A 57,671-nucleotide genomic window follows, 5' to 3' on the forward strand; every position below is an offset into this window, starting at 1 on the left:
ACGCCTTAAGTCGTTGCGCATTCGTGTATCGAATATTAGACATACGGAAAATCCTCCAAGATTTCGTCCGCATCCCCAAATGTGTTGTTTCCGGTGTGCAGCCTCCATGAATGGGCTTTAAGGGGCAACGTTCGCTTCGGCTTGTGCTTCCAGTCCGTCAAGCATGAGGTCTATGAGGCGTGGAGTAAGTGCGTCGGAGGCGAGTGAGGGCTTGGGTTCTATCGGGATGGGGCGGGTGACTATCCCGAGACCTATGTGAAAATCCAGCGCATTGAGGCTCTCTGGGCATAAGTGTGCCTTTTTGGCGGGGATTAGCAGTTTGTCGTAAATGGCGATTAATTCCTCGGCGCGATGGTCGATGATGCGGTCCTTTTGTTTTCGCGTTTCGGGATCGCGCATGGCATCTTCATAGATTGCTTGGGCAAGGGTTGCTAGCTGCAAAGTTCCTATGGAATGGACGGTGGCGCGCCACGCGGTACGTGCATCGATAGCAAATTCCGCACTGTGGGCATCGATGATTGCGGCGATATCAGCCATTGCCTGCGCGCTTACCGCGTCGAGCAGTTCGATGCGCTCGGGGAAGTGACGGGTGGCCGTGGCCACGCCTACTGAAGCGGCCTTCGCAATGGTCCGCATGGAAATTCCAGGCCCCTCAGTAGTGAGTAGTTGCCTGGTGGCGGTGACTATTGCTGCACGATTATTGGCTGCATCTTGTCTCATGGTTGACATCTTAACAAATGGAACACTATGTTCTATTTAAGCAACTGAAATACACTGTTCCATATAAGGGGGTTGTCATGAGTTCTACTGCGACTCTTTCGCGGATAAACACCACTGCAAAAATCTGTGCCGCCGTGATTGGGGTACCAATCGTTATCGGGCTAATGCTATTTGCTTGCCTTGCCCCCAACTTTTCTTCCGGACCGCAAGGCGTGCCCGTTGCTGTGGCCGGGCCAGAGCAGATGGTCAAGCACATGACCGATAAAGCAGGCGAGGATGGACCCGATTTAAGGGTTTATGAATCCGACGTCGATGTGCGCGATGCGATTGAAAACCGCGACGTGGTAGGTGGTCTGGTTATCACCTCATCGGGAGCACAAACCTATACGGCCTCTGGCAACGGTGCTGCCTACACAGAGATGGTGAACCAACTGGGTAAGTCATTCGAGGCACAAGGAATGGAGGTTTCTACCGAAGACCTTGCACCGACATCGGAGGAGGATCCGCAAGCTACTGGCATCGGGTTGCTAGGGCTGCCTTTGGCCTTTGGCGGCATCGTCTCCGCAGTCATCGCCACCTTTGTTTTCCGCCGCCGAAAGTGGGCCAAGTTTGTAGCGCTCGTCGGGATCGCCGCAGCGGGATCGCTCGTGGCCACGTGGATGCTACACACCGTCTACGGCACGTTAATCGGCAATTTCGGTATGGAATGGTTGGCCATCGCCCTGGGTATTCTTTCCACCTCATTGCTGACAGCAGGCTTAGCTGCGGTGATCGGTACCGCAGGTGTGGGAATTGGTGCGGTGCTGACTATCTTCCTAGGAAACCCACTCTCGGGCCTGGCCACCGGACCATGGTTGCTTCCTGATGGCTGGGCTACTTTGGGGCAGTGGATGCCCATTGGTGCAACGGGGTACCTCGTTCGTTCCTTGTCTTATTTTAATGGCCAGGGCGTCGGGTTCGTGTGGTGGGTATTCGCGGTCTGGATCGCAGTAGGCTTCGCATTACTCATGTGGGACCGGTCTGCCAGCACTACAAAATCGAAAGCAGGTCAGGAGGGCTAGGAAAGTTAGTAGCGCTCGCGGCGGCGCTTTTTCAGCTTGGCATAGTGATCCGGCTTGGAATCGCCGTAGCGGGAGCGGTTGCGCAGCGCCGCGGCGTGAGATGCGGTATCGGCTTCGGCAGCGGCGGTGGTAGCAGCCTCGGTTCCAGGCTCGCCGTGGGCGGAGGGACTGGAGGAGGGGACATCGGCAAGCGATTCTGCGTCCGCATTGAGAGCCTGCATGGCGGCTTCTTCCTCGCGCAGGCGGCGGCGCTCGCGGATCTCGGACCAAATAAAGTAGCCCAAACCCAGCGGGGCCATGATGCCAAAGGCAATCCACTGGTAGCCGTAGGAAAGGTGGTTGCCGCGGTCGAGCTGCGGGATGGGCATGGCGTTGAGGACGCCCGGCTGGTCCTCAGAGAGCTGGATATAGTCTTGGCCTAAGTCAGCACCGATAAGCGAGCCCACCTGCTCGGTGTGGATGGAATAGACCTGCTGGTAGCCCTCCTGCGTGATGGGGGCGGTTTTGTGCTCGGCCTCATTTGAGCGCACCATGCCGGTAATCGTTACCTCCTCGGAGGGAGCGGGCGGAATATCCGGCACCGCATTGCCCTCCTCGGCGCTGACCCAACCGCGGTTAATCAGCATAGTCAGGCCCGCATCGGTGCGGAAAGGCACCAAGGATTGATAGGACGGGCCGGAACCGGCGGGGCGCAGGCGAAGCAGCACCTCATCTTCGGGCAAGTAGTGCCCCTTGAGCGTGGTACGGGACCATTCGTCACCGGAAATGGCGCCGTCATCGTCCACGACCTGGTCAATCGGCTGAGGATCAGCCTCGTAGGCGTGGGTGATGTTTTCATTGCGTTCCACAATGTCATCGTCCTTTCCCAGTTGCCACGGGGCAAGGACACTAAAGGCCAGGTAGGAAAATGCCACCACGAAAAGCAGCATGAGTACCCAGCCAGGCTTGAGGAACGTCTTTAGCATGCCCCCAAGTCTAGTCGTGGTTTTCGCGAATCCAATCCAGCAGGCCGGGGACGGCGGCTTCGATATTCTTGCGCGCGGTTTCGAAGTCTTCTTCGGTGCCGTAGTAGGGGTCTGCGACCTCTGCGCCTTCCGGGGAATTGGGATCGAAGCTGCGCATCAGGCGGACCTTGTCAGAGTCGATGCCTAGATCGATGAGCGAATCATAGTGCCCGGAATCCATCGCGATGAAGAGATCGGCGTCCATGTGCTCTTCGCCCAATTTGGATGCGCGGTGGGAGGCCCCATCGTGTCCAGCGCGGCGCAGCTCCGCCACGGCCCGCTCATCCGCGCCTTGCCCCACGTGCCAGCCGCCGAGCCCGCAGGAATCCACGGTAGCGAGGAGATCGAGCATGTCATCTTCCATTTCATCGCGAACGATGATTTCGGCCATGGGCGAGCGGCAAATATTGCCGGTGCACACAAAGACGAGGTAGAGACCCGAGTGAGAAGAAGATTCAGTCATGCGAAAACCCTTTGCGCAGATAGTACTGTAGTGCGGGAGACAGGATATAGCACTAGCGTAATTTAAAAGAATCGAGCATAAAGGAGTATCCCCATGTCTGCTGTGCGAGTGGGCGATGTGCGCCGCGTTTTGGATCAGGCCTATCCGCCCCATTTGGCCGAAAAGTGGGATGCCGTAGGCCTTATTTGCGGCGATCCCGCAGACGAGGTGCGCACCGTCGCCTTTGCCTTGGATTGCACCCAAGAGGTTGCGGACCGTGCGGTTGAGCTCGGCGCGGATATGTTGGTAGTCCACCACCCGCTGCTACTGCGCGGCGTGGACTCAGTGGCGGCCGATACGCCCAAGGGCAAGGTCGTACACACCCTGATTAAAAATGGCGTGGCGCTTTTTGCCGCCCACACCAACGCCGATAAGGCCCGGCCAGGGGTTAACGATAAGCTCGCGGAACTCGTGGGCATTACTCCGGGACGGCCCATCGTGCCGGAGGCCCCAGAGACCATCGATAAGTGGGGAGTGCATATTCCTGCAGGCAGTGCGGAGCAGGTAAAGCAGGCGCTTTTCGATGCCGGCGCGGGCCACATCGGCGCCTATTCTCACTGTTCCTTCGATATCGCGGGCAAAGGCCAATTCAAACCGGAGGAGGGTGCGGACCCGGTAGAAGGGGACATCGGCAAGCTGCACCGCGGCGAAGAGATACGGGTGGAGTTCGTGGCTCCCGCGTCGTTGCGGGCCACGCTGATTGCGGCGCTGCACGAGGCGCACCCATATGAGGTGCCCGCCTATGACATCGTGGAAACGGCCGGAAGTGGCGACCTTGATACCGCACTGGGCCTGGGACGCGTGGGAGAGCTGCCCCGCGAGATGACCCTGCGGGAGTTTACGCAGCAGGTGGCCAATGCCCTGCCCGAGACCGCATGGGGCATCCGGGCCGCCGGGGACCCAGAACAGACCGTGCGCACCGTGGCGGTCTCATCCGGCGCCGGGGATTCCTTCCTGGCAGCTGCGGCAAAGCTGGGCGTCGATGTGTATGTCACCTCCGATCTGCGCCATCACCCGGTGGACGAGCATTTGCGCGCTGGGGGACCAGCCGTCATCGATACAGCCCACTGGGCCAGCGAATTTCCCTGGACGGCGCAAGCAAGCGATATCGTAGAAGCAGCATTAGAACTAGATACGGAAATTATTAGCCTGCGTACTGATCCGTGGACTATCTCCGCGCACCCAAAGGAGTCATAAGTGAAACTATCGCAAGAACTACAGCCGGTACTGCTGGAATTGGCCAACCTGGAACGCTCGCAAGGCATTGGCGGGGAAAAAGAGCTGCCAGAAAAGGTTGAGTACGACAAGGCACAGCAGGAACACAAGCGCTTGCTCGATGCCTCCGGTTCCGCGCAGATGGCAGTCGATGACATGGAAAATGAAATCCTGCGCATCCAGGCCGATGAGCGCAAGCTGCGCCGGCGCGAGCGCGATGACAAGGGTCAGCTCGGCGCCGAATTGGATACCGAAAAGCGCAAGGACATCGAGCACGATCTCTACGCCACCAAGTCCCGCATCGCGGATCTGATGAGTGAGCTACAAGAAGCCCACAACGAGATCCACGCGCTGCGCTCTAACCTGGACGTGCACGGTGCGCGCGTCTCGGATTCTGAGCGCAAGCTGGAAATGCTGCGCCGTGCCGCCGACGCCGCCCAAGAGGCCGCGGATAACCAGCCCGATCCCGCCGTGCGCATCGCGGATTTGCGCGAACAGCTGCCCTCCGATGTCCTGGAGGAATACGACGCGCAGCGGCAAGAAAACGGCGTTGGCGCCGCGCAGTTTAAGGCCAACCGGGCCTGCGGCGGCTGCTTCATCGTCTTGCCACCCGCCGATAAAAACGCCGTGCGCAATGCGCCTGCCGATGAGCTGCCACAGTGCAGCGACTGCGGTTCCTACCTGGTGCGCCTGGCATCATGAAGGTCATCATCTACGCCGATGGCGGCTCGCGCGGCAATCCCGGAGTAGCCGGTTCAGGCACCGTCGTTTATGCCGCGGATGGCGCAACCATCCTGCGCGAAATCGTCTATGTGGTAGGTACCAAGGCCACCAATAACGTGGCCGAATACCACGGCTTATTGCGCGGGCTCGAGGCAGCCTCCGAGCTAGGTGCCAGCGAGGTGGAGTTCTATATGGATTCCAAGCTCGTCGTGGAACAGATCAACGGGCGCTGGAAAATCAAGCACCCCGATATGCAAAAGCTGGCCCTTAAGGCCCGCACTCATATCGACGGGTTTTCTTCCTTCAGCCTAGACTGGGTCCCGCGCGCGAAAAATAAGGTGGCGGATGCCCTATCCAATGATGCGATGGACGCGGCCGCGGCGGGGCATAAGGTGGGCATCGTCAAGAGCGATGCCGATGAGCCTGCCGCCGAGCCTTCGTCCGCAGCCGCGCCGGGTGAGTCTACGCCTGTCGAGGGCGAGAAAGAGTGGGATACCTCCGCGCCGCACCCTTCCGACTGGCTGGGCGAGCGCGACGATAAAACCCGGTTTATCCTGCTGCGCCATGGGCAAACCGAAATGTCTGCCGCCAAGCAATACTCAGGGCGCGCCAATCCGGAGCTTACTGAACTGGGTAAAAAGCAGGCGCTCGCCGCCGCACAGGCCCTTGCCGGTACCACCATCGACGCCATCGTGTGCTCGCCGCTGAAGCGCTGCCAGGAAACGGCGGCCGCCGTCGCGCATGGCCGCGATATCGACGTGGTGACCGAAGAGGGCCTGAGCGAGGTGGACTTTGGCGAGTGGGAAGGAAAGACCGCAGCCGAAGCGCACCAGCGCGACCCAGAGATACACGAGCAGTGGCTGCACGATGCCGCCACACCGTGCCCCGGCGGGGAATCGCTGCAGGCTGTTAACCGTCGCGTGCGCGCAGCCCGCAAGGAATTGCAGCGGCGCTATAGCGGCAAGACGGTGCTGATTGTCAGCCACGTCAACCCCATCAAATCCTTCCTCTGCCAGGCCCTGAACGCTGGTCCGGCGACCTTCCAACACCTGTTTTTGGATCTGGCGGCGCTATCGGATGTCGAGTTCTGGGACGGTGGCTCTATGGTGCATGGATTCAACGATGTGGGACACCTGGAGGGGCTGCGCTAGACTAAAGAGCGCGAATGAGCCGGCCGGGCGATCGCGTCGCCGCAAACGGGCAGCGTTGGTGCTGTTACGTGGGCGCCGAGGAAAGTCCGGACTCCACAGAGCACGGTGGTTGCTAACGGCAACCCGGGGTGACCCGCGGGCAAGTGCAACAGAAAGTAGACCGCCTTGTGGCTCCACTTGCGCTTCCACCCAAGTTGGGACCACAAGGTAAGGGTGAAACGGTGCGTTAAGAGCGCACCAGCACCGTCAGCGATGGCGGTGGCTGGGTAAACCCCACCGGGAGCAAGGCATCACGGCCCTGCCACGTCGCAGGGCCCGATCAGGCGTTTTAAGGCTGCTCGCCCGAGCCTGAAGGTAGCTGCTAGAACCAACTGGCAACGGTTGGTCTAGATGGATGTTCGCCGCGCGGCGTTCCTTTTAATGGGGCGCCGCGGTTAGACAGAATCCGGCTTATAGGCCGGCTCATTCGCCCTTAATCTTCTACCTTGGCGGGCTCGCCCGCGGCCAGCTTCACCAGCAGGAAACCATCATCTGCTAGGTCCGCCGCGAAGTTTTCCGCGCGGTTGCTGGGGACATAGGCAATAACGGCGCCAGATAGCCCCGCATGCGCCGAACGCGCGGCCACCGCGCCGCGGACCGTGACCAGCTCTGCGAGCTTTTCCGCAGAATCGAAGCCATAGATATTGGTCAGCGAGGCCTGCGATTGCAAGACAATGGGGAAAAGCTCGTTGCGGCGGTGCGAGCGCAGGTAGCGCACAAAGTGCTCCACACGGGTGGTTTCTTCCTCATAAAATGCCATCCACGCGGTAGCCGCATTGATGCTGGGGCGACCGTCCTCGCCGTAGACCTTGTGTACGGCTTTGAGCCACTCCACCACTCGCTGCTGTGCATCAGGCAATAAACGCAGCGACTCCGTGCCGAAGGAATGGCAAGCATCATCAATAAACTGCTGGCGTTGGCGGATGTCACTAATTGCCTGTTCCTGTTCGTGCGCAACGTCCCCGGGCACCGCCACGGCAAAGGCCACCACGTCCTGGCCCACCACCTGTGGCGCATGGGTGACCGAACCATCGGCATAGTCGATGATGCACACGCCGTCACCACTGCTGCGCAGCGCGGCCGTGTGGCGCGCGCGAAGGGCAGGCTTATGAGCAAAGGTGGTCACCGCTTGGGTGCAGACATCCGCAACGCGCACGCGCAACGGCGCGTCGAGGTTATCGGTTGGGCCCATTAAGGCAAGCGCAACGGCAACATCCGCCGCCGATGCGGCGCCTAAGCCGATATCGGCAGGGATATCGCTGACGATGGTGATATCCGCCCCAGCCGTTTCCCGGGATAGTAACTGGCGGTTGACCATGGTGTGCACGATGCCGCCGATGCGCGCGGCAAGCCCTCCTTCTGGTGCGGGCGGGATGACCGGTTGGCCCTCAGAGTTCGTCGTGGGTTGTTGGGCCGCAGCGAGCGCAGCCACCTCCTGCAGGCTAATGGAATCGTGCGTAGGCTCCCCGCTAGCCGGTATGTAGTGGACCGAAACGATGCCATCCGTGCGCGAACTGACGGCCGCTGCTGCGCGGAGATCCGACAAGCTTGCGGCGACGATGCCCCCATAGTGATCGATATGCTCACCAATAAGTGGCCAGGTCGCGGGCGCGCTGGCGACATGGGTGGGCTCCGTTCCCACGATAGAGGCGTGTTGTTGTGCAACGCGCTCAGCAATAGGGGACTTAGGCGTCGACCACAGTGGCATGAAGGCAAAAGCTCCTTTTCCAATTCGGCGGATAAAAATCACGCGGCTACGTGGCGCGGGCTAGCGCCATGGAGAAAGTAGCCGATAAAGCGGCTCCCTCGCTCCGCGTGAGAGAGCAGGGGAGGCATCAAAAGAAATACTGCCCTCATATTCTAGCGGGCGTGTGTTTTCGTGCATGGGTAGTGTGGGCACCAACCACAAACAGGCGGCGCACACGTGCTGCCCAGAGTATATAGACGAAAGGGACTACCGTGGCGACCACAGCAGATGAGAAATGGTATTACGACCCCTCCACCAAAGAAGTCAGCAAAGGAAAAGTATCCGGCTGGGAAAACCGCATGGGCCCCTACGACACCCGCGAAGAGGCCGAGCACGCCATAGAAATCGCGCGCGCTCGCACCAAGGCAGCCGATACCGCAGAAAAGGAAGATGATGGCTGGGACTAGTTAATTTCCCAACCACCATCTGACTGCCCTTTATGCGGCCTAACGCGGCACAGCTGGTGCCTCGGCAGCGCTACTTCTTCAGCTTCTTGCGCAGCGGCTTAAACGCGGCCTTGATGTCCTTGAAAGACTCGTTGTAATCATCCAAGGCAGAAAGGCCGATAGCGCGTTCGCGCTGATACAGCAGGCCGTAGCCAAAGGTATCTTCCCCGCGGCGGTGCGCGTTCTGGGATAGCTCGAGCAACTTATCCCGCGAGGTAACCGAGTCTTGGAAATCCCCCAAGACCGATTGCATCTTTTTGCAGGCCTTGTACAGGCGCTTGGTCTTTAGTTTCGTTGCTGAACCGGCCGCCTCTGCTGCGTAGCGCAGCTTCTTGGCAGCCTTGCGCATATCGTGGAAATAATCCTCGCGCTCGTGCAGCGAAAGCTCCGCGTTATCCCAATTGTCCACGGCCTTCTTATGCCGCTTGACCAATTTCTTATAGGCCTTTTCTAGGTGGCGTGCCATTACGGCATCGACGTCCTCGGCCTCCGCGTCGGCAGCGTTAGACGGTTCTTCCGTCTTCTTTTCAGCGGCCGAATTTTCCTCTGCAGCATGCGCTTGTGCGGATTCTTCGACTGAATTATCGGTTGTATCCCCAGCCGCTTCCTCAGTCGCGTCCACAACAGCGGAATCGTCATCACTATCGGTATCTTCTGCGGACTGGGACCCGGACGTAGGGGGATCCGCCAATAGGCGGTCGAGGGACTCGAGTAATTCGAGGTATTCCTCAGAATTTAGCGCGGCGATAACCCTGCGGTGCGCCCGCCGGTAGGCGGTACCCATGTCGCGGGAGATGTGTTCGCGGGTGGCGGCATCTAAGGTATCGGAGTCCTCGGATTCCAGGAGTTCTTGCCAGCGCTCTTCTACGACCTCTGCATCGCGGGCTACGCCCAAAATGCCGGCGAGCTCTTTGAGGTCGGCTTCGATTTTTTCAATCTGTGGGCCGACGACGATGCCGTGAAAAGTCTGTAGGTGGCTGCGCAGCTCGCGGGTGGCCACACGCATTTGGTGCACCGAGTCCCACTCATCGCGGCGAACGCGCGGATCGTAATCAATGAGCTTGTCGCGGTTAGCCTGCAGCGCTGCAATCACCGCTGCTGCCGGGGAATCCTCATCAACATTCGGGGTTACGAGCGCGGGCGGTAGGGGAGCATTGTTGTAGGAATCTCCCAAGGCCGACTTCAACTTAGACGGGGACGAAGAAACGCGAGCCCCAGCGCCGATGAGAAGTGAAGTCGCGCGGCGGATGAACTGGCTTCCTTCTTCGGGGCCTGGAAGCTCACCGGCAAGCTCCACTTCCCATTCGCGCCAGGATTGCTGCTGCCCGCCGGGCAGAAAGGAAAAGGCGGTGACGTGGTCATCGCAGAATTCCGCGACAGGATTATTGTGCTCGTTCGCAAGCAGCATCTCGGTGCGGTTATTATCCACCTGCGCAATGGGGCTTAACTCTTTGTGGCGAACGATAGAGCGCACTTGCTTTACAAGCTCTTGGGGCACCTCGTATTTGCCGTATACCGGTTCTCCCAGTTCGGCATGGATCTCAGTTCGGCCGCCCTCGCTTGGGATTTTGATGTGCCAGCCATCGTCATTGCCGCCGGTGCGGCGGCGCAAGGTGATTTTGGCGTGCGTTAGACGTAAATCTTCCGTGTCGTAATAAATGGCGGATAGAGCGTGGTGGCGCGTTTCTGCAATATGGTCAACGGATTCGAGTCGAGTGAGTTCAGGTAGTTGAGTCGATTCTGCTACGGCGAATTTCGCTTCTACTTCCAGAAAAGTCTGTGTTGACATTCACATACCCTTAAGCTTTTACAACAATTAATTTCACCTGTGATCCTACCTGTGACGCGCAGCACGCGCCTGAAAAATTTCGCAGTGTTTGCTGTGCGCACAGGTAGAAATGAGCCGCCGACACCATGGGACTGAAAGGGGGGGGAAGAGCAGGCCGCGGCGTACCCGCCATCGGTATTAAGAATCGATGCCCGCGGTAGGCCCGCCTAAGTGAGACTTTTCCGCGGCCGTGATGCCATCAGTGATGCCGTGCAAGCTATTCATGGATAGCGAGGAGGTAGTCAGGTTCGGAAATAAGCGGTTTCGGGTTTCCGCGGCATGATCGGTGCGCGCTTGGAGCGCAGGCAGCGTCTGAGTGGCGATGAGCTCTGCGTGGTGACTGCAATAGGGAGATTCATCGAGTTTTTCTTCGATGCCGTCTTCATTGGCCAGCTGTAGCAGCTCCCCGATCCGGGCGGCATAGGAAAGGCGGAAGCTCCGGCGATAGGACGCGGTGGTCTGTGTGGCGCGGGCAAACTCGGCCCCTTCGCTATTGCGCATGTACCAATCGCATTGGCGGTTCAGCGAGGAGAACAGATCGGCGCAGTGGGCGGCGTCTTCGGACGCGCCGATGATGCAGGCAAGGCCCTTTTCGTGGATGAGGAGGGTGGTGCACCCATTGGCATTGGCGATGGTGCCTAACAAGGTGACCTGATGCTTGATATATGGCGGGTGAACGTGCACGCGGTGGGAAATGAGGCGGGGCTGGTCCACGGTTAAGAGATCTTCGATGCGGTATTTCTGCTGCAGCGACTGGGCTTTAGAAATAAGCACCTCTGCCTCTTCTGCAAAGGACGTGGATTCTGCCTTGCGCAATAGCCCCAAGACCTTGTGGCGGATTTTGTCCTGCTTATCGCTAGAGTCACCAGCCTGGCTCAACTCGCCGCCTGCTAAAAGTTCGGTATCGTGCAAACGTGGCAGGTGCACCAGCTCTTTCATGATGGCGCGCATTTTATCGCGGGGAATGAAGTTTTCTTGCGGGGCTTCTAATTGCAACCACGCTTTGCGCAGCACGGGTGAGGTGATGCGGGCAGGTACGTGCGGGCTAGCGCGGTAGATGAGGGGATAAGAATAAGAACCAAGGATGTGGCGTAAATCGTCCGGGGACCACCCGTATTGGGCGGCGGTCACTACGGCATCGATAACGCTGGCAGAAAGTTCATCAACGTGGGAGTTCATACTAGTTTCTTCCTTTAGAAAGCTTGTACAGGTGTTCGCTTGCCCCACTAGCAAATCACGTGCGCGAAGCCGTACCTGCTGCATTAACCCCCGCTAGCTACCCCCTGAATACTCTGGCGACCTGCGAATCTGACCATGTGGAAATTGACTAATGAACTGCACACTGCCTAGCGGTGAGCCGGTAAGGTTTAGGGCATGAATAGCCAACACGAATTCGTCTTACGCACCGTTGAGGAACGCGATATCCGCTTTATCCGCTTGTGGTTTACGGATATCATGGGCGCCCTCAAATCCGTAGTGATGAGCCCCTCCGAACTCGAATCCGCCTTTGAGGAGGGGATTGGCTTTGATGGCTCTTCGGTAGAAGGGTTTTCCCGGATCTCTGAATCGGACACCATTGCGCTGCCGGATCCCTCCACCTTCCAAATTTTGCCCTTTGATGACAACGAGCCGGACCTGCAAACGGCGCGCATGTTCTGCGATATTGCGCAGCCGGATGGTCAGCCTTCCGTGGTGGATCCGCGCCATATCCTGCGCCGCCAGGTTACCGAGGCGGCCAATGATGGATTTACCTGTATGGCCTCGCCAGAAATTGAGTTCTACCTGCTGGAACACAGCAAGGAACTGACAGACCTGGTCCCCACCGATAATGGCGGGTATTTCGACCAAGCGACGCACGATACCGCGCCGCTCTTCCGCCGCCGCGCCATGCTGGCACTGGAATCACTCGGCATCGCCACCGAATTTAGCCACCACGAAACCGCGCCGGGCCAGCAGGAAATCGATCTCCGCCACGCCGATGTGCTGACCATGGCGGATAATATTATGACCTTCCGGCGGGTTATTAAGCAGGTAGCCACGGATTCAAATGTGCGGGCTACGTTCATGCCCAAGCCTTTTGAGGATCTCCCGGGCTCCGGAATGCATACGCACTTTAGCCTTTTTGAAGGCCAGTCCAATGCCTTCCACGATCCGGATGATGAATTTTCGCTCTCACACACCGCCAAGCAGTTCATCGCCGGAATTTTGGAGCACTCTACGGAAATGAGCCCCATCATCAACCAGTGGCCCAACTCCTATAAGAGGCTGATGTTTGGCAATGAAGCGCCGGGTTCGGCTACGTGGGGCGTGCAGAACCGTTCTGCCCTGGTGCGCGTGCCGACGTACCGCCTGACCAAGGAGGAATCGCGCCGGGTGGAAATCCGGTCCATCGATGCCTCTATGAACCCATACTTGGGCTATGCGGTGATCCTCGCCGCTGGGCTGCGAGGCATCCGGGAAGGCTACGAATTAGACGAGCCCGCGGAAGACGATGTCCACCAGCTCACCCACCGGGAACGCCGCGCCATGGGGTATAAGGATCTTCCCTCCAGCATGGATCAGGCTCTGCGCGAGTTTGAAAAGTCCGAATTTATGGCGGAGGTCTTGGGCGAGCACGTCTTCGAGTTCTTTTTGCGCGCCAAATGGGAAGAATGGCGCGATTACCAGCGCCAAATTACGACAGTCGAGCTGCGCAACAACCTGAACTTCTAGGAGAATAATGCGTCCTGCCACGGTGCCGTCGCCGGCGTCGCTGGGCCTTAGCCGGTCCCATGCCGCACAAGACTTAGAACAACTGGGATGGAATAACCCGGAGTCCGTTGACATCTTATGGACGCTGGCTGCGGTCGGTGATCCAGATTTAGCGCTTAATAACCTCGTGCGCATTTACGAGCAGGCCCCGGAGCTCGATGCGGAAATCCGCAGCAATGAGCAAGTGAGGGTGCGCCTTCTTGCGCTCTTGGGTGCGTCGACGGCGTTTGGGGATCACCTCGCTGCCCACCCGGAGCTGTGGGAAGAGCTGAAAAAGCCCCTGCCGGAGCCAGAAGAGATGCTCACCAGCCTGCTTGAAACGGTCGGCGCGCAGCCGGCAACGTTTGCGGCAGAGCTCGATGCTCCCGATCCAGCGAGGGAGGATCTCAGCGCGCCGGGTACGTACCGCGCGAGCGAAGGTGAGCATAAAAAGGAGATGCGGACCCAGTACCGCACGCTGATGATGCGGCTCGCCGCGCACGATGTGGCGGGTACCTTCCACTCCCGAAAGGGGCAATCCCGCCCGCAGCCGGAGGTAAGCTTCCGGCAGGTCACCACGCTGACGACTGCGCTTGCCGATGCCGCCCTTACCGCCTCCCTTGCCGTTGCGGTACGCAAGATCTACGGCGATGATCCGCTCGATGCGCAGCTTGCCGTCATGGCGATGGGTAAGTGCGGTGCCGGCGAGCTCAATTACATTTCCGATGTGGACGTTATCTTCGTCGGCAGCGAGGCAACGCCCAAAGCTACCCGGCTCGCCGCGGAGTTTAACCGGATTGGGTCGACGACATTTTTTGATGTCGATGCGAACCTGCGGCCGGAGGGTAAGTCTGGGGCGTTGGTGCGCACGCTGGATTCGCACGTGACCTACTACCGCTGGTGGGCAGAGACCTGGGAATTCCAGGCGCTGCTCAAGGCGCGGGCGATGACCGGCTACCTGCCGTTGGGGGAGGATTACCTGGAGCAAATCCGGCTGATGGTCTGGACGGCCTCGCAGCGCGATTCCTTCGTGGAAGACGTGCAAGCCATGCGCCGGCGCGTATTGGATAATGTGCCGGATGAGCTCAAACATCGCGAGCTCAAGTTGGGCGTCGGCGGGCTGCGCGATATCGAATTCGCGGTGCAATTGCTGCAATTGGTGCACGGTCGCTCCGATGAGTCCCTGCGTGCGCTTTCGACAGTGGATGCCCTCGACGCGCTTATCTCCGCAGGCTACGTGGGCCGCGAAGATGGCACGCAGCTCATTGAGGCCTATGAATTCTTGCGCCTTTTAGAACACCGCCTGCAATTGGAGCGCTTCCGCCGCACGCACACGCTGCCGGCAGACGATGATGAAGCGGGCCTGAACTGGCTCGCGGTGATTTCGGGGTTCTCCCCGCAGGGCACAAAGTCTGCGGTGCAGGGCATGTTAGCGCATTTGCGGCGCATTAGGATGCGCATTTCCGAGTTGCACTCGCGCCTGTTTTATCGCCCGCTGCTTAATTCCGTGGTGACCATGTCCGCCGATGAGCTGAAACTTTCGCCCGAGGCGGCAAAGCTGCAACTTGCGGCATTGGGCTATAGTTCACCGGTGCGCGCCTTCGAGCACCTGACCTCCTTGGCATCCGGTACGTCCCGCAAGGCACGTATTCAAGCAATTTTGCTGCCGACCTTGATGGAGTGGCTAGCAGACACCGCGGATCCGGATATGGGGTTGCTCAATTACCGCAAGCTATCTGAGGCCGCCCGCGATAAGTCGTGGTTCCTGCGCATCCTGCGGGATGAGGGGATCGTCGGCCAGCGCTTGATGCATATTCTAGGAACCTCGCCGTTTACCGCGGACCTTATTATCAGTGCCCCGGATTCGGTAAAACAGCTTTCCGATGGCGCGACCGGCCCCAAGTTGCTCGAAACTAAGCCGGAGCAGGTGTCCATGGCGCTGGTTAATTCCAGCAAGCGCCATGCGCACCCGGATAAGGCGGTGGCGGTCGCGCGCTCGCTACGCAGGGTGGAGCTGGCGCGCATTGCCAGTGGCGATCTCCTAGGAATCATCCCTGTTGAGCAGGTGTGCCAAGAACTGTCGACTATCTGGAACGCGGTCTTGGAAGCCGCCCTGCGCGCTGAGGTGCGGGCTTGGCGGATGGACCACGAGGATGCGGAACCGCCGGCGCGCATTGCGGTTATTGGTATGGGTCGGCTCGGTGGCCGTGAGCTTGGGTTCGGCTCCGATGCAGATGTTCTTTTTGTGGCAGAGCCTGAGGCTGCAGACGATGAAGGCGAGGCTATGCGGTGGGCCATCGGGATCGTCGATAAGCTGCGCCGTCGACTTGCCAAGCCCTCCGGGGATCCGCCTTTGGACGTTGACTTGGGCCTGCGCCCAGAGGGGCGTTCGGGTGCGGTGGTGCGCAGCATTGCCTCCTACAAGCGCTATTACCGCGAGTGGGGCGAGGCCTGGGAAATGCAGGCGCTGCTGCGCGCGGCCTTCATCGCTGGGGACGAGGAAGTGGGCGAGCGCTTTATGGAGATGATCGATGAATACCGCTACCCAGATAGCGGCGCGAGCCAATCCACCATTCGCGCCATCCGGCGCATGAAGGCTCGCGTGGATAATGAGCGCCTGCCGCGGGGAGCCGATCGCACCACCCACACGAAGCTGGGGCGCGGGGCGCTGACCGATATTGAGTGGACGGTGCAGCTGCTGATTATGATGCACGGGCACGAATATCCCGAGCTGCGGCAACCAGGAACCTTGCCGGTGCTGGAGGCGCTGGAAGAAAGCGGTATCTTAAGCGCCGATCAAACTAGTGACCTGCGGGATGCGTGGTTGATGGCAACGGATGCCCGCAACGCGTTGGTGCTGGTGCGCGGCAAGCGCGTGGATCAATTGCCTGGGCCGGGCCAGCAATTGGCTCAAGTAGCCGGCGCGGCCGGCTGGACGCCGGAGGATAACCAGGATTTCCTAGATACCTACCTGAAACTGACCCGGCACGCACGCAAGGTGGTCGATGAAGTCTTTTGGGGAGAGGAGGAATCCTTCGAGCATTCTTAAAGTTGCCGCATAACTTGGTCTATACAGCGCTAATTCCCTTAACTTTTGAAGTATCGGATCCTAGAGTAGGAATAAGTTAGAGAAAGGATCTTTGGTTATGTCATTTCAGCTGCAGCTCGATGTGGACTCCGCCACCGTTGGAGAATTGGCCGCATTGCTTTCTGCCCCTCGCGCGGCAGGAGTCCGTGATGATGACGCCCTAGAATTAGATGGCACCACCTTGACCATTGAGGTCTCGGCCCCACAAACAGGCGCATCCCGCGGCGGGCAGAATCTCGACGCGCCGCAGCGCGCAGACGACCTTGGCCGCGAGGGCGGTGCGGACTCCCGCTCGCGCGGGCGCGGCGACCGCATTGGGGAGGCCACGATCCGCTCGCTCATCGATATTTTGAATGAACGCGGCAATGGTAATTCCTCGCGCGGCAATGGTTATGGCTTCTTCGGAGGAAACTCGGATTACCATGGCTAAATCTTCGGGAGCCCACCGCAGGAAGCTTATCTACCTCTGGGGCTGTATTGCCGTGGCGGCCATTATCGCCGTCGTCGTTGGCACGTGGGCAACCAGTCGGCATCACCCGCCTAAAGGGACGATGACCGTGGGAGATGCCGTAGCCGGGGGAGTGGTGCAAGAAGAAGCGCCCGCCCAGGTGAATGGTGCGGTAGGAAGCGATGCGTCTTCAGAGGCCAATCGCGTGATGTCGCTGGCGAAGGCGTTGGGGATTCCCCTGGAATCGGTGCCGCGCGATATTACCCAGAATAAATCCGGAAAGTCTGATGTCCGGCAGTATCTCGAGCGCGAATTAAAGAGCGCCGTGGCCTCTGGTGAGTTGGATGAAGACGATGAAAAGGCCATCATCGGTGCCTTCGAAAAGGGGATTGTCATCCCCGCCAGCGATGGCATCGTGGCCGAAAGCGCCCCGGCGAATTAGGCCAGTGCCATGGGCACTGGATTGCCTGCGAATGGTCCCTAAGAAGTTTCAGGAAACCGGCAGACTGACGGTATGGCCTTAACAGCTCGTCTCCCTAGAGTTATCCCATAACGAAACGGTAACGAATAAAGGTATGCGTTACCGAGGGACTGGAGGAGACGATGACAATAAGCAATAGATTATCTACAACCTTGGCGGTGGCTGCAGCCATAGTATTTCCTATTAGCGGGGGATTGGCGATAGCCTTTGCGGTAAATACGGTTCCAGCAGAGACCATTGCCCAAGCCGCAACCGGGGATCCATTAATCCTGCACCTCAAGTCCGCACTCGAGGTAGCAACAGCACTAGCGAAGAGATAGCGTGCATACCCCAACTGTGCACCGCCGCTGCTGCTAAAGTTCCAGGCATGTTGGTTGATGCCATTCGCCTGAAATCCATGCCGCGGGATTATCGCCGCAGCCTGCCTGCCTTCGATTACCTAGCGGATTTAAGGCGCTTTTCCTTTACCCGCCCGGTGACGATTTTCGTCGGCGATAACGGCATAGGAAAATCCAGCTTCTTGGCTGCCATGGCAACGGATCTTGGGTGCTCTCCCAAGGGCGGCCGGATGGGGGATCCGGAAGCAATCTTGCCAGTAAGCCCGGTGGCTTGTGAGTGCACGGAGCTTATCCAGCGCGCCTATTTCCTGCGCGCGGAAACCCACGAATACCTTCTATCGCGCGAACAATCCCCCGAGGAAACCGGTGGGCGTTCCACCCTGCCCATCCAGGTGGATGTGCAGGCCCGCTCGCACGGCGAGTCCGTGTTCGACGTGCTCTATGAGCGCGTTGACGGCGCTGGGGTCTATATTCTGGATGAACCAGAATCGGGATTGTCCGTCGTCCGGCAATTGGCATTGATAGCGGAAATCGCCCAAGCCGTTGACCGCGGTGCGCAGGTATTTATCGCCACGCATTCACCCATCCTATTAGGCTGCCCCAATGCCGATATCGTGGAATTAAATGACACCGGCTTTCAGCGCATTTCCTTTGACGAGGCCGAGGCCGTGGCCGCCACCAGGGAGTTCCTCGAGGACCCTGAGGGGACCATCAACTTTATCTTGGCCCCAGACGCAGAAGATGCAGAGGCGGAGGATGCAATGGCAGCCGACACCACGGTGGACGAGGCCGAAAGGCACGAATAGACCGCTAGGTTACTTCCACGATCCGCACGGATGGCCCCGCGTAGCCGCCGCGCCGACGCAGGATGTGGGTGATGACAACACCAGCCATGCCACACAGCCATATGGCTAGGACGGCGAGTGAGGCGGAGGTGAAATCGGGCATGGAGTAATTGGGGGCATCGGCAGAGTGGTCCAAGACCATGCCAAATAATTGCGCGCCCAACATGCCGGAGGTAAACCCGCCCATATTGCCTAAGCCGGTGGCGGTGGCGACGACAGAGCGGTCCATGTTCTCGCGGATGATGTCGAAGCCATAATTCGACGTCGGCGTGCACAGCGCCAAGATAAAGGAGACCACGGTGATGGCCGCCAGACCCCCGCCGGTGCCGAAGGCGAAGAATAGTACCCAGGTCAGCACGTGCAGGCACACAAACCCAAGCGCGACCCAGGGACGGATATTCTGCGCGCGGGAAGAAATCCGGCCGTGCAGTGGACCGACAAGAACCAAAAATACGGCCAAGAGGGTGAGCACAAGGCTGGCCTTGCCCTTGGACAGCTCCATGCCTTGGGTCATCATGGGCATGCCCCACAGCATGACAAAGACAATCAGCGGCAACATGCCGCTGTAGTGAATAAAGTACGCCTGCCAGGCGATGGGCGAGGTAAAGACCGCCTTTAAGCGGGCACCGATGCTGCTGCCCTGGGAATTGGGCGGTTCTTTTTCTAAAGGGATAACCCCGAGCTTCTCTGGGGAGTCAGCGACCGCGACGGCGGCGGCAATGGCAACGAGGATGCCTACTGCGCCCAAGGTCACGAACGCCGCGGTCCATCCCGCAGTTCCTAGCAACCAGAGGAAGGGGACGGCGGAAATGAATTGGCCCATCTGGCCAATGGAGGAGGTCACCTGGGTAAACATCGGTGTGCGGTGCAGCGGGAACCAGTAAGGCAGGATGCGCATCACCGATAAGAAGCCCGTGGCATCGCCGGCGCCGATGAGCACGCGTGCGAAGATAGCTACCCCGTAATTGCTGGTAAAGCCGAGTATGACCTGGCCAACGCCCATAATGACCGCGCCCACCACGAGCAGGATGCGGGGGCCAAATTTATCGATCAGCATGCCGGTGGGGATCTGCGCGATGGCATAAACGCCCAATTGCACGGAGGTAAATACCGCGATGCGCCCGGCATCGACGTCGAAGCGCTCGATGGCATCAAGGCCGGCGACGCCGAAGGAAGACCGCCCGGTAATGGCTACGAGGTAGACCGCCATTGCCGCGATCCAAATCATTAACGCCTGGGTTGTGATAACTTCTCTGGGATTTGGCTGCGACATGGCTGATACCTTACGCGTTAACTACTAGGATTCATCTTGTGAAGTATATTTCGACCCGTGATACCACCGGCCAGCCCGCATCCTTTACGGATATCCTTTTAGGAGGGCTCGCGCCCGATGGCGGCCTTTACCTGCCTGAAACCTACCCGCAACTAGATTCCGCCACGTTGGATGCGTGGCGCGATGTGGTGAAAACCAACGGCTATGCCGCCCTTGCGGCCGAGGTCATCAAGCTGTTTATCGATGATATTCCAGACGAGGATCTGGATAAAATCGCAGCCCGGGCATATACCAACCCGAAGTTTGCCTCCCCAGAGATCGTTCCGGTCACTGAGCTTGGCGATGCCCTCTTTATCGGCCACCTGTCCGAGGGCCCCACCGCTGCATTTAAAGATATGGCCATGCAGCTTTTGGGCGAGCTTTTTGAATACGAGCTTGCCCGCCGCGGGGAGACGCTGAATATTTTGGGCGCTACCTCTGGCGATACCGGCTCTTCTGCTGAGTACGCCATGCGCGGGCGCGACGGCATCCGCGTTTTCATGTTGACCCCAGCCGGGCGCATGACCGCCTTCCAGCAGGCCCAAATGTTTGGCCTGGATGATCCGAATATCTTCAATATCGCTCTCGACGGTGTCTTTGATGATTGCCAGGACGTGGTAAAGGCCGTCTCCAGCGATGCGGAATTTAAGGCCAACTACCGCATCGGCGCGGTCAACTCCATTAACTGGGCGCGCCTGCTAGCCCAGGTGGTTTACTATATTTCCTGCTGGATCAAGGTCACCGATACTAACGAGCAGAAGGTATCCTTTAGCGTTCCTACCGGTAACTTCGGCGATATCTGCGCCGGTCACATCGCGCGCAGCATGGGCCTTCCCATCGATCGCCTCATCGTGGCGACGAATGAGAATGACGTCTTGGATGAGTTCTTCCGCACCGGCAACTACCGCCCGCGTCCGGCCGCGGAAACCATGGCCACCTCGTCGCCGTCTATGGATATTTCCCGCGCCTCGAACTTCGAGCGCTTCGCCTTTGATCTTTTAGGCCGCGATGCCGTCCGCGTTGCGGATCTCTTTGGCACCAAGGTCAAAGAAGGCGGGTTTAACCTGGAAGAAGAGCTCATCACGGCCGCGCGTGAAGACTACGGTTTCTTGTCCGGTTCCTCTACCCACGATGATCGGCTCGCCACCATCAAGGACGTCCACGAGCGCTATGGTTACCTGGCGGATCCGCACACGGCCGATGGCATCAAGGTGGCGCGTGCGGCCCAAAAAGAGGGCGTGACGACGCCCATTATCTGCCTGGAAACGGCACTGCCGGTAAAATTCAGCGAAACCATTACCGAGGCCATCGGGAGCGCGCCGCAGCCACCGGAGCGTTTCGTTGACATCCTAGATGCGGAGCGCCACGTGGCGGATCTGCCCAACGATGCCGCAGCGGTCAAGGACTTTATTACCTCGAGCATCAAGAACACGGAGGTGTAGCAACCACATGGCATTAGAAAACTTCGCCGGGCCGGAGCACTATACCGAATTCGATCCGGAAAAATTCATCCGCGACTTAAAAGCACAAGCAGAGGCGGATAAGGAAGAACAGGACAAGGACTCTGCAGGTGACGCGGGTACGGATAGTCAGTAGCCTGCTGGCAGCAGCAGGGCTGTTTATGGTGGCATCGTGTAGCACCGATGCCACCCAGCAGCAGGATGGGGTGGTTGCACAATCCACCGACACGCCACCGCCGGCGCCGCCGAACGAGTTTTATGAGCCCGCGGTGGTGCCGGTGCCCCCAGGCGCCGCGCTGAATTTAACCACGAGCGACCCACAGCCGGGCGAGTACTTTAACTTCCAGTCCTGCACCGCGGCGTGGTCCTTCGCGCTTGCCGATGGCCGCACCATCGCCGTGACAGCCTCCCATTGCGGCAAACCTGGCGATAAGGTCTGGGCCGGAACCCAAGAGGGCGATTTTGTATACCCAGCCGATCCGGTAGGCGAGGTGATCTATTCGGATTTCTTTGCCGAGGAGACCAACCACTTGGACGTTGCCTTCATCGAGCTATACCGCGATGCGCAGTACTTCACTCCAGGCGAGGTAGCCACCACCGTAGCGACGCAGCTGGACAAGCTGCCGGACGCGGTATGCAAGCTGGGCAGTTCTACCATCGTGACCTGCGGGAACGTGAAAAACGCGGTGGATTCCACACAACTGAATTACCAGGGCCTAGAACACGATTCCAACGCCGCCCTGGCGGAGATGTGCAGCGCGGTCGGGGATTCCGGCGGGCCCGTTTACGGCGATGTGGATGGCCGGCAGACCATCGTGGGGCTGGTCTCTGGAATCACCGAGCCTTTGGACGAGGGGCATAGCTGCGAAGACACGCAACAAAACATCGACGTGGCCTTTACCACCGCACCGGATATCCAGGAATTGGCGCTGAAGGTTCTCGGCCCCGTGGTATAGGATCAGGCACAATTGGCTACGCTAGGTGGTATGCCAACGCCTGATTATATTGTGAAGCTGCGCGAATCCATCGGCCACGATCAGATCTTCGTCCCCGCGTGCAGCGCCATCATTCTCCGCGATGTACCCACCGGTGCGGCCCTATGGGAGGTGCCGTCTGTACTGCTAGTCAAGCGCGCCGATAATGCCGTGTGGACCCCCGTGGAAGGCATCTGTGAGCCGGGCGAGGAGATTACGACCACCGCCTTGCGGGAGGTCAAGGAAGAGGTGGGCCTCGATGCCAAGGTGGAAGCGCTCCTCGGCGTTGGCCAATCTGGTCCGGTGACCTATCCCAATGGCGATGAATGCATGTTCATGGGCACCGCGCTGCGCCTATCTGTCGCCGACGGCGCCGAGCCCGTCATCAGCGATGAAGAAAACACCGAAGCGCAGTGGTTCTCGGTGGCCCACCTCCCGGATAGCGTGTCGCGCCGCCATCGCCTGATGATCGCGGATGCCGTGGCACACCTCAAGCACCCCCAGGGGTTTTCTCCCCGCATGAGCTGGATGAAGCGCAGCGAGCAGCCCGGGCTCTAGCGTGTTTCCTCCGCGCCGATGAGCAGCTGTCGTAGCTCCTGTGCGCTGTTCGCTACGACCAGCTCTTGGGCGATGCACTCCCGGGCCTCTTCCACGTCTTTATCGGATCCGCAGCAGATGACCGTGGCATCGATAGTCATCAGCAGCTTGCCGCGACGCGCCAGCTCAAAAAATAGGGCACTATCTTCTGGTCCCCATTCCCAGGCGGTGCCATAGAAATCCTGGGCGCCATCGCCAAGCCAGGAGGTTTCAAGCGTTAGGCCTGCTCGGCATAGGAAGACCCCATCGCGCCGCAAGCCGGCGAGCACCTGCCGCACCCCGCCAAGGCCCGCGGCATCCCAGGCGATGAAGGTAATAGGCGAAGAGCTCATGGCCCGATGATAGACGAGGAAAGACACCCCCTAGTGAGTCAGTTCTTTGCGCGTTCGGCCCTCCCAGAGCCAGCCTAAGAATCGCGCTGAGCACAGGCACCAGTGCGCGATAAGGAGCAAGGGAATGCTCAGCGCGACAACATCAAGCCATTCTGAACCATTGACCAATGCGGTCTGGTGCCCGCCCATGCTCACGGTGCCGGGCGGAAAGGTGCACGCCCACCACGCAGGGGAGTAGGGGACCCAGCGAGCTGCCTGCGGATAGAAAGTCACCATCGCATAAAGCGAAAGCGGGATGGCGATGGCGAGCGCGATAAGCCCGTAGTACACGGAGACACTGCCGGGGTAGAGGATCTGCATCGCGGTGGTAGATTGCCCAACCACGCCCAGTGGCACCCACGCGGTGGCGGATTTTCCACCACTAAAATCCACCTTGCCGTGCCAGGCTGCCCAGTAGACGTAGACAAATACTGGGACTGCCGTCAGCAAGGACATGGCGAAGAGCGCGGTGCCCATGATGTGGTATAGCTGCCCGTAATCGGGGGCAAGCCACCCCGCTACTGAAGCTGAAATCATCGGCCCCACCAAAGGAAGGCCCCAGGTAAAACGCGGCTCGCCATCGAAGCGGGTGAGCTGAATACCCCACGTGATGACGGTGACGGGGCCACCGATCCAAAAGCCGACGAGGCGGAATACTCCAATGCCCGTCAACCCAGATAATGCCGCCCCAAGCGCGAGGACGCCGATGAAAAACATAGACCACTCCGCCATGGTGGTCCGCTCAAACCGCGGACTGCGGTAGCGGGTGTAACCGGCGGTCAAAACAACGAAGATAGCGCACGCAAGTGCAGCAAATACACCAGCGGCAACAAACATGTCTTCTTCAACCAACATGCGCGAGACGATGGAAGTACCCATAAGGCTGCCGGCCCAAGCCGGACCAGGCGGGGGAAGGTGGCGGAATTTATCAGTCACTACCCAGATTCTAGTTTCATCCAGAGCTTCTTACTTAGACTGCGCCACTTTTTGCCTAGTAAAAACCCTCATGTGCGCGCTGGGGAGCGGCCACTGTCAAAGTGGGCGGCGGGTATGACGAAACTCTCGGGCACGCTTACCTGTGCCGATGCAAGCAAAAAGAAAGCAGCCACCTAAGCATTGTTTAGGTGGCTGCCTTGTAGGAGAAACTAGCTGAGAACTAGCGACGCCTTAGCAGTCAAAGTAGAGCTCGAACTCCTGCGGGGTGGGACGCAGACGCGCGGGGTTGATCTCGTTTTCGTACTTGTAGTTGATGTAGGTCTCGAGGAGATCCTCGGTAAAGACATCGCCCTCGGTCAGGAAGTCCATGTCTTCCTTCAGCGCCTCCAAGGAAGCCTCCAGGGAGGTCGGTGCCTGCGGGATGGATTCAGCCTCTGCCGGCGGCAGCTCATAGAGGTCCTTATCCACCGGGGCGTGCGGCTCGATGCGGTTCTTCACACCATCCACACCGGCCATCATCATGGCAGCAAAGGCCAGGTATGGGTTGCTGGATGGGTCCGGTGCGCGGAACTCGATGCGCTTAGCCTTTGGGTTGGAACCGGTAATTGGAATGCGGATCGCAGCCGAACGGTTGCGCTGGGAGTACACCAGGTTGATCGGCGCCTCGAAGCCCGGAACCAGGCGGTGGTAGGAGTTCAGCGTTGGGTTGGTAAAGGCGAGCACGGCGCCTGCGTGGTGCAGGATGCCGCCGATGAAGTAGCGGGCGATATCGGAAAGCCCTGCGTAACCAGCCTCATCGTGGAAAAGGGGCTCGCCGTCCTTCCACAGGGACATGTGGGCGTGCATGCCGGAACCATTATCGCCAGCCAGTGGCTTTGGCATGAAGGTCGCGGCCTTGCCCCACTCCTGGGCGGTGCGCTTGACCACGTATTTGAAGGTCTGGATGTCATCGCCGGCGTGCAGCAGGGAGTTGAAGCGGTAGTTGATCTCGTTTTGGGCCGCGCCCACCTCGTGGTGGAAGCGCTCGATCTGGAAGCCGACCTCTTGCAGGTTGGCCACGATGTCATCGCGGACCTCGCTGTGCTTATCGTACGGCGGGGTAGGGAAGTAGCCACCCTTCACGCGGGTCTTGTAACCGGTATTGGGAGTGCCGTCCAAGTTGGTCTCGTTATCGCGGTTCCACCAGCCTTCATCGGAGTCCACCTCAAAGAAGCCGTGCTGCATATCGGTGCCATAGCGCACGGAATCGAAGAGGTAGAACTCGGCCTCGGCGCCAAAGTTACAGGTATCGGCGATGCCGGTGGACTGCAAGTATTCCTCGGCCTTGCGGGCAATATTGCGCGAGTCACGGGTAAAAGGCTCAAAGGTAAAGGGATCGTGGACGAAGAACTTGATATTCAGGGTCTTCGCCGAACGGAAGGGATCGATATGCGCTGTGGCCGGATCCGGCAGCAGCGTCATATCGGATTCTTCGATGGTGGTAAAACCACGAATGGAAGAACCATCAAAGGCCAAACCATTTTCTGCTTCTTCTTCAGTAAATTCGCTGGCAGGGATGGAAAAGTGGTGCTCGGTGCCGGGGACGTCCGTAAAGCGGACATCCACGAACTTTACGTCCTCATCCTGAATAAATTGGACGATGTCCTGCACTGTCTCGAAAGACAAGATTGCCTCCTGTTTGTTGGCCGATGAATTATCTGCCTATAGCCTACTAGTTTTATCCACCCGGCATGGCCATTGGCCTCGTTTCACTTCTGGGAGAGGGGCAACTAAATTGGTGAGCATGGCAGACAAGCGCACGTGGCTCGATGGGCCCAATATTCCAGGCGAATATGACGATGCAGGAACCCCCGGCCGGTGGCCCGGTGAACACTTGGGCTTGCCGGAATCCGGACCTGGGTCCATGGCGTCGGTCGGCCGCCGCGCAGGCGCCGTAGCCATTGACTGGATCATCTGCATGCTGCTGGCCAATCTCATCCTCATGTTCACCACTCAGCTCGGCGGCGTATCCTTCTTGGGCTACGCCCTCTGGGCATTAATGGGCATCGTATGTGGCTGGCTATTTGCACGCACCCCGGGCATGCTCATCCTCGGCATGGGCGTGGCCCGCCTGGATGTGCCGGGCGCGCAGGTGGGTTTCTGGCGCGCGGCAGTGCGCACGCTGCTTACCGGTGTAATCTTCCCCGCCGCCATGGTGGACGCGGACGGCCGCGGCATGCACGACCGAGCAACCGGCACCATCGTCATTAACTCTTAGCGGCGCGCGGGGATAAGTCCCGCGCACCGTAAAACTACGAAAACCACGACAGTCCCTGCAACCTTTCCCAAGCGGGTGGTTGCAGGGACTGTCTGTGTTATAAAGCAAGGCGAGAGCCGAAAGCCTAGCCAAGGCGAGTGGCTAAAGCAGTGTTTAGCTCTTGCCCTTGCGCTGTTGCGCGCGGCGCATGCGGCGGTTCATGCCGGACATATTCTGCGCTTGCTGCGGCATTGGGCCCTTGGGCATGCCCGGCATCGTCCCAGGCATGGAGTCCATGGCCTCAATGCGGCGGATGTTGTCGTAGGTGGCGTTCTTATTGTAGTTGCGCGGCAGCTTCATGAGGTGGTTGCGCAGCTTGGATACCGGTACCTCGTCTTCGCCGGTGCCGACGTAGACCTCATAGACCGGCACGCCGCCGGCAATCTTGTCCACGCGCTTTTTCAGCTGGTTAAGGGTGGGGCGGAGGCGGTTCTTATTGCCCTCGCACACGAAGATGACGCCCGCATTGCCGATGACCCGGTGGATAAGGTCCTGCTGGCGTGTGGCGGCGATGCCGGACTTTACGGACCACACGATGCCGACGGTATTGCGCAGCTGCTGCTCCAAGGCCCAACCGGCGGCGCCGGGTTGGTCTTCGACGCGCTTGTACATATCGCGTTCCAAGCGGCGGGTAAACAGGAACATCGCCAAAAGCGCGCCTAGGCCCAAGCCGATAATCAGCATGAACCACTGGCCATTAAAGAGCGTGCCAATGAGGAAGAACAGAAGGCCGACGCCGAGGAAGGCGGCCAGCATGATAGGGATGAGGGCCTTATCCTGCTTGCGCTGCAAATTGAATGCCTGCCACAACTGTGACCAGGTTTGCTTACGCTTTTGGCGCTTGGCCGCGCGTTCTTGCTTCTTGGCAGCTTTCAGGGCTGCTTTGTCATCTTTCGCCATGGTTCCTACTTTAAAGGTCAGGTGGCATAAATGTTAAACGGCCCCCGCAGATGGCGAGGGCCGAGTAAGAATATTCCGGGGTTTAGCGCACGGTTGCCGCTACGGAATTAGCATTGGCCGGAGTCTTGGCCATGCGGGTGGTCACCGGGGTTTCTTTCGAGGGACCGTACTTATCCAGCAGGGTGGATGCCTCCTGGGCGGTAGCGCCCTGGGACGTTTCCTTCAGGTGCTGGAGGTTCTCCGGCAATTCCAAGCCGCGCTTTTCCATGGCCTGCACGTACAGGCGGCCGGCGCGGTAGGAGGAGCGAACCAGCGGGCCAGACATGACGCCGCCGAAGCCCAGTTCCTTGGCCAGCTTGGAGTGGGCCACGAATTCCTCCGGTCGCACCCAGCGCTCGATGGGGTGGAAGCGCGGGCCGGGGCGCAGGTACTGGGTGATGGTGATGATGTCACAGCCAGCCTCGCGCAGGTCGCGCAATGCTTCTTCGACCTCGTCCTCGGTCTCGCCCATGCCCAAAATCAGGTTGGACTTGGTAATAAGGCCGTAGTCGTGGGCTTGGCGGATGACATCGAGGGAGCGCTCGTAGCGGAAGGCCGGGCGGATGCGTTTGAAGATGCGCGGCACGGTCTCCAGGTTGTGAGCGAATACCTCCGGCTGTGCCTCGAAGACCTCTTCGAGCAGATCCGGCTTGCCAGAGAAATCCGGGGTGAGGTTCTCTACGCCGGTGTGTGGGTTGAGCTCGTGGATCTTGCGCACGATTTCCGCATACAGCCACGCGCCCTCATCCGGGAGGTCATCGCGGGTCACACCGGTAATCGTGGTGTAGTTGAGGTCCATTTCCTGGATGTTTTCGGCCACGCGGCGTGGCTCGTCGCGGTCAAGCGGCTCCGGCTTGCCGGTTGCAATATCGCAGAAGTCGCAACGGCGGGTGCATTTATCGCCGCCGATGAGGAAGGTTGCCTCGCGGGATTCCCAGCATTCGTGGATATTCGGACAACCGGCTTCTTGGCAGACGGTGTGCAGGGAAGCGCCGGCCACGCGGGACTTCATGTCCTCATAGCCCGGTCCGGTGCGTACCTGGTTGCGGATCCACCGCGGCTTTTGTTCGATGGGCGACTCCGCATTTTTCTTCTCAATGCGGAGCATCTTGCGTCCTTCAGGCTTTACAGTCACAAATACTCACTTTATCGATCAAAGATGGTGATGGCTAATAGCTCTTCTTGGTACAAGGCGCGCGGGCACGCAACTATTCCACGCTAGCCCCAAACTAGGGCCACCAGGCTTAAGCCTGTGCTTGCCGACGCCGCTCCCGCGCCTTCTCATTCGCAATCTTCGTGGGATCGGGTGCGGAACCGAAGCTGTGATCGGCGACGATGAGGCGGCCCGAGAGGGCATCATCAAGCGCCCGCAAAAGCGGCTTAGCGGCTTCCTCCATCGTGACCTCGCGGCCGATTTCTAGTGACAGCGTGGTGATATCTGCATCATCGATGCCACAGGCCACGATGTGGTCGTAGTATTCCAGCGTATTGCTGCAGTTAAGTGCCAGGCCGTGCATGGTCACCCCGCGGGTAATGCGGATCCCCAGCGCGGCGATCTTGCGATCGCGTTGGGAGGCGGAAGGATCTTTTGCCTGGGTGGTAGAAGGGACCCACACCCCAGAACGGCCGTCGATGCGGCCTGCGGTCGTCACACCCATCTCCCGCACGGCTTGGATGGTGGCCTCCTCGAGGCGGCGGACATAATCGACGACATCGACAGGCTCTGCCAGCTTGATGATGGGGTAGAGCACCAACTGCCCCTCGCCATGCCAGGTAATGCGCCCGCCGCGGTCCACGGTGATAACCGGCAGATCGTTATCCGGCATATCCTCGGGCTGCGTGCGCTTGCCCGCGGTGTAGATATTGGGGTGTTCGACCACTAAGACCACATCGTCCTGCGTGCCCTGCGCGCGCGCCGCCGCCACCTCCGCCTGGTAATCCCATGCCTCTTGGTAATCCATGCGGCCCAAGTGGCGTATTTCAAGGGGGTTGTCCGAGGCGCGAATGGAGCGTTCAGCGGGAAAGAAAGGATCGCGTGGTGCAGTCATAGTCTCTAGTGTCGTCTTCTTTGGTAGGAAAAAGCAAAGCGAGGAAAAGCAAAGCGGGAGAATGCCGTGGCATCCTCCCGCCTTATTTTCTGTTCGAGTGGGTCGAACGAACCGCCTTTTAGTCGAGGCCGTTAGCGGAGGCGTATTCGTCAGCCTCCATGAGCTCGCCTGCTTCATCCACCTCGACCTCGAAGAGCCAGCCTTCACCGAAGGGGTCGTTGTTGATGACGGCGTAGTCATCGTGCACGGCATCGTTGACGGCCTTCACGGTGCCGGTGACCGGGGAGAACAGGTCAGACACGGACTTGGTGGATTCGACCTCGCCGCAGGAATCGCCGGCGGTGACGGTATCGCCAACCTCAGGCAGCTCTGCGAAGACGACCTCACCCAGGCGGTCTGCGGCCACGGAGGTGATACCGATGCGAACGGTCTTGCCTTCCACGGCGTCCTTGGCGGCTTTTACCCATTCGTGGTCTTCGGAGTAGGAAAAGTCTTGGGGCAGGTTAGACATGATATGGAGTCCTTTCGGGCTGAATATTTAGGGTATGCGGGTGGCTTACTTATCGCGCTTGTAGAACGGCAACGCGGTTACCTCAAAAGGATAACGCTTGCCGCGGATTTCTACTTCGACCGCGGTGCCCGGTTCGAGCTCCGCGCTGGTATCGAGCAGCGCAATGGCCACCGGGTGGCCGAGCGTGGGGGAGGGCTGACCAGAGGTGACGGTGCCGACCTTGGTGTCATTGAGGAAAACCTCGGCGCCGGCGCGCGCGGCGCGACGCTGATCCGAGGTGAGCCCGGAGATAACGACCTGCGGGCCCTCCTCGGCGCGCTTGCGGATGACCTCTGCACCGACGAAGTCCGCTTCCTTCTTGGCAAAGGCGCGCGACATGCCCGCCTCTACCGGGGTGATATCGCGGGAGAGCTCGTTGCCGTAGAGCGGCATGCCGGCCTCCAAGCGCAGGGAATCGCGCGCGGCTAGGCCGCACGGCTTGATGTCATATTCCGCGCCCGCCTTGAGCAATTCTTCCCACAACTGCGGGGCATCGGAGTTGTAGACGATGAGCTCGAAGCCATCCTCGCCGGTATAACCGGTGCGTGCGATGATGGCGAAGGCGCGTGCCACCTTGCCCATCGTGGCGGCGTAGTAGCCCAGCTCGTAGACGGCTTCTTGCTTATTGTCCTCTACCAGCGGGACGAGGATCTCGGCGGCCTTGGGGCCCTGCACGGCGATCATGGCAACGTCGCGGGACTCGTTCTTGAGCTCTACGTCGAAGCCCTCGGAGCGCTTATTGAGCTCATCCCAGACGGTATCGGCATTGCCGGCGTTGGGCACGACCAGGAACTTGTCATCCTCGAAGCGATAGGAAATCAGGTCATCGATGATGCCGCCGTCTTCAGCGGTGATCATGGAGTACTTGGCCTTGCCCACCTTCAGCGAATCTAGGTTAGAGATGAAGGAGTAGGACAAGAACTTGCCGGCGTCGGGTCCATTGACCCAGATTTCACCCATGTGGGAGAGATCAAACAGGCCTGCGCTGGTGCGAACGGCGCGGTGTTCTTCCAGCTCGCTGTTGTACTTCAGCGGCATATTCCACGGCCCAAAGGCTGTGAAGGTAGCGCCGAGTTCCTCGTGCTTGGCATTGAGCGGGGAGGTTAGAAGTTCGGTCATTGTTACTCCTCGGAATCGTCGATCTCGAATGCTTCTGGCGGCGGGCAGCTGCACACCAGGTTGCGGTCGCCGTAAGCCTCATCGAGGCGGCGAACCGGTGGGAAATACTTGTAGCTATGCAATAGGGATTTGACCGGCCACGCGGCCTTGTCACGGCCGAAGGAGTACTCCCAGTTATCGGTAGCTACCGACTCAGCCGTAAACGGTGCGTGGTGGATAACGGAGTCCTCGTAGGCCACCTCACCGTCGATGATCTCCTGGATTTCGGCACGGATGGTGCGCATGGCTTCGATGAAGCGATCCAGCTCGCCCTTGTCCTCAGACTCGGTGGGCTCAATCATCAAGGTACCGGCCACGGGGAAGGCCAGGGTGGGGGCGTGGAAGCCGAAGTCAATGAGGCGCTTGGCCACATCGGCGGCGGTGACCCCGGAGGCATCGGTAAGCTCGCGCAAATCGATGATGCACTCGTGCGCCACCAAACCTTCGTTGCCGGTGTAGAGGACAGGGAAGTACTCGTTGAGTGAGGCCGCCAGGTAGTTAGCGCCCAACACTGCGTGGCCGGATGCGGCGGCGAGGCCCTCGGCACCGGTCATGGCCAGATAGGCCCACGAAATAGGCAGGACGCCGGCGGAGCCGTACTTGCTGCCGGTAATGGGAACGCCCTGGCCAACAGGGGTTTCCGCGGTGGCATCAAGCTCAGGGGATGCAGCATCACTGGGCAGGAACGGAATGAGGTGTTCTGCCACCGCCACCGGGCCGATGCCCGGGCCGCCGCCACCGTGCGGAATCGTGAAGGTCTTGTGCAGGTTGAGGTGGGAGACATCGCCGCCGAAATCGCCCGGACGAGCCCAACCGGTCAGCGCGTTCATGTTGGCGCCATCGATGTAGACTTGGCCGCCGACCGCGTGCACCTTATCGCAAACATCGCGCACCTCGGGGTCGAAGACGCCGTGGGTGGAAGGGTAGGTGACCATGATGCCGGCGATGTGGTTGCCGTGCTTTTCGATCTTTTCTTCCAAGTCCGCGACGTCAATTGAGCCGTCCTCGGCGGTCTTGACCACGGCGACGCGCAGGTTTGCCAGAGTGGCAGAGGCCGCGTTGGTGCCGTGTGCGGAGGCCGGGATGAGCACAACATCGCGCTCATTATCGCCATTGGCCACGTGGTAGCGGCGAATGGCCAGCAAGCCCGCCAACTCACCCTGGGAGCCGGCATTGGGCTGGATGGAGACCTTGGCATAGCCGGTAAGCTCGGCGAGCCAGCCTTCGATCTCTTCCACCAACGCGCGCCAACCCGTGGTGGTCTCTTCCGGGGCATATGGGTGGATACCGGCGAATTCTGGCCAGGAGATGGGTTCCATGGCCGCGGTGGGGTTGAGCTTCATGGTGCACGAGCCCAGCGGAATCATGGAGCGGTCCAGTGCCAAGTCCTTGTCCGCGAGCTTGCGCAAGTAGCGCAGCATCTGGGTCTCAGAATGGATGGAGTGGAAAATCTCGTGCTCCAGCGGTTCCTCGGCGCGCTGCAGGTTCTCCGGCAGCTCAAAATTGGCCTCAGCCGGGGTAGCACCGAAGGCTTCTGCCAAGTGTGCGACATCGCGCTGCGTGGCGGATTCGCCGAAGGATACGGATACCTTGTCGGTGCCAATTGCGCGCACCAAGTAGCCTGCATCCTGCAGGTCAGCCTTGATCTTCTGCGCGTCAACGCCGTTGACGGTGACGGTATCGAAGAAGTCCTGCGATGTAATTTCCAGGCCGGCATCCACGATGGACTGGGCGAAGGAGGAGGCCAAGTCGTGCACGCGCTCGGCGATGTCCTTCAGCCCCTTCGGTCCGTGGTAGACGGCGTACATCGAGGCTACATTGGCCAAAAGTGCCTGGGCAGTACAAATATTGGAGGTCGCGCGCTCGCGGCGGATGTGCTGCTCGCGGGTCTGCAGCGCCAAGCGGTAGGCCGGGCGGCCATCTGCATCCTTGGAGACGCCGACGATGCGGCCCGGCATCTGGCGCTTGAGTTTATCCGTTACCGCCATGTAGGCAGCGTGGGGGCCGCCGAAGAAGAGGGGTACACCAAAGCGCTGAGACGAGCCCAAAACGATATCGGCACCCAAGTTTCCGGGGCCTTCAAGAAGCAGCAGGGACAGCGGGTCAGTGACCACGGAGGCCAGCGCGCCGCGGGTGTGCAGCTCTTCAATCACGGCAGAAGGATCGAAAATCTCTCCTTCGGTGCCGGTGTAGGCGATGACTGCGCCGATGAGGTCTTCGCCCACCAAGCCCTCGCGTACGTCCACGATCTCTACCTCGAGGTCAATGGCGCGGGCGCGCTCAGCGGCAACGGTGAGCACCTGCGGGTGCAGGCGGGAGTCCAGTACGACGCGGCGGCCCTTCTTTACTGCGCGGGACATCAATCCGACCGCCTCGGCGGTAGCGGAAGCCTCATCCAACAGGGAAGCATTCGCGATGGGCAGCCCTGTCAGGGATTCGATCATGGTCTGGAAGTTGAGCAAGGCCTCCAAGCGGCCCTGGGAAATCTCAGGCTGGTAGGGGGTATACGCGGTATACCAGCCGGCATCCTCAAGCAGGCCGCGGCGGATGACGGCGGGGGTCAGGGTGTCCGAATATCCCTGGCCATAGAAGGGTTTAAGCACAGTGTTTTGATCGGCGAACTCCCGCAAAGCGGCCTGTGCCCCGTCTTCAGAGAGTGCTTCTGGCAAGTGGGGAAGTTCCGTAGCGCGGATCTTGGGTGGAATGGCGGCATCGACAAGCGCCTGCACGCTGTCGTAGCCCACAGTGCCGAGCATGGCGGCCTGCTCGGCAGAATCCGGCCCTAGGTGGCGGGAGATGAAATCCATCTGTGAGGTCTCCTTCATCGGGTGCAATGGTCTTAACCGCCCCTAAGTATATGTTTAATAACCGGTAAAAACAGCGCCCTTGAAAAACTTTTATGCAGTAACTCACCGAGGGAAATGTGTCGTAGCCCGCTTACCTCCCAATTAGTGAAATATATCCTGCAGTGCCGGGATAAAATTCGTCTGATATTTTTGCCGGAAGTTTACGTGCTACACCCCCGCGCGGTACCCCAGGCATGACAAAACCTCCCGTCCCTTCGCGCGGAAGGAACGGGAGGTATGCCAGTTAGCTAACTGCTTTAGATATCGAGGTCAGCCTCAAAGTCTGCAGTCTCCAGGCGGTCCTTGATGGTGGTGATGAAGCGGCCTGCGTCTGCACCATCGATGACCTGGTGGTCATAGGTGAAGGGCAGGAAGCACATCTGGCGGATGGCGATAGCATCCTGGCCATTCTCGTTGACCACGACAGCGCGCTTCTGGATAGCCGCGGTACCCAGGATTCCGGCCTGTGGCGGAACCAGGATCGGGGTATCGAGCAGTGCGCCCTCGGAACCGATATTGGTCACGGTGAAGGTGGCACCGGTCAGGTCATTCGGCTTCAGCTTGTTATTGCGGGCCTTATCAGCCAGCTCCGCAATCTGCTGCGCGATTTCCGGTAAGGACAGGTTCTGTGCCTTGTGGATGACTGGGGTGAGCAGACCCTTCGGGGTGTCTACGGCGATGGCGACGTTGACGTCCTCGTGGTAGGTCATCTCCTTGGTCTCTGGGTCATAGGAGGCGTTCACGTTCGGGTGGGAGACCAAAGCCTCCGTGGTGGCCTTCACGATGAACGGCAGGAAGGACAAGTTGGCGCCGTATTTATCAATGAACGCCTGCTTGTTCTTCTTGCGCATATCCCAGATAGGAGTCATATCGACTTCCTGCACGTGGGTAAGCTGTGCGGAAATCTGCAGCGCTTCCACCATCTTGGTAGCGGTGATTTCGCGGATGCGGTTGACCTTCTGGGTGGTGCCGATAAGCTCCTGCTTTTCCGGATCCACAGACTTGGTGGACCAGCGTGCGCGTGGGGAGTCAGCAGCCTTCTTATCGTCGCCTGCCGATGCCTTCGCATCGCCCTCACCAGCAGCGGAAAGGACGTCCTGCTTGCGGATGCGTCCGCCCACACCGGTGCCCTCAATGGAGTTGAGGTCCACGCCGTGCTTATCAGCCAACTTGCGCACCAACGGGGTGACGTATGGAACGTTATCGCCGTTGTTGACCTTGGTGGAGGTGTTCAGGGAAGAATCCTGCTTCGGTTCTTCCTTCTTCTCTTTCTTGGCTGGCTCGGACTTGTCTTCCTTCTTCTCGTCAGACTTGGATTCTTCCTTGTCTTCGGACTTGTCGTCGTCGGAGTCGGAGTCATCGGAGTCGTCGGAGGATGGTGCGGCGTTTTCGTCGCCGACGCGGGCGATGGCTTCGCCGACCTCGATGGTTTCGTCTTCTTCGGCGAGGATTTCTACCAGGGTGCCGGCAACGGGGGAAGGAATTTCGGTGTCGACCTTGTCGGTGGAGACCTCGAGCAGTGGTTCGTCTACCTCGACGGTGTCGCCGACGGACTTGAGCCACTGGGTAATGGTGCCTTCGGTGACGGACTCGCCGAGTTCTGGCATCTCCACATCGGTGGCCTCGCCAGAAGCCTTGGAGCTAGAGCCAGACTTCTTCTCGTCCTTTTCTTCCTGCTTGTCCTCGGACTTGGTTTCTTCCTTTTCTTCGGACTTGTCGTCGTCGGAGTCGGAGTCATCGGAGTCGTCGGAGGATGGTGCGGCGTTTTCGTCGCCGACGCGGGCGATGGCTTCGCCGACCTCGATGGTTTCGTCTTCTTCGGCGAGGATTTCTACCAGGGTGCCGGCAACGGGGGAAGGAATTTCGGTGTCGACCTTGTCGGTGGAGACCTCGAGCAGTGGTTCGTCTACCTCGACGGTGTCGCCGACGGACTTGAGCCACTGGGTAATGGTGCCCTCGGTGACGGACTCGCCGAGTTCTGGCATCTCCACATCGGTGGCCTCGCCAGAAGCCTTGGAGCTAGAGCCAGACTTCTTCTCGTCCTTTTCTTCCTTCTGATCCTCGGACTTGGATTCTTCCTTGTCCTCAGACTTGTCGTCGTCGGAGTCGGAGTCGTCAGAATCATCGGAGGAGGAAGAGGAGTCAGCCTCGTCTTCATCACCGATGACGGCGATCACCTCGCCGACCTCGATGGTGTCGTCTTCTTCGGCCTTGATTTCTAGAATGGTGCCGGCAACGGGGGAAGGGATTTCGGTGTCGACCTTGTCGGTGGAGACCTCGAGCAAAGGCTCATCCACCTCGACGGTGTCGCCGACGGACTTAAGCCACTGGGTAATGGTGCCTTCGGTTACGGACTCGCCCAGCTCGGGCATCTCAACGGAGTTCGCCATGAGTTTTAAGACTCCTCGAAAAGTTGGAAGTATTCTATCGCTACCGCACAATCTTACAGCGTGATGCCCGTCATCGTGCAGTAGTGGGGTTAGTAATACCCTCCATGCGGGTAAACTAGTGGGTTATGTTCAACCTCTTCCGCCGCAATAAGTCCCGATCGCCACTGCGACCGCCCCGCGGTCCGGGAGAAACTATTCGCCCAGAAGATGAACAAGAGCTCAAATTGTGGGCGGCTGATAAGGCGTTTGTCGAGGCATTTATCGAGCCTGAGACCGTGGTCAATGAAATGTCTGTGGTCGTCGTGGATGAAAAAGGTGAGTGTATCCGTCGGCGCATCGGCGGGCCGAAGGGGATTGACGCGGTAGGAAAACTATTGCAGTGCGACGTTTTTGATGTCGAAGAAACCGGGTACCCCCAACGCATGCGCGAGCGTATGGAACGCCAACGTATCTTGCGCAAGAGGGAAGAACAGCGCCTTCGCCGCGCCCGTTTTGAGCGCGGCGAGAACCCTGATTCGGGGCAAGACTTAAGTTAATAGGCCTAGACGATGGTGGCGCCGGCTTTTCCTAGCATTGCCAAGGCGGCATTACCGCGGTCTGGATCCACAGGAGAGCAGTATTCGCTCAAGACACGGACGGAAAAGCCTTCCTTTAGGGCATCCGCCGCGGTTGCCTGCACGCAATGATCCGTGGCAATGCCGACGATGTCTATCGCATCGATAGCGTGCTCGCGCAGCCAATCCGCCAGCAATACGCCGTCCGCTTCACCCTCAAAGCCGGAGTACGCGGCGGTGTATTCACCCTTGCGAAAATATGCTTGCGCAGGCCTGATCGCCTCGTGCATCTGGGCGCCATAGGAATCAGCAACGCAGTGCACCGGCCAAGAATCGACAAAATCCGGGTCCTCCGCAAAGTGGGAACCCGGATCTATGTGCCAGTCCTGTGTGGCAACGACGGTGTCATACTCGGTCTGCAAAGAAGAGATCTTCTCTGCAACCTCGTTGCCGCGATCGGTGCCGAGTGCGCCGCCTGGGCAAAAATCGTGTTGGACATCAACGATGATTAAAGCAGTATTCATAACTCCGCTATTTTATGCCCAGTCGGCGGCGCGGGGTATTACTTTGATTCAGCAATCTCGCGCAGGGCAGCGATGACGGTGCGGGTAGGAACGCCCGTACCCATCTTTGGCGTATATCCATAGGCGCCGGTGGTATTGAAGGAAGGCCCAGCGACATCGATATGTGCCCATTCGATGCCCTCGCCCACGAAGTGCTTCAGATAAGTACCCGCGTATTCCATACCGCCTTCGCGCTTGGCGTTGATATTGCGGATATCGGCGCTGGCGGATTTCACGGATTCATCGTGCTCTTCCAAGAGCGGCATGGCCCACGCATTTTCGCCTACCTCGCGGCCGATGCCAGCCATGCGGTCGCGGAAGTCCTCCGAGCCCATGACGCCGGCGGTGCGCCCGCCCAAGGCGACCATCTGGGCGCCGGTTAGCGTGGCGGTTTCGATGAGGAAATCAGGGTTATCCTCGCTGGCGCGCGCGATGGCATCGGCAAGCACCAACCGGCCCTCTGCATCGGTGTTGAGAACCTCAGAGGTAATGCCACCGTAGTGGGTGATGACATCGCCAGGACGGGTGGCATTATCGCCAGGCATGTTTTCCGCCAGCGGCAGGGTAGCGGTGATCTTCACTGGTAGGTTGAGCTTTGCCGCGGCGATGATGGAGGCGGCCATGGCTGCGGAACCGCCCATATCCGAAATCATGTCCCACATGCCAGAGCCTGGCTTCAAGGAAATGCCGCCGGTATCGAAGGTGATGCCCTTGCCCACGAGCGCCACGTGCTTCTTTGCCTTCTTGGGGCTCCAGCTCAGGCGCACCAAACGCGGCGGGCAGGCGGAACCGCGGCCAACGGCGGTAATGCCGCCAAAGCCCTGCTTCTGCAGTGCCTTCTCGTCCAAGATTTCTACATCGAGGCCAACTTCATCAGCCTGGGCGGAAAGGAAGTCTGCATAAGACTCTGGGTACAGCAGGTTCGAAGGGGTGTTAACCAGATCGCGGGCAATCACCACGGACTCCGCGGTGATCTTCGCTGCCTCGAACTCCTCGCGCGCGGACTTTTCTGCCACCACGGTAAAGGCGGCGGGCTGTTCAGAATCCTTACCGGACTTAGAGCGCAGCCCCTTGAACTTGTAGCCGCCCAAGATGAGACCTTCTACCGCGGGCGCGATTCCAAAATCACCCAAGGACGTGGCTACCTCTTCCAGCTTGGAAATCGAGCGTCCGGCACTGCCGGCGGCGCGGCGCAAGGTTTCCGCATCGAGGTCTTCGGCATCGCCTAGACCGACGGCGATGACGGAATCGACCTCTGCCTTCTTAGGCGCGGGGATGCGGGTGACTTCATTGGCCTTACCAGTTGCCCCCACGGCAATCAAAGACTCGTACGCTTCCCGCAGCTCGGCTGACTTGAGCAGCGAGGTCCCCGGAAGCTCAATGCCTTCCTCGCCCTTAAATGCGGCGATGAGTAGCGCCTGGGCGTTCTTCGGGGCCTTCTTTTCTAGCTTAAGTTCCGGAAATGCCCCACGTGCGGGTCCAGCGTGCTGAGACATTCAGTCCTCCTTTTTAATTGGTACTAATGAAACTTCTGCCCATAATACCGCGCTAAAGTGAACATATTCCTACCCAGCTATAGATAAAAGGAGTAGATTGTGGGCATGCTTGATTACACGATTACCCGTACGAATCAACCAACGGCGGCCGCGGATTTAGACAAAATCCTGGCCAATCCCGGCTTTGGCCAGCACTTTACGGACCACATGGTGACCATTGATTGGTCCACGGAGAAAGGCTGGCACGATGCGCAAATCCGTCCCTATGGCCCGCTGACGATGGACCCAGCGAGCAACGTTTTTCACTACGGCCAGGCCGTTTTTGAGGGCATTAAGGCCTACCGGCAGCCCGATGATTCCATCGTTACCTTCCGCCCCGACCAAAACGCGCAACGCTTTATCAATTCGGCGCAGCGCTTGGCGATGCCCGAGCTACCGCAAGAAGAGTTCATCGAGGCACTGCGCCAGCTGGTGGAAATCGATAAGAGCTGGGTACCGGAAGCAGGCGGGGAAGCATCGCTCTACCTGCGCCCCTTTATGATTTCTACCGAGGTATCGCTAGGCGTTCACCCGGCTAATGCGTATCGATTCATCCTCTTGGCCTCGCCCGCCGGTGCGTATTTCAGCGGCGGCATTAAGCCGGTTTCGGTGTGGCTGTCTACTGACTATGTTCGCGCTGCGCCGGGCGGAACCGGTGCCGCGAAATTCGCCGGCAATTACGCTGGTTCCTTGTTGGCGCAGGCGCAGGCCGAAGAAAAGGGCTGCGACCAAGTGGTCTGGCTGGATGCCATCGAACGCCGGTACATCGAGGAAATGGGCGGGATGAACCTCATGTTCGTCTACGGCACCGGTAGCGACGCCGAGATCGTCACGCCAGCACTCTCTGGCTCCCTGCTACCCGGCATTACCCGCCAATCCTTGTTGCAGGTCGCCGAAGACATGGGTTATAGGGTCAGCGAGCGACGCATCACCGCCGAAGAATGGCAGCGCGATGTGGAATCAGGGAAGATGACCGAGGCCTTTGCCTGCGGCACCGCCGCCGTCATCACGCCGGTGGGGCGCGTCCTTGGTGAGGACACCGATTTCAGCGTCAACAATAACGAGGCCGGCGAGGTCTCCATGGCCTTGCGCGAGCGTCTAACCAGTATCCAGCGCGGTGCCGTGGAGGATGCCCACGGCTGGTTGCACACTCTGGTCTAGCGCGCTTGTCCGAGGCGGAGTGCGACGCAGCGCGGGGCTGGATGCCCTGCCGCGCGCAGTTAGGCCTCTGCCTGCGTCGCGTCCGCGGTGATTTCTACGCCCAGTAATAAAAGGGGTAGGGCAGCCAAAGCGCCGAGCGCCGGCACCGGTTCCATCTGCAGCTCGAGCAGGGGCTCCAGCCGCAGCTTCTTTAAGGCCAACCGGTGAGTCGGCTGCGGCGCGATATTGGTGGCAAGGATCCAGTCGTGGATTCGCGTGTCTGCAGCGGCGCATACGGCGGCGGTGGCGGTCAAAGGGGCATCGACAAGCAAGGGCGTGCGCCGCCGCGCCGCCTGGGAGATAAAGCCCACCAGCGCGGCCAATACGGGGGAGCCGCAGGCCTTAATGAGTTCCCGCCCAGTCAGGTCGCGCATCCGAAACATGGCATCGCGAATGGCCGCAACCTCGGCCTTCCAAGCCTCGACGCTCGGCTGCTTGCTGACGACCACCACCGGCTCCTCCTGCGCCATGATCCCCATGACGGCCGCGGCAGCCTGCGTGCTGTCGATGCCGCCAGGAATCAGCAGATCCGTACCGCCATCGATTTCCGCATCCGCTGCTTGCACGCCTAGGTCATAGGCCGAGGAGCAATCTGTCACCGTGACGGATTTAATGCTGGCTCCGACCCGCCGAGCGGCGGTCTCCGTGGCCTGTGGGATCCCGTCACTGTCCTCGGCGAAGATCATGGCTCGCACCCGCTGTGGCTCGGAAGCGGGGGAGCGATCCTGGCAGGCGGCTAGCCACTGTGCGGCATCGCTTAGCCTGCCGTAGGGATAATGCTGCGGGGAATCAGCCATCAGCGTGCTTCCTTAAACGTCGGCCCCGCGCTCTACGCGCGGGCGAGGAATGCGCCACTTGCGGGGCTGGCTGGCGCGGGAAAATGCGTAGAATCCCAGGCCAAAGCCGGTCGCGGTAGTGCCGGGGAATTTCTTGCGGACAGCATTATTAGCACGGCGGCCCAGCCAGATGCCATCGATGGCGAAGATAAGGATGACCACCATGGCAATCGCGTTGATAAGGCCTGCGATGCTGGGAGCCGCATAGGTCACGAAGACCACCACGATAAGGGCAAGCGCCATCGGCATGACCCATTCCGAAAGCGTGCGACGGGCATCGATCCAATCGCGCACGTAGGCGCGCTCCTCGCCCTGGTCGCGGGCTGGGAGAAAGCGTGGATCGCCTTCAGCCATGCGTTCCTGGCTTTCGCGGTTGCGCTGGTTACGCTCCTTGCGCTCCTGCTTTTTATATTCTTTCCACTCGTCCTTATTCATGGACTTTTTGAGTTCCTTGCGGCGCTTATAGCGCTGCGCATCGGATACCCCATGTGGATCGCGCTTCACGCCGCGCGCGATTTCCTGTTCCTGGCGCTTTGGCGTGGGACGACCCTTCGGAGGGGTATACCCCTTGCGGTGGGTTTCTTCCTGAACTTCTTCCTGCACGGGAGCAGGTTCAGGGGAGGTCTTGTCATCTTTTTGCCACGGAAGTTTCACGCTGATCAGACTACAAGGTTTCGACCCCAAGAGGGGAATAGGCCCGCCCACGGTGTTGTTATTACTATGGGCTACCTTTTCCCTCCTCGTAGATGCGGGTAGGGTAGTGGCTACGCAACCAAGACATATTTGAGGAGAAGTGATGACCGCTCCAGTTTCCGAAACCGGCGTCATTCTGACCGAGGCCGCAGCTGCAAAGGCAAAGGGCCTGCTTGATCAGGAAGGCCGCGACGATCTCTCCCTGCGCATCGCAGTGCAGCCCGGCGGCTGCGCTGGCCTGCGCTACCAGCTCTACTTCGACGACCGCAGCCTCGATGGTGACAAGGTCGACGAGATAGGTGGCATCAAGCTCGTCGTGGACAAGATGTCCGTGCCGTACCTTACTGGTGCCAAGATCGATTTCGCTGACACCATCGAATCCCAGGGATTTACCATTGATAACCCGAACGCTACCGGCTCCTGCGCGTGTGGCGACTCCTTCAACTAAACCGAAGGATAAAGAAAGAGGGTGAGTGCTTCACGGCACTCACCCTCTTTTTATGTCTTTATGGCTCGGTGTAGAGCTTTACCCAATGCGGCCTAAAGCTTGACTGGGTAGTCGCGCTGCTCGATCTGCGGGTCGATGCGCTTTTCCACAAAGATGCCGTGCCAGATCATAAAGGATAGTACGGTCCACAGGCGGCGGGAGTGATCGGAGACGCCATCGCGGTGCTCCTTGAGCATCTCCAGAACCTCCTTCTTGTTGAAGATATCCTCGGTCTGGGAATCGTTGATGGTGTCTTGCGCCCAGCCGTAGAGCTCATCACCGGCCAACCAGTGGCGCATGGGAACTGGGAAGCCCAGCTTCTTGCGGTTGAGCACGTGCGCGGGAACGATCTGTTCCATGGCCTTGCGCAGCGCATATTTGGTGGTGCCGTGGGAAATCTTCAGATCGTGCGGGATGGATTCTGCGACCTTGAATACTTCCTTATCCAGGAATGGCACGCGCAGCTCCAAGGAGTTGGCCATGTTGATCTTATCGGCCTTGACCAGGATGTCACCGCGCATCCAGGTAAATAGGTCAAGGTGCTGCATGCGGGCTACCGGGTCAAAGTTTTCAGACTGCGCATAGATGGGTGCGGTGACCTCGCGGTGATCCCATTCGCGCTTGGCCCATGGGATAACGCGCTGCATCTGCTCAAAGTTAAAGGACCGCGCATTGCCGTAGTAGCGCTCCTCCATGGTCATGGAGCCGCGGTTAAGTAGGGACTTGCCCTTCATGCCATCCGGCAGTACGCGGGAGAGCTTGCCCAGGCCCTGGCGCAGGGGAGAAGGGATCTTCTCAAATGGCGCGAGGGACAGCGGTTCCTTATAGATGGTGTAGCCGCCGAAGAGCTCGTCGGCGCCCTCACCGGACAAGACCACCTTGACGTGCTTGCGGGCCTCTTGGGCCACGAAGTACAGCGGCACGAGGGAAGGATCGGCCACCGGGTTATCTAAGTACCACATGATCTTTGGGATCGATTCGGCATATTCTTCCGGCGAAACGATCTTGACGATGTGCTCTACGCCGATAGCTGCCGCCGATTCCGCGGCCACGTCCACCTCGGAATAGCCTTCGCGCTCGAAGCCAGTAGTAAAGGTCAGCAGATCCGGGTTGTGGCGTTTGGCCAGGGTAGCGATGGCGGTGGAGTCGATGCCGCCAGAGAGGAACGAGCCAACGGTGACATCGGCACGCATGTGCTTAGCGACGGAATCCTCCAGCGCTTCTGCAATGCGGTCAAAGAGCTGTTGTTCTTCGCCTTCTGAAACCTGCTGGACTGGGAAACGTGGCTTGAAGTAGCGCTCGGATACGACCTCCTCACCCGGCTTCAAGGTCACCGTGCAGCCGGATTCCACGCGGCGAATATTGGCGTGCAAAGATTCCGGTTCCGGCACGTATTGCAGATCCACGTAGTGTTCGATAGCGCGGCGGTCAAGGTTGAGTTCTAGACCAATGTCCTCGGCCATGTCCAGGATGCACTTCATCTCGGAGGCAAAGACCGTGCCGGCGTCCGTAGTGGCATAGTAAAGCGGCTTGATGCCAAACTGGTCGCGCGCGGCAAACATGGTCTTGGTCTTGGTATCCCAAATAACGATGCCAAACATGCCGCGGAGGTGCTCGACGACGTCCTTGCCCCAGTGGTGGTAGCCCACCGCAATGGGTTCGCCATCACCTTCCGTATAGAAGGTATAGCCCAAGGCCTTGAGTTCTTCGCGGAGCTCAACGTAGTTGTAGATCTCGCCGTTAAAGGTAAGGGCATACCGCTCTGGTTCATCCTCAGGGCCCCAGCGCAGGGGCTGGTGGGAATGTTCCAAGTCGATAATGGACAGGCGGTTAAAGCCGAAGGCGGCGTCGCCATCATGCCAAGTACCGGCTGCATCCGGTCCGCGGTGGTGCATGCAAGGAAGCGACCGCTCGAGCGCGTCGACATATTTGTCCACGTTTCCGGTGGCCGCGAGCATGCCAAGAAGTCCGCACATGTAAAGATAGCTCCTTTTAATTAAGCGACTAGTGCTCGTTGTTCTACTTTACGGTGCGTGGGGGAGAAACCAGAAAGCGCCACGGCTTGGAAGAAGCTGCAGAAAAGCTTAAATTGAGCTTCCCCGTAAGGGTGCGAACTTTCGGATGATGGGCGGAATACTTCCCTGTGAGTTAAGGCACATGGTGAAGGCGGTGACTGGGGGTACGGTTGGAACATTGTGCAGGTGGGGCGGTAACCTACTGGAACGTGGATATAAATTGAGCGCCCTGGGTCTCCTTTTAAGCTTCAAAAAGGCTGGGAACCAAGCATTTATCCATTATTCTGATTGGGTAAGGGTGCTCTGTGAGTATTCGAGAAGTTTGTGTGGACAGAAAGGCAGAACACACGTGGGACAGCGTAATAAGCGCACCTTCGCCCGTAAGGCGGGCGTAGCTGGCGCACTTGCCCTAGGCGGTCTCGCCCTGGCTGGTTGTGACGTTCAGGCGCCAACTGCTGTAGAGAACCTCCTGGGATTCGGTTGGCCAAAGGGTGTGACCCCTGAGGCTGAGGCAATGTACAACTTCTGGATCTGGGTCTGGGTTGCAGCTTGGATTGTCGGCTTCATCATGTGGGGCCTATTCCTTACTGCAATTTTCCGTTGGAGCGCGAAGAAGGCGAAGCGCGATGGCAAGGGTGAATTCCCGCGCCAGACGCAGTACAACGTGCCATTGGAAATGGTATTGACCATCGTTCCAATCCTGATCATCATGGCCTTGTTCTTCTTCACGGTGCAGACCCAGCAAAAGGTCACCGCACTGGATAAGGATCCAAAGGTGGTTGTCGACGTCACTGCATTCCAGTGGAACTGGAAGTTCGGCTATGCCGAGAACCGCGTCAATGGTGAGAACTACAACGGTGCGGACGAAGCGCGCCAGGCCGAAGCGGAAAAGACCGCCCATGACCCTGAAGGCGTGGATAACTCCAACCCAATTCACGGTAAGTCCAAGGGCGACCTTTCCTACCTCAACTACAACAAGATTGAGACCGTAGGTTCCACCGAGGAGGTTCCGGTTCTGGTTCTTCCTTCCGATACCGCAATCGAGTTCCGTTTGGCTTCCGCTGACGTTTCTCACGCATTCTGGGTTCCGGAGTTCTTGTTCAAGCGCGACGTCTATGCACACCCTGAATCTAACGCTCAGGAGCGCAGCTTCCAGGTCGAGTCGATTGATAAGCAAGGCGCCTTTGTTGGCCGTTGTGCCGAGATGTGCGGTACCTACCACTCCATGATGAACTTCGAGATTCGCGTTGTCTCCCCAGAGGACTTCAATGCCTACATGGACTTCCGCGAGAAGAACCCGAATGCCACCAACGCTGAGGCGTTGAAGGAAATTGGCCAGGATCCGTACGCAGTTACCACCCACCCGTTCTCCGGCGAGCGTGACACGGCCGATGGTGACAACTACGTCAAGACCGCGGCATAAGAGATAAGGACATTACACAATGCGTGCAACATCGAAAGTCTTTTACTCAATCGCGACTTACCTTTTCGTCTCGCTGATTGTTTATATCTTTGGCGTCACCCTCGTGAAGGATGATGGTTACCTCTACGGCGCCGAGTGGGTTGGCATCGTAGGCATGTTCCTCTCCGTTATGCTCTGCCTTATGCTGGGTGGCTACCTTCACTTCACCGATAACCGCAGCGACGTTCTGCCGGAAGACTGGGAAGAAGCAGAGACCGAAGACTCCGCTGGTATCTTGGGTTTCTTCTCCCCGAGCTCCATCTGGCCACTGGCCATGGCAGGTTCCATCGGATTCTTGGGCCTTGGCGTCATCTTCCTGTACTACTGGCTCATTGCCTTGGGCGCTGTCTGCTTGATTGCAGCCTGTGCCGGCCTGTCCCTGCAGTATGGCCTGCCTAAGGAAAAGCACTAGTACATATCTAGTCGCAACCACTGCCTAAACTTCTCAGCCCTCCTCACCACGCCACGGTGGGGAGGGCTTTGGCGATCCTCGTCGTTAACCAAATAGGAAAGTTCCCGAGAATCCAGAACTTTTTTAGGGGAGGGGGAGAGCGGTTGCGCCCAGGTTTTAAGTGGGCAGCAAAAGGGCATCCCAGCACGTAAACCCCTATTTCTGCGGGGGTCATCCGAAAGTTGCAAACGGGCAATTTTCCCCGGAAACCGCCGTGTGATTTATCTCTCTAAGAAACTTGTCCAAATCGGTTGCGAATGAAGGATGGATCGTCGTGATTCGAGCGGACAAAAAGGTAGTGATCGTGGCTATAGATGAAGTTTAAGTGTGTCACCTGCGTTGATGTCTCGTCGGAAAAGAATACAAAAAGTTCCCAGGTAATTAATCTTGGTAGGCCACAAGACATTCCTTATCGGTAGCTGGCAATTTGGTGAAAACCGAATGGCGGAAGCGGGGGGAATTGAAGTGACTTTAGAGTCTAGAACAGCCATAATTACCACTGTGACGAGCGTAGTTTCTAACCAAGGTATGACAGCACCACGTGTTGCCTCGCTGAACCGACCCAATATGGTCAGCGTGGGCACCATCGTGTTCCTGTCTCAGGAATTGATGTTCTTTGCCGGACTGTTCGCGATGTGGTTCACCTCGCGAGCGAACGGCCAGGAAGGCGATTGGGCAGAGCACACTGCCCATATCAACCTGCCAATGGGCTTTCTCATTACTGCAGTGTTGATTTCTTCCTCCGTGACCTCGCAGTTCGGCGTGTTTGCCGCAGAAAGGGGTGACGTTTACAAGCTTCGACTCTGGTACACCATCACGCTGGTATTGGGTGTTGTCTTCCTAGGCATCATGGCGTTTGAGTGGGCTGAGTTGATTCACGCAGGCGTGACGGTACAGTCCAGCGTCTTTGGTTCGGTGTTCTACATCATCACCGGCTTCCACGCTGCGCACGTAACCGCCGGTTTGATTTCCTTTGCAATCATTCTGGCGCGTATCGCTAAATCTAAATTCACGCCGGCACAGGCTACTGCCGCCATGGCAGTGTCCTACTACTGGCACTTCGTTGACGTTGTGTGGATCGGTGTGTTCACCGTTATCTACTTGATTCAGTAGTGTCGGCGAACCTCTCCCCAAAACAGTCCTCCCGTGTTCGAGTTATCTAAAGGAAAATGATGGATAACAATTCGCAGTCCGAGGCAGTGGAGCAGACCACTGCCACGGCTAAGAAGACCCGCCGTCGCCGCAAGGCGAAGCGCACCCTCGCAGGTGGTTTCGCTTTGGCCATCGGTTTGACCGGCGCTGGCGTCTTGGCCTCTGCCTTGACACCTGACGCTCAGGTCGCTACCGCGGAAAAAGATGACCAAGCCCTCGTTCAAGAGGGTAAGGACATCTATGACACCGCTTGTATCACTTGCCACGGTGCCAATCTGCAGGGCATCGAAGACCGTGGCCCCTCTCTCGTAGGTATCGGTGCCGGCTCGGTGTACTTCCAGGTTCACTCCGGCCGTATGCCGATGATGTCCAACGATGCTCAGGCAGAGCGCAAGGCTCCGCGTTACACCGAGCAGCAGACCTTGGCGCTGGCCGCTTATGTTGCAGCTAACGGTGGCGGCGCGGACATCGTCTACAACGACGATGGAAGCATCGCCCAGGAATCCCTTCGTGGCGCTAACTACAACGGCCAGATTCAGGCCGAAGACGTTGCTAAGGGTTCCGAGCTGTTCCGCATGAACTGTGCATCTTGCCACAACTTCACCGGCCAGGGTGGCGCACTTTCCTCCGGTAAATACGCTCCTGAGCTCGCACCTGCTAACGAGCAGGAGATCTACCAGGCAATGTTGACCGGTCCGCAGAACATGCCGAAGTTCTCTGACCGCCAGCTGACTGCAGACGAAAAGAAGGACATCATCGCCTACTTGAAGTCAGCAGAAGAGACTCCGTCTCCAGCCGGTTGGGACCTTGGAGGTCTCGGCCCAGTAGCTGAAGGCCTGGCAATGTGGATTATTGGTATCAGCGCCCTGTGCGCCGCTGCTATGTGGATTGGATCGCGCTCATGAGCAATGTGAAAAAGAATTACACTGACGCAGAGCTCGATAAGATGAGCAATGATGAACTTGCTGCACTTGGTACCGAGCTCGATGATGTCACCGTAGCGTTCCGTAAGGAGCGCTTCCCGGTTGAAGGTGACCCCGCAGAAAAGCGCGCGGGGCGCAACGTCGCCATTTGGCTGGCAATCTCCGTTATCGGCGGCTTGGGCTTCTTGGGCGTTTACCTCTTCTGGCCTTGGCAGTACAAGCAGCTAGGGGAGGACGGCCTTGTATGGCACACTCTCTACACCCCGCTGCTTGGTATTACCGCCGCACTGTCCATTTTTGGACTCGGCTTTGCCATCGTGCAGTACGTCAAGAAGATTCTGCCGGAAGAGATTTCAGTGCAGCGTCGCCACGATGGTCCTTCGGAAGAAGTTGACCGTCGTACTCTTACCGCTCTCTTGAACGACTCGTGGAAGACCTCCACGCTCGGTCGCCGCAAGACTATCCAGGGTCTTCTCGGTGGAGCCGGTGTGCTCTTCGGCTTGACGGTTATCGCACCGCTCGCTGGCGCAATCCGCAACCCATGGAAGGTACGTCACGAGCTGAACTACGCCGGTGACGGCACGCTGTGGACCTCCGGTTGGACGTTGCACGAGGAGGGCGTCAAGCTTTACCTCGCGCGTGATACCGGTACCATTGCTGAGAAGCACTCCGGTGAGTCCGGCGAGCACTACACCACCGAAGGTGTTACCCGCCTCGTGCGCGTTCGCCCAGAGGACTTGGCCGCCGGCGGCATGGAGACCGTCTTCCCGCTTGCGGAAGAAGACGTTAACGACGGTGATCAATACGACGCCAAGCGCGACGTATACGAAAACCACATGCACTCCATCCATGGCAACCGCAATGCGGTGATGTTGATTCGTCTGCGCCACTCCGATGCGCAGAAGGCAATCGAGCGTGAGGGACAGGAAGACTTCCACCACGGCGATTACTACGCCTACTCCAAGATTTGTACTCACATTGGTTGCCCAACTTCGTTGTACGAGGCACAAACCAACCGAATCCTGTGCCCCTGCCACCAGTCGCAGTTCGACGCTTTGCACTACGGTAAGCCGGTCTTCGGCCCAGCTGCCCGTGCTTTGCCACAGCTGCCTATCACGGTGGACGATGAGGGCTACCTTGTTGCAGAGGGCAACTTCATTGAGCCTGTCGGTCCGGCATTCTGGGAGCGTAAGTCATAATGAGCAATAAACTCGCCCAAATGGGCAACAACATGGACGAGCGCTACAGCGCCGCCGGCGTGCTTAGGACGCAGCTGAACAAGGTCTTTCCGACCCACTGGTCCTTCATGCTCGGTGAGATGGCGCTGTACAGCTTCATCATTCTTCTACTAACCGGTACATACCTGGCGCTTTTCTTTGACCCTTCTATTACGAAGGTCATCTATGACGGCACCTACGCACCGCTTAACGGTGTTGAGATGTCGCGCGCCTACGCAACGGCCCTTGATATTTCCTTCGAGGTACGCGGCGGCCTCTTTGTCCGCCAGATGCACCACTGGGCAGCACTACTGTTCATGATGTCGATGGTTGCGCACATGCTGCGCATCTTCTTCACCGGTGCTTTCCGCCGCCCGCGCGAAGCCAACTGGATTATTGGTTGCACCCTTATCCTGCTGGGCATGATCGAGGGCTTCCTCGGTTACTCCCTGCCGGATGACCTGCTTTCCGGTGTCGGTCTGCGCATTATGTCCGCCATCATCCTGGGTCTGCCGATTATCGGTACCTGGCTGCACTGGGCCATCTTCAACGGCGACTTCCCGTCCGACTTGATGCTGGACCGCTTCTACATCCTCCACGTTCTGGTCATCCCAGGCATCATCTTGGGCCTTATCGCAGCCCACTTGATCATGGTTTGGTTCCAGAAGCACACCCAGTTCCCTGGACCGGGTCGTGCAGAGAACAACGTCGTCGGTGTCCGCATTATGCCGGTCTTCGCAACTAAGGCCATTGGTATGGGCATGATGGTTGCTGGTGTGCTGGCTCTTATGTCCGGTGTGCTGACCATTAACGCCATCTGGTTGCTTGGTCCGTACAACCCCTCCCAGGTTTCTGCAGGTTCCCAGCCCGACATCTACATGCTCTGGACAGACGGTGTGGCTCGTGTCATGCCAGCTTGGGAGCTGTACTTGGGCAACTACACGATTCCTTCCGCGTTCTGGGTAGCCCTGTTGTGTGGCCTGATGGTCGTATTGCTTATCACCTACCCGTTCTTGGAGAAGAAGTTCACTGGAGACGATGCGCACCACAACCTTCTGCAGCGTCCGCGTGACGTTCCTACCCGCTCCGCAATTGGTGCAGCAGCAATCGTGTTCTTCTTGCTGGTCACCTTGTCCGGTGGTAACGACCACGTTGCGCACTTCTTCCAGATTTCGCTGAATGCGATGACTTGGGTGGGCCGTATCGGCCTGATCATCTTGCCGCCGATTGCCTACTTCATGACCTACCGCATTTGCGTTGGTCTCCAGCGTTCTGACCGCGAGGTGCTTGAGCACGGTATCGCTACCGGTGTTATCAAGCAGCTGCCTAACGGCGCCTTCATTGAGGTCCACCAGCCTCTGGGCCCCGTTGACGAGCACGGCCACGCAGTACCGCTTGAGTACGCAGGCGCTCAGGTGCCGAAGCAACTTAACCACCTTGGTTACGCCGACTCCGAAATCCAGGGCACCTTCAGCCCGGATGATCCGGAACTCATGCGCCGCGTTCACGAGATTCACGAGGAGAACCACGAGGAGGAAGCGGAGATGTTCCGCCGCCTCAACGAGGCCAACCGTCGTGATGACGAGGAAAACGGCCGCATCTAGCCTCTCCTTGGGTTAGCTCGATACACGCTCACTAAATAAGCCCGCTGTCCGCCTGAAATTGGGCGAACAGCGGGCTTGTTTGTTTTTGAATGTATTGATTGCTGCGGGCGGTTCTGTTGTCTAGATTCTCTACCTCAAGCACTCCTTTAAGCGTCTAGTGCTTGTTTGTTGGACGAGGAAACCTCGCACAATGTTGTTTTAGGAAGCGAAGAGTATTTCGTCGGCTACTGGATCTCTATCGCGAGAATAGAAGTAGTGTCAGCGCTTGTAAAAGGGCTACCGAGCTCATCCCTAGTAGGCCTTTGCATAAAGGCAGGGTAATTCGGGTCCAAGGCGCATAGTCGATGCTCTCGACACCAAACGAAAGAACTGCCTGGCGAAACTAGAGTCGTCAGGCAGTATTCAAAAGTGTCAGCGAGATTGGCGCCTTAGTCCGATACGATTGTAGGGATGTAGTGTCGGCCTATATCCCATACGAAGGGGGCCTTTTTACCTCGTTAGGGGATCGAAGAAAATAACTCTCAACGATCAACGGACTATTTCAATGTCTTAGTCCAAATATTGCTCGATGAGAAGGCAACGAGCAACAATCGATTTTTCGAAGTTCTGTTTAAAAGAGCTGGAAAGAACTGTCGCAAACTTTCCAGTCTCCATCTTCCTTCTTCAACTCGATTTCGCTGGTATTGAAATAGTTTGCAAAATCTTCGTTATCTGAAGTTACATAAGCTTCATCATCTGACGAGGAATCAGACTCTTCTAGATCTTTAAGCGCATCGTCCTTTTTGTCTTTTAGCTCCTTGAGTTCTTCTTCACTTGGAACATCAGAGGGATTCAAGCTTTGGACTGTCGCAACAACTTCATCTGGGGATACTGGGTTCCGCTGCTCTTTGCAGAGATAATCTGTCTGGAATTCATTAGCTTGATCTACCCACTCGTGTGCCGATTCTTCGGCCTTTTTGCTGTCGCCAGATTGGTGTTGCTCAGCAGCTTCCAATAGGTTTGTGTGAACTTCCATTTGCTCGTCAGCGGCATTCTTAAGAGCCTTTTCTGGCCCCCCAGAGGAGCCGCAGCCAGTGATTGCTAGCGAAGTGGCCAGTAAGACGCTTCCTAAGGTAAGCGTTCTACGCATTTTCTTCTCCAATTCTTTAAAGTAAACGGTGTATCGAGCCATGGCTCTCCGGTCACGGCAGCACGGTGTATTTGAAATTTCAGCTGAAATTCAGTATCAGGACAGCCAATTTTCAGCCTAACAAATTGAGCCTGTAGGCACCTCTGCACTGTGGGATATTTGATGCGCCGTTTATGGTGACGAATGCAGTGGTGCAACCGAAGAATTGAGGCAGCGTGTAGTCATAGCAGTCGTCGCGTAAGTGCCACCAACGCGACTGGAGTGACCGTCGAGTTTGTTGCAAGCGCATACGGGGGTGACAGGGGCTGGTGCTGGTATTGACGCTGGATGGTTCGTTTTGATGGATGAAAAAGCTGCAGAATTTCCGGGCATAGTAGGCAGACCCACGCGGCACAGAGGGCGAATTTTCTACACAAGCCAAGGAAAGCAACTTTGTCGCCGGACCTACGGCATATAGGGGTTGTTCCGATGTTGCGCGTTGAAGGGGCGGGCATAGACGAGCAGCAACTGGTCTTGTATAGCGAGAAGGGGCCTGGAGCTCAGTTTGGGATCCACATATTCCAAGTAATGTTAGCCAGTTGCGGATTGCGGTTAAATATTTTTTGAATGGCTAGGGTCTGTTAAAGAATTAGTCTGTTGACACGGAAGGGGCCGAACCAAAAGACGTGTGAGGAACCTCACATATAACTTTTTTGGCACTCTTTATTTGGGGTTCGAGGAGTGGATTGCCGGTTGCGGAGTGCGTGACTTTCGGCTATTTCTGCAGTGTATGGCCAGTAAAATTCAGTAATAGCTTTATTGGATGTTCGTTATGGCGTGTTTGTCTCGGCTTGGTCAAAATAAGATAACGAACGTGTAACGAAGCCGGATCCGGGGTCGTGAATGGACATTGATTGTGATGATTTCGTAACCTATTTGAGACATTGAGTTACCGCCCGAAAAGGTGCTCAATAGGAAATGAAAATTTAAAGCGTCGCATCTGGCTCCTCCTACTGAGGGGCCGAGTGGAGGAAGGCCTAAAGGAACGGTCCTCCAATGAACACTAGGCCCTAGGGTCAGAGCTTTTCTACAAGGAAAAGTAGACGCGTAGGAAGATTTGGAGTTTTTCTCGTGGCAAAGCACCGTCGTCAGGGCACTGTAAATACCCGTCGTATCGCATCTACTGCAGCCATCGCTGCAACCGCAGCTGTCGCCGCCCCAGGCGTCGCTCAGGCTGCCGAGGTCGTTGTTCCTAATACCGACTACCGTTTCGAGGTTGCCGGTCTGGAAAACGTCCCGAACATTGACCAGGTCCCAAACATTGACAAGTATGTCCCGTCTTTGGGCCAGGTTTCCAACCAGGGTGGCGACAGCTTCGTCGCTGCTGCAGAGCAGCAGGCTGCTCCGGCACCATCCACCGTTGGTCAGAAGGCTCTGGAAGCTGCACGCTCCGTCCTCGGCTCGCCGTACGTTTACGGCGCTGCTGGCCCAAACGCTTTCGACTGCTCCGGCTTGACCAGCTGGGCTTACTCCCAGGCTGGCGTTCAGATTCCGCGTACCTCCCAGGCTCAGGCCGCGGGCGGTACCCCTGTTTCCCTGGACCAGCTCCAGCCTGGTGACATCATTTCCTACTACGGTGGCGCTTCCCACGTCGGCATCTACACCGGCAACGGCACCATCATCGACGCGCTTAACTCCGGCACCCCGGTGCAGGAGCGCGACTTGAACTACATGCCGATTAACAACGCTGTGCGCTTCTAATTGGCAGTGAAATGACATGCCCTTCCCTTTGTGAAAGAGGGAAGGGTTTTGTTGTGCAACGGCGGCTAAAACCCGCTATAGTAAATTCGATTTTTGAAAATTTTGAGTTGAAGGTCTTCTTGTGTCTAAACGTGTGCTCCCAGCCGCTGCATTAACCGCAGTCCTCGCTGTCACTTCTCTTTCTGGCCTCCCGCAAGTTATCGCGCAGGAGGCGGAACCGAACCAAGAATCTGCTTCTGAAAACGTCGACGATCTGGTGAATCGCGTCGGAGAGGTCGCTCGTAAGGTCTCTGCGAAGAATGAGGAAGTCAAAGAGCTAGAAGATAGGCTCGCGGCCAAGGAAGAAGAGGTCGCTCAAGCGGAGCAAGACTCCGCAGAGGCCCAAAAACGCGTACATGACGCGCAGGGCGATGTCTCTACGCAGCAAGGCCGCGTGGACGATTTGGCACAGTCCCGCTACCGTGGAGACTCCCGTTCCGCCGTTTCGGGCGCTCTGGCTGCAGAAGACCCAGCAGACGCCGTAGAACGCATGGGATATTTGGGTGCGCTTTCCCGCAAGGCGCAACGCACCCTCGATGCAAAGGCAGATGCCGCCTCAATGGCTGAAGCGGTTCAGCAAGAAGCCGCTGACGCTGCGAAAAAGGTGCGCGAGGAAAAGAAGAACCTCGAAAAGCAGCGCGATGAGCTGGTAAAGCAAAAGGATGCGCTGGAAAAGCAGCAGGCGGACATCGAAGCTCAGGTGGATGCGCTGAGCGATGAGCAGCGCGAAGCTTGGGAAGGGCAATTCGGCGGCACGGATAAGCTGGATTTCGACCTGGGAGAGATCGCTGATGGCGCTAGCTCTGCGGCTCTGTCCAAGCTGGGTTCGCCCTATGGCTGGGGTTCTGCCGGCCCGAACCAGTTCGACTGCTCTGGTCTGATGTACTGGGCATACCAGCAAATTGGGAAGACCATTCCGCGTACCTCGCAAGCACAAATTGCAGGTGGCACCTCCGTGCCGGTTGATCAGCTGCAGCCTGGCGATATCGTGGGCTACTACCCAGGAGTTACCCACGTCGGAATGTACATTGGCAACGGCCAGGTAGTACACGCCTCGACCTATGGCGTGCCGGTTCAGGTCGTGCCGCTCAACTCGATGCCTATTTCGGGGACTGCACGATTCTAAGTGGCCCGCATACTGCTGGTAACGAATGACTTTCCTCCCAAAGTCGGTGGAATCCAGTCCTACCTGCGGGACTACCTTGAAGCGCTTGACCCAGACGATGTCGTAGTATTCGCTTCAACCCAAGAGCCGCCTGAGGACTATGACGCCTCTGTTGCCTATAAAGTCATTCGGTGGCCGTACCGCGTGATGCTGCCCACCCTCGCAACCACGCGCCGCATGCAGGAGATCATCCGGCAGGAAGGCATTGACGTCGTGTGGTTTGGTGCGGCGGCACCGTTGGCGCTGATGGGCAAGGCTGCGCGGCGGGCGGGGGCGCGCCGCGTGGTGGCAACGACGCATGGCCACGAGGTGGGCTGGTCTATGGTTCCACTTGCCCGGCAATGTCTGCGGTTGATTGGCAATAACGCCGACGTCATTACATATATCTCGGATTACACTCTGCGGCGCCTGTGCGGGCCTCTTGGCCCGCACCCAGAGTGGGCTCACCTGCCCTCTGGAGTCAGCCTAGATTCGCTTTCTCCCGCAACCCCTGCCCAGCGCACGGCCGCGAAGGCGGAGTTCGGAGTGACCGGACCTACCATCGTCTGCATTTCCCGTTTAGTCCCGCGCAAGGGGCAAGACCAATTATTGCGGGCGATGCCGCAGGTCAGAGAAGAATTCCCGGATGCTCAGTTGATGCTGATTGGGCGCGGGCGTTATCACGATGCGTTGCAAGAATTGGCGGAGCTTTATTGCCCCGATGCGGTGATTCAGCCGGCTCCCAGCATCGAAACTGCGCTTCATGCCGCGGATATTTTTGCCATGCCGGCGCGCACTCGCGGCGGAGGCTTGGACGTAGAAGGCTTGGGCATTGTTTACCTAGAGGCACAGGCCTGCGGGGTCCCGGTCGTCGCTGGTGATTCTGGGGGAGCGCCGGAGACTATTACGGAGGAGACGGGGATCGTCGTCAAGGGCACATCTGTTGATGAGCTCGTGGCTGCCTTGAAGGCGCTCTTGCGCTCGCCGGAAATGCGTACTCGTATGGGGCAGGCGGGACGCAGGCACGTCGAAAAGCACTGGAGCTGGGAGATTATGGGGCAGCGGCTGAGAAAGCTTATGGCTTGATGTGACCCTGGCCCGGTTGTCGGTATATTCTGATATCCATGCTTGAAAACAACTCCGCCGATCTTACTATCGGCTTCGATGTCGGTGGCACCAATGTGCGCGGTGGAGTAATTACTCGAGACGGGGACATCCTCGCGAGTCGCACCATGCCAACCTCGGGCGACCCGCGCCAACTTGATGATGACCTAGTAGCAATTGTTGAGGAGCTGCGCGCAGACTATCCCGTGGGTGCGGTGGGCCTTGCTGTTGCGGGATTTTTGGATCCAGAGTGTGAGACCGTCCGCTTCGCCCCGCATCTTCCGTGGCGGAATGCACCCGTCCGGAAAAACCTTGCGGAGCGCTTGGGGCTGCATGTCCGGTTGGAGCATGATGCCAACTCCGCTGCTTGGGGAGAATGGCGCTTTGGCGCGGGGCGCGGTGCGAAGGATTGGGTATTTTTTGCGGTCGGCACCGGCATTGGCGCTACCTTGATGACCCACGACACCATCTACCGCGGCGCGTTTGGAACTGCTCCGGAATTTGGTCATATCGTTGTGGTTCCCAATGGCAGGCAGTGCTCGTGTGGCAAACGGGGCTGCTTGGAGCGCTATGCGTCTGGCACGGCCCTGCCGGATACCGCGCGCGAACTGCGCCCAAACTATGAGACCTCCTTGCCGCCGTATCCCACCGGTGAGCAGGTTGCACGCGCGGCACGTGGGGGAGACCCACTTGGTATTGCGGTAATGGAGAACTTTGGGCAGTGGTTGGGCCAAGGCCTATCCATCGTGGCTGATGTGCTTGATCCGGAGCTCATAGTCATTGGCGGCGGCGTGTCCCAAGATGCGGATATGTACTTAGAGGAAGCCACCGCTGCCATGGGCCGGGATATAGTCGGCGCTGGGCATCGCCCCCTTGCTCGCGTTGCAACCGCGGAATTGGGCTCGGCAGCAGGTATGATTGGCGTAGCTGACCTGGCCCGCCGCGGCCACTAGAATGAGCGAAGGACGAGCTGGAGATGAAAAACAAATGGTACTGGGCGTTTAAGCACATCTTTTTCGGGCCCGCCCTGCGTGTATGGAACCGCCCTTGGTCAGAAGGGATGGAAAAAATCCCTGCTGAGGGGCCCGCGATTTTGGTGTCCAACCACCAAGCGGTGATGGATTCCTTCTTCTTCCCCCTGCTGTGCCCGCGCCAAATTACTTTTTTGGCCAAGGCGGAGTATTTCACCACCCCCGGCCTCGTGGGCGGCATGCAGAAGTGGTTCTTTAGCTCCGTCGGGCAAGTTCCCATTGAGCGGGATCATGAATCAGCGGGGGAGGCTATGCTCGAGACCGCGCGGAAGATTTTGGGGCGCGGTGATCTCTTTGGTATCTACCCAGAGGGAACGCGGTCCCCAGATGGGCGTGTATACAAGGGGCGTACCGGGATGGGGCGCATTGCCATGGAGACCAATCAGCCGGTCTATCCCGTTGTTATGATCAATTCCCGCAAGGCTAACCCAATCGGCTCGTGGATTGTCCGTCCCGCCAAGGTGGGGATGCGCGTGGGAGATCCCATTTACCCGCACGATTGGGCGCGCGAGCACGGCATGGATCCGCAGCAGCACGAGACCATTCGCG

Annotated in this window: 52 protein-coding genes and 1 other RNA gene (1 of these 53 running past the window's edge); 30 read left to right on the forward strand and 23 right to left on the reverse strand. The window is 58.5% G+C overall.

Annotated features, from left to right (window positions below):
- Positions 1-117 precede the first annotated feature (117 nt).
- Positions 118-720, reverse strand: coding sequence for a TetR/AcrR family transcriptional regulator (locus tag ABRP98_RS00005; RefSeq protein ID WP_349856943.1), 603 nt, complete (start codon positions 718-720; stop codon positions 118-120).
- Positions 721-797: 77 nt separating this feature from the next.
- On the opposite strand from ABRP98_RS00005, the gene ABRP98_RS00010 reads away from it, so the two are divergent.
- The gene (locus tag ABRP98_RS00010; protein ID WP_349856944.1) at positions 798-1,781 is read left to right on the forward strand and encodes an ABC transporter permease; all 984 of its coding nucleotides are present in this window, start codon (positions 798-800) and stop codon (positions 1,779-1,781) included.
- Positions 1,782-1,786: 5 nt separating this feature from the next.
- On the opposite strand, the gene ABRP98_RS00015 is transcribed toward ABRP98_RS00010, so the two are convergent.
- Positions 1,787-2,746 (reverse strand): SURF1 family cytochrome oxidase biogenesis protein, encoded by a 960-nt coding sequence (locus ABRP98_RS00015; protein WP_349856945.1) that lies wholly within the window; start codon positions 2,744-2,746, stop codon positions 1,787-1,789.
- 10 nt (positions 2,747-2,756) lie between these two features.
- Positions 2,757-3,248: a low molecular weight protein-tyrosine-phosphatase gene (locus tag ABRP98_RS00020; protein ID WP_023029032.1), complete on the reverse strand. Its 492-nt coding sequence runs from the start codon at positions 3,246-3,248 to the stop codon at positions 2,757-2,759.
- A 93-nt stretch (positions 3,249-3,341) separates the two neighbouring features.
- On the opposite strand from ABRP98_RS00020, the gene ABRP98_RS00025 reads away from it, so the two are divergent.
- The 4 genes from ABRP98_RS00025 (at position 3,342) to rnpB (ending at position 6,845) form a co-directional block, all read left to right on the forward strand.
- On the forward strand, positions 3,342-4,484 hold the full coding sequence (locus ABRP98_RS00025) for a Nif3-like dinuclear metal center hexameric protein (protein WP_349856946.1): 1,143 nt from the start codon (positions 3,342-3,344) through the stop codon (positions 4,482-4,484).
- On the forward strand, positions 4,485-5,204 hold the full coding sequence (locus ABRP98_RS00030) for a zinc ribbon domain-containing protein (protein ID WP_239269718.1): 720 nt from the start codon (positions 4,485-4,487) through the stop codon (positions 5,202-5,204).
- Positions 5,201-6,376: a bifunctional RNase H/acid phosphatase gene (locus ABRP98_RS00035; protein WP_284785340.1), complete on the forward strand. Its 1,176-nt coding sequence runs from the start codon at positions 5,201-5,203 to the stop codon at positions 6,374-6,376. Before ABRP98_RS00030 ends, ABRP98_RS00035 begins: the two co-directional genes overlap by 4 nt.
- A 15-nt stretch (positions 6,377-6,391) precedes the next feature.
- Positions 6,392-6,845: RNase P RNA component class A (rnpB, locus tag ABRP98_RS00040), an RNA gene on the forward strand.
- Positions 6,846-6,848: 3 nt separating this feature from the next.
- On the opposite strand, the gene ABRP98_RS00045 is transcribed toward rnpB, so the two are convergent.
- Positions 6,849-8,123: a galactokinase family protein gene (locus ABRP98_RS00045; RefSeq protein ID WP_349856947.1), complete on the reverse strand. Its 1,275-nt coding sequence runs from the start codon at positions 8,121-8,123 to the stop codon at positions 6,849-6,851.
- A 251-nt stretch (positions 8,124-8,374) separates the two neighbouring features.
- On the opposite strand from ABRP98_RS00045, the gene ABRP98_RS00050 reads away from it, so the two are divergent.
- Positions 8,375-8,569 carry a hypothetical protein gene (locus tag ABRP98_RS00050; RefSeq protein ID WP_349838261.1) on the forward strand — a complete coding sequence of 65 codons (195 nt, stop codon included), beginning with the start codon at positions 8,375-8,377 and terminating at the stop codon, positions 8,567-8,569.
- A gap of 70 nt (positions 8,570-8,639) precedes the next feature.
- On the opposite strand, the gene ABRP98_RS00055 is transcribed toward ABRP98_RS00050, so the two are convergent.
- Complete coding sequence (locus ABRP98_RS00055; protein WP_349856948.1) at positions 8,640-10,397, reverse strand: CYTH and CHAD domain-containing protein; 1,758 nt, start codon at positions 10,395-10,397, stop codon at positions 8,640-8,642.
- Between the two features lie 177 nt (positions 10,398-10,574).
- Positions 10,575-11,615 (reverse strand): DUF2786 domain-containing protein, encoded by a 1,041-nt coding sequence (locus tag ABRP98_RS00060; RefSeq protein ID WP_349856949.1) that lies wholly within the window; start codon positions 11,613-11,615, stop codon positions 10,575-10,577.
- Between the two features lie 195 nt (positions 11,616-11,810).
- Between ABRP98_RS00060 and ABRP98_RS00065 the strand changes: the two genes are divergently transcribed.
- The 5 genes from ABRP98_RS00065 to ABRP98_RS00085 all read left to right on the forward strand — a co-directional run bounded on the left by ABRP98_RS00065 (position 11,811) and on the right by ABRP98_RS00085 (position 18,327).
- Positions 11,811-13,148, forward strand: a complete 1,338-nt coding sequence (locus ABRP98_RS00065) for a glutamine synthetase family protein (protein WP_284769463.1) — start codon at positions 11,811-11,813, stop codon at positions 13,146-13,148.
- Between the two features lie 7 nt (positions 13,149-13,155).
- Positions 13,156-16,215: a bifunctional [glutamine synthetase] adenylyltransferase/[glutamine synthetase]-adenylyl-L-tyrosine phosphorylase gene (locus ABRP98_RS00070; protein ID WP_349856950.1), complete on the forward strand. Its 3,060-nt coding sequence runs from the start codon at positions 13,156-13,158 to the stop codon at positions 16,213-16,215.
- 97 nt (positions 16,216-16,312) lie between these two features.
- Complete coding sequence (locus ABRP98_RS00075; RefSeq protein ID WP_349856951.1) at positions 16,313-16,684, forward strand: Cgl2226 family protein; 372 nt, start codon at positions 16,313-16,315, stop codon at positions 16,682-16,684.
- A complete protein-coding gene (locus tag ABRP98_RS00080; RefSeq protein ID WP_349856952.1) occupies positions 16,677-17,144 on the forward strand; it encodes a hypothetical protein in 468 nt (155 codons plus the stop codon). The genes ABRP98_RS00075 and ABRP98_RS00080 overlap by 8 nt, the downstream gene beginning before the upstream one ends.
- Positions 17,145-17,550: 406 nt before the next feature.
- Positions 17,551-18,327: an AAA family ATPase gene (locus tag ABRP98_RS00085; protein ID WP_349856953.1), complete on the forward strand. Its 777-nt coding sequence runs from the start codon at positions 17,551-17,553 to the stop codon at positions 18,325-18,327.
- Positions 18,328-18,331: 4 nt separating this feature from the next.
- Here the strand turns inward: ABRP98_RS00085 and ABRP98_RS00090 are convergent, their stop codons facing one another.
- The gene (locus ABRP98_RS00090; RefSeq protein WP_349856954.1) at positions 18,332-19,639 is read right to left on the reverse strand and encodes an MFS transporter; all 1,308 of its coding nucleotides are present in this window, start codon (positions 19,637-19,639) and stop codon (positions 18,332-18,334) included.
- Between the two features lie 38 nt (positions 19,640-19,677).
- Here ABRP98_RS00090 and thrC point away from each other — a divergent pair, with 38 nt between their 5' ends.
- The 4 genes from thrC to ABRP98_RS00110 are packed head-to-tail and all read left to right on the forward strand — an operon-like array spanning position 19,678 to position 22,670.
- Positions 19,678-21,120: a threonine synthase gene (thrC, locus tag ABRP98_RS00095; protein WP_349856955.1), complete on the forward strand. Its 1,443-nt coding sequence runs from the start codon at positions 19,678-19,680 to the stop codon at positions 21,118-21,120.
- A gap of 7 nt (positions 21,121-21,127) precedes the next feature.
- The gene (locus tag ABRP98_RS00100; protein ID WP_005278279.1) at positions 21,128-21,274 is read left to right on the forward strand and encodes a hypothetical protein; all 147 of its coding nucleotides are present in this window, start codon (positions 21,128-21,130) and stop codon (positions 21,272-21,274) included.
- Between the two features lie 25 nt (positions 21,275-21,299).
- Entirely contained in the window at positions 21,300-22,094 is a 795-nt protein-coding gene (locus tag ABRP98_RS00105; RefSeq protein ID WP_349856956.1) for a trypsin-like serine protease, read from the forward strand.
- A 30-nt stretch (positions 22,095-22,124) separates the two neighbouring features.
- Positions 22,125-22,670: an NUDIX hydrolase gene (locus tag ABRP98_RS00110; RefSeq protein WP_349856957.1), complete on the forward strand. Its 546-nt coding sequence runs from the start codon at positions 22,125-22,127 to the stop codon at positions 22,668-22,670.
- Here ABRP98_RS00110 and ABRP98_RS00115 read toward each other — a convergent pair.
- The 3 genes from ABRP98_RS00115 to glnA all read right to left on the reverse strand — a co-directional run bounded on the left by ABRP98_RS00115 (position 22,667) and on the right by glnA (position 25,681).
- Positions 22,667-23,041, reverse strand: coding sequence for a hypothetical protein (locus tag ABRP98_RS00115; protein ID WP_349856958.1), 375 nt, complete (start codon positions 23,039-23,041; stop codon positions 22,667-22,669). The two genes, ABRP98_RS00110 and ABRP98_RS00115, sit on opposite strands and share 4 nt — an antisense overlap.
- Positions 23,042-23,071: 30 nt before the next feature.
- Positions 23,072-24,016, reverse strand: coding sequence for a TDT family transporter (locus ABRP98_RS00120; protein WP_349856959.1), 945 nt, complete (start codon positions 24,014-24,016; stop codon positions 23,072-23,074).
- Between the two features lie 231 nt (positions 24,017-24,247).
- A complete protein-coding gene (gene glnA, locus ABRP98_RS00125; protein WP_284769474.1) occupies positions 24,248-25,681 on the reverse strand; it encodes a type I glutamate--ammonia ligase in 1,434 nt (477 codons plus the stop codon).
- Positions 25,682-25,799: 118 nt separating this feature from the next.
- Between glnA and ABRP98_RS00130 the strand changes: the two genes are divergently transcribed.
- On the forward strand, positions 25,800-26,273 hold the full coding sequence (locus ABRP98_RS00130; RefSeq protein ID WP_284782403.1) for an RDD family protein: 474 nt from the start codon (positions 25,800-25,802) through the stop codon (positions 26,271-26,273).
- Between the two features lie 153 nt (positions 26,274-26,426).
- On the opposite strand, the gene ABRP98_RS00135 is transcribed toward ABRP98_RS00130, so the two are convergent.
- The 7 genes from ABRP98_RS00135 to sucB all read right to left on the reverse strand — a co-directional run bounded on the left by ABRP98_RS00135 (position 26,427) and on the right by sucB (position 36,243).
- On the reverse strand, positions 26,427-27,212 hold the full coding sequence (locus tag ABRP98_RS00135; RefSeq protein WP_349856960.1) for a DUF4191 domain-containing protein: 786 nt from the start codon (positions 27,210-27,212) through the stop codon (positions 26,427-26,429).
- Positions 27,213-27,294: 82 nt separating this feature from the next.
- On the reverse strand, positions 27,295-28,359 hold the full coding sequence (lipA, locus tag ABRP98_RS00140) for a lipoyl synthase (RefSeq protein ID WP_005278301.1): 1,065 nt from the start codon (positions 28,357-28,359) through the stop codon (positions 27,295-27,297).
- A 136-nt stretch (positions 28,360-28,495) separates the two neighbouring features.
- On the reverse strand, positions 28,496-29,299 hold the full coding sequence (gene lipB / locus ABRP98_RS00145) for a lipoyl(octanoyl) transferase LipB (protein ID WP_349856961.1): 804 nt from the start codon (positions 29,297-29,299) through the stop codon (positions 28,496-28,498).
- A gap of 118 nt (positions 29,300-29,417) precedes the next feature.
- On the reverse strand, positions 29,418-29,810 hold the full coding sequence (gcvH, locus tag ABRP98_RS00150) for a glycine cleavage system protein GcvH (RefSeq protein WP_349856962.1): 393 nt from the start codon (positions 29,808-29,810) through the stop codon (positions 29,418-29,420).
- A 45-nt stretch (positions 29,811-29,855) separates the two neighbouring features.
- A complete protein-coding gene (gene gcvT, locus ABRP98_RS00155; RefSeq protein WP_349856963.1) occupies positions 29,856-30,968 on the reverse strand; it encodes a glycine cleavage system aminomethyltransferase GcvT in 1,113 nt (370 codons plus the stop codon).
- A gap of 2 nt (positions 30,969-30,970) precedes the next feature.
- On the reverse strand, positions 30,971-33,814 hold the full coding sequence (gene gcvP, locus ABRP98_RS00160) for an aminomethyl-transferring glycine dehydrogenase (RefSeq protein WP_349856964.1): 2,844 nt from the start codon (positions 33,812-33,814) through the stop codon (positions 30,971-30,973).
- Between the two features lie 296 nt (positions 33,815-34,110).
- On the reverse strand, positions 34,111-36,243 hold the full coding sequence (gene sucB / locus ABRP98_RS00165) for a 2-oxoglutarate dehydrogenase, E2 component, dihydrolipoamide succinyltransferase (RefSeq protein WP_349856965.1): 2,133 nt from the start codon (positions 36,241-36,243) through the stop codon (positions 34,111-34,113).
- A 125-nt stretch (positions 36,244-36,368) separates the two neighbouring features.
- On the opposite strand from sucB, the gene ABRP98_RS00170 reads away from it, so the two are divergent.
- Positions 36,369-36,779, forward strand: a complete 411-nt coding sequence (locus tag ABRP98_RS00170; RefSeq protein WP_349856966.1) for an oxidoreductase — start codon at positions 36,369-36,371, stop codon at positions 36,777-36,779.
- 5 nt (positions 36,780-36,784) lie between these two features.
- On the opposite strand, the gene ABRP98_RS00175 is transcribed toward ABRP98_RS00170, so the two are convergent.
- A complete protein-coding gene (locus ABRP98_RS00175; protein WP_349856967.1) occupies positions 36,785-37,321 on the reverse strand; it encodes an isochorismatase family protein in 537 nt (178 codons plus the stop codon).
- Positions 37,322-37,359: 38 nt separating this feature from the next.
- Complete coding sequence (locus ABRP98_RS00180) at positions 37,360-38,856, reverse strand: leucyl aminopeptidase (protein WP_349856968.1); 1,497 nt, start codon at positions 38,854-38,856, stop codon at positions 37,360-37,362.
- 105 nt (positions 38,857-38,961) lie between these two features.
- Between ABRP98_RS00180 and ABRP98_RS00185 the strand changes: the two genes are divergently transcribed.
- The gene (locus ABRP98_RS00185) at positions 38,962-40,056 is read left to right on the forward strand and encodes a branched-chain amino acid aminotransferase (RefSeq protein ID WP_349856969.1); all 1,095 of its coding nucleotides are present in this window, start codon (positions 38,962-38,964) and stop codon (positions 40,054-40,056) included.
- Positions 40,057-40,115: 59 nt separating this feature from the next.
- On the opposite strand, the gene ABRP98_RS00190 is transcribed toward ABRP98_RS00185, so the two are convergent.
- On the reverse strand, positions 40,116-40,892 hold the full coding sequence (locus ABRP98_RS00190; RefSeq protein WP_349856970.1) for a nicotinate-nucleotide--dimethylbenzimidazole phosphoribosyltransferase: 777 nt from the start codon (positions 40,890-40,892) through the stop codon (positions 40,116-40,118).
- Positions 40,893-40,904: 12 nt separating this feature from the next.
- Positions 40,905-41,585 carry a DUF3043 domain-containing protein gene (locus ABRP98_RS00195; protein ID WP_349856971.1) on the reverse strand — a complete coding sequence of 227 codons (681 nt, stop codon included), beginning with the start codon at positions 41,583-41,585 and terminating at the stop codon, positions 40,905-40,907.
- Between the two features lie 142 nt (positions 41,586-41,727).
- Here ABRP98_RS00195 and ABRP98_RS00200 point away from each other — a divergent pair, with 142 nt between their 5' ends.
- On the forward strand, positions 41,728-42,072 hold the full coding sequence (locus ABRP98_RS00200; RefSeq protein WP_349856972.1) for a HesB/IscA family protein: 345 nt from the start codon (positions 41,728-41,730) through the stop codon (positions 42,070-42,072).
- Positions 42,073-42,164: 92 nt separating this feature from the next.
- On the opposite strand, the gene asnB is transcribed toward ABRP98_RS00200, so the two are convergent.
- Positions 42,165-44,087, reverse strand: coding sequence for an asparagine synthase (glutamine-hydrolyzing) (gene asnB, locus ABRP98_RS00205; RefSeq protein ID WP_349856973.1), 1,923 nt, complete (start codon positions 44,085-44,087; stop codon positions 42,165-42,167).
- A 388-nt stretch (positions 44,088-44,475) separates the two neighbouring features.
- On the opposite strand from asnB, the gene ctaC reads away from it, so the two are divergent.
- The 6 genes from ctaC to qcrB all read left to right on the forward strand — a co-directional run bounded on the left by ctaC (position 44,476) and on the right by qcrB (position 50,935).
- A complete protein-coding gene (gene ctaC / locus ABRP98_RS00210) occupies positions 44,476-45,549 on the forward strand; it encodes an aa3-type cytochrome oxidase subunit II (protein WP_349856974.1) in 1,074 nt (357 codons plus the stop codon).
- A 19-nt stretch (positions 45,550-45,568) separates the two neighbouring features.
- A complete protein-coding gene (ctaF, locus tag ABRP98_RS00215; protein WP_284769490.1) occupies positions 45,569-46,000 on the forward strand; it encodes an aa3-type cytochrome oxidase subunit IV in 432 nt (143 codons plus the stop codon).
- Between the two features lie 540 nt (positions 46,001-46,540).
- Complete coding sequence (gene ctaE / locus ABRP98_RS00220) at positions 46,541-47,152, forward strand: aa3-type cytochrome oxidase subunit III (protein WP_369707792.1); 612 nt, start codon at positions 46,541-46,543, stop codon at positions 47,150-47,152.
- A gap of 56 nt (positions 47,153-47,208) precedes the next feature.
- The gene (qcrC, locus tag ABRP98_RS00225; protein ID WP_284769491.1) at positions 47,209-48,096 is read left to right on the forward strand and encodes a cytochrome bc1 complex diheme cytochrome c subunit; all 888 of its coding nucleotides are present in this window, start codon (positions 47,209-47,211) and stop codon (positions 48,094-48,096) included.
- Positions 48,093-49,313 (forward strand): cytochrome bc1 complex Rieske iron-sulfur subunit, encoded by a 1,221-nt coding sequence (gene qcrA, locus ABRP98_RS00230; RefSeq protein WP_284852533.1) that lies wholly within the window; start codon positions 48,093-48,095, stop codon positions 49,311-49,313. Before qcrC ends, qcrA begins: the two co-directional genes overlap by 4 nt.
- Complete coding sequence (gene qcrB, locus ABRP98_RS00235) at positions 49,313-50,935, forward strand: cytochrome bc1 complex cytochrome b subunit (RefSeq protein WP_284782419.1); 1,623 nt, start codon at positions 49,313-49,315, stop codon at positions 50,933-50,935. Before qcrA ends, qcrB begins: the two co-directional genes overlap by 1 nt.
- Before the next feature lie 610 nt (positions 50,936-51,545).
- On the opposite strand, the gene ABRP98_RS00240 is transcribed toward qcrB, so the two are convergent.
- Positions 51,546-52,106: a hypothetical protein gene (locus tag ABRP98_RS00240; RefSeq protein WP_349856975.1), complete on the reverse strand. Its 561-nt coding sequence runs from the start codon at positions 52,104-52,106 to the stop codon at positions 51,546-51,548.
- A gap of 1,068 nt (positions 52,107-53,174) precedes the next feature.
- Between ABRP98_RS00240 and ABRP98_RS00245 the strand changes: the two genes are divergently transcribed.
- The 5 genes from ABRP98_RS00245 to ABRP98_RS00265 form a co-directional block, all read left to right on the forward strand.
- Positions 53,175-53,804 (forward strand): C40 family peptidase, encoded by a 630-nt coding sequence (locus ABRP98_RS00245; RefSeq protein ID WP_284851948.1) that lies wholly within the window; start codon positions 53,175-53,177, stop codon positions 53,802-53,804.
- Between the two features lie 121 nt (positions 53,805-53,925).
- A complete protein-coding gene (locus ABRP98_RS00250; RefSeq protein ID WP_349856976.1) occupies positions 53,926-54,969 on the forward strand; it encodes a C40 family peptidase in 1,044 nt (347 codons plus the stop codon).
- Positions 54,970-56,073, forward strand: a complete 1,104-nt coding sequence (locus ABRP98_RS00255) for a glycosyltransferase family 4 protein (protein ID WP_349856977.1) — start codon at positions 54,970-54,972, stop codon at positions 56,071-56,073.
- A gap of 38 nt (positions 56,074-56,111) precedes the next feature.
- A complete protein-coding gene (locus ABRP98_RS00260) occupies positions 56,112-57,044 on the forward strand; it encodes an ROK family protein (protein ID WP_349856978.1) in 933 nt (310 codons plus the stop codon).
- Positions 57,045-57,067: 23 nt separating this feature from the next.
- On the forward strand, positions 57,068-57,671 hold the 5' portion of the coding sequence (locus tag ABRP98_RS00265) for a lysophospholipid acyltransferase family protein (protein WP_284769499.1). Its footprint extends 137 nt past the window's final position; 604 of the gene's 741 nt are visible here — the first part of the coding sequence; it begins with the start codon at positions 57,068-57,070; its stop codon lies off the right edge, out of view.

The organism is Corynebacterium sp. KPL2838 (assembly GCF_040225455.1).
Classification (GTDB): Bacteria; Actinomycetota; Actinomycetes; order Mycobacteriales; family Mycobacteriaceae; genus Corynebacterium; species Corynebacterium rhinophilum.

Coding starts and splice junctions, on each gene's coding strand:
- ABRP98_RS00170 (WP_349856966.1), top strand. CDS start 36,369: ATGTTCAACCTCTTCCGCCGCAATAAGTCCCGATCGCCACTGCGACCG.
- gcvH (WP_349856962.1), bottom strand. CDS start 29,810: ATGTCTAACCTGCCCCAAGACTTTTCCTACTCCGAAGACCACGAATGG.
- ABRP98_RS00115 (WP_349856958.1), bottom strand. CDS start 23,041: ATGAGCTCTTCGCCTATTACCTTCATCGCCTGGGATGCCGCGGGCCTT.
- qcrA (WP_284852533.1), top strand. CDS start 48,093: ATGAGCAATGTGAAAAAGAATTACACTGACGCAGAGCTCGATAAGATG.
- ABRP98_RS00135 (WP_349856960.1), bottom strand. CDS start 27,212: ATGGCGAAAGATGACAAAGCAGCCCTGAAAGCTGCCAAGAAGCAAGAA.
- ABRP98_RS00065 (WP_284769463.1), top strand. CDS start 11,811: ATGAATAGCCAACACGAATTCGTCTTACGCACCGTTGAGGAACGCGAT.
- sucB (WP_349856965.1), bottom strand. CDS start 36,243: ATGGCGAACTCCGTTGAGATGCCCGAGCTGGGCGAGTCCGTAACCGAA.
- ABRP98_RS00110 (WP_349856957.1), top strand. CDS start 22,125: ATGCCAACGCCTGATTATATTGTGAAGCTGCGCGAATCCATCGGCCAC.
- ABRP98_RS00060 (WP_349856949.1), bottom strand. CDS start 11,615: ATGAACTCCCACGTTGATGAACTTTCTGCCAGCGTTATCGATGCCGTA.
- ABRP98_RS00130 (WP_284782403.1), top strand. CDS start 25,800: ATGGCAGACAAGCGCACGTGGCTCGATGGGCCCAATATTCCAGGCGAA.
- qcrC (WP_284769491.1), top strand. CDS start 47,209: ATGATGGATAACAATTCGCAGTCCGAGGCAGTGGAGCAGACCACTGCC.
- ABRP98_RS00035 (WP_284785340.1), top strand. CDS start 5,201: ATGAAGGTCATCATCTACGCCGATGGCGGCTCGCGCGGCAATCCCGGA.
- ABRP98_RS00080 (WP_349856952.1), top strand. CDS start 16,677: ATGGCTAAATCTTCGGGAGCCCACCGCAGGAAGCTTATCTACCTCTGG.
- ABRP98_RS00100 (WP_005278279.1), top strand. CDS start 21,128: ATGGCATTAGAAAACTTCGCCGGGCCGGAGCACTATACCGAATTCGAT.
- lipA (WP_005278301.1), bottom strand. CDS start 28,359: ATGCTCCGCATTGAGAAGAAAAATGCGGAGTCGCCCATCGAACAAAAG.
- ABRP98_RS00025 (WP_349856946.1), top strand. CDS start 3,342: ATGTCTGCTGTGCGAGTGGGCGATGTGCGCCGCGTTTTGGATCAGGCC.
- ABRP98_RS00190 (WP_349856970.1), bottom strand. CDS start 40,892: ATGGCTGATTCCCCGCAGCATTATCCCTACGGCAGGCTAAGCGATGCC.
- ABRP98_RS00010 (WP_349856944.1), top strand. CDS start 798: ATGAGTTCTACTGCGACTCTTTCGCGGATAAACACCACTGCAAAAATC.
- ABRP98_RS00200 (WP_349856972.1), top strand. CDS start 41,728: ATGACCGCTCCAGTTTCCGAAACCGGCGTCATTCTGACCGAGGCCGCA.
- ABRP98_RS00240 (WP_349856975.1), bottom strand. CDS start 52,106: ATGGCTCGATACACCGTTTACTTTAAAGAATTGGAGAAGAAAATGCGT.
- qcrB (WP_284782419.1), top strand. CDS start 49,313: ATGAGCAATAAACTCGCCCAAATGGGCAACAACATGGACGAGCGCTAC.
- lipB (WP_349856961.1), bottom strand. CDS start 29,299: ATGACTGCACCACGCGATCCTTTCTTTCCCGCTGAACGCTCCATTCGC.
- ABRP98_RS00090 (WP_349856954.1), bottom strand. CDS start 19,639: ATGTCGCAGCCAAATCCCAGAGAAGTTATCACAACCCAGGCGTTAATG.
- gcvT (WP_349856963.1), bottom strand. CDS start 30,968: ATGACCGAACTTCTAACCTCCCCGCTCAATGCCAAGCACGAGGAACTC.
- ctaF (WP_284769490.1), top strand. CDS start 45,569: ATGCGTGCAACATCGAAAGTCTTTTACTCAATCGCGACTTACCTTTTC.
- ABRP98_RS00185 (WP_349856969.1), top strand. CDS start 38,962: ATGCTTGATTACACGATTACCCGTACGAATCAACCAACGGCGGCCGCG.
- ABRP98_RS00260 (WP_349856978.1), top strand. CDS start 56,112: ATGCTTGAAAACAACTCCGCCGATCTTACTATCGGCTTCGATGTCGGT.
- ABRP98_RS00105 (WP_349856956.1), top strand. CDS start 21,300: ATGGTGGCATCGTGTAGCACCGATGCCACCCAGCAGCAGGATGGGGTG.
- ABRP98_RS00085 (WP_349856953.1), top strand. CDS start 17,551: ATGTTGGTTGATGCCATTCGCCTGAAATCCATGCCGCGGGATTATCGC.
- ABRP98_RS00045 (WP_349856947.1), bottom strand. CDS start 8,123: ATGCCACTGTGGTCGACGCCTAAGTCCCCTATTGCTGAGCGCGTTGCA.
- ABRP98_RS00005 (WP_349856943.1), bottom strand. CDS start 720: ATGAGACAAGATGCAGCCAATAATCGTGCAGCAATAGTCACCGCCACC.
- ABRP98_RS00015 (WP_349856945.1), bottom strand. CDS start 2,746: ATGCTAAAGACGTTCCTCAAGCCTGGCTGGGTACTCATGCTGCTTTTC.
- ABRP98_RS00020 (WP_023029032.1), bottom strand. CDS start 3,248: ATGACTGAATCTTCTTCTCACTCGGGTCTCTACCTCGTCTTTGTGTGC.
- ABRP98_RS00055 (WP_349856948.1), bottom strand. CDS start 10,397: ATGTCAACACAGACTTTTCTGGAAGTAGAAGCGAAATTCGCCGTAGCA.
- ABRP98_RS00175 (WP_349856967.1), bottom strand. CDS start 37,321: ATGAATACTGCTTTAATCATCGTTGATGTCCAACACGATTTTTGCCCA.
- asnB (WP_349856973.1), bottom strand. CDS start 44,087: ATGTGCGGACTTCTTGGCATGCTCGCGGCCACCGGAAACGTGGACAAA.
- ABRP98_RS00070 (WP_349856950.1), top strand. CDS start 13,156: ATGCGTCCTGCCACGGTGCCGTCGCCGGCGTCGCTGGGCCTTAGCCGG.
- gcvP (WP_349856964.1), bottom strand. CDS start 33,814: ATGGATTTCATCTCCCGCCACCTAGGGCCGGATTCTGCCGAGCAGGCC.
- ABRP98_RS00075 (WP_349856951.1), top strand. CDS start 16,313: ATGTCATTTCAGCTGCAGCTCGATGTGGACTCCGCCACCGTTGGAGAA.
- ABRP98_RS00180 (WP_349856968.1), bottom strand. CDS start 38,856: ATGTCTCAGCACGCTGGACCCGCACGTGGGGCATTTCCGGAACTTAAG.